The organism is Paenarthrobacter aurescens (genome assembly GCF_041549525.1).
Lineage (GTDB): Bacteria > Actinomycetota > Actinomycetes > Actinomycetales > Micrococcaceae > Arthrobacter > Arthrobacter aurescens.
Window position 1 is genome coordinate 508,570 of sequence record NZ_CP157456.1, and the last position, 57,284, is coordinate 565,853.

The following is a 57,284-nucleotide window of genomic DNA, read 5'->3' on the forward strand; positions in this document are numbered from 1 at the left end:
GGAGATCAGTGGCCCGGTTTCAGCAGACTCGTCGAACGGGCCGCCGAGGCGGATGGCCTGAGCCTTGCGAACCAGTTCGTCCACGAAGCGCTCGGCGATGGATTCCTCCACCACCAGCCGCGCACCGGCGGAGCAGACCTGGCCTGAGTGCACAAAGGCGCCGTTGAGCGCATTGTCGACGGCGGCGTCGAAGTCCGCGTCGGCAAACACCACGTTGGGGTTCTTGCCGCCAAGTTCCAGCGCCACCTTTTTCACGGTGCCGGCTGCGGCCGCGGCAATGCGTTTGCCGGTTTCCAGACCGCCTGTGAAGGAGACCAGGTCAATGTCCGGGTGCTCCGAAAGCGGTGCGCCCGCCTGTGCGCCGGGGCCGGTCAGCAGGTTGGCGACACCGTCCGGCAGGCCCAGATCCTTCAGCAATTGCATGGCGAGGATCGCGGTGGAGGGGGTGAGCTCGGCAGGCTTCAGGACGAAGGTGCAACCGGCGGCCAGCGCGGGTGCGATCTTCCACGCGGCCTGCAGCAGCGGATAGTTCCAGGGCGTGATCAGGCCGCAGACGCCCACGGGCTCGTAGACGATCCTGCTCACGACGGCGGGGTCCCCGGCATCGACTACACGGCCCGCCGCCTGCCCGGCGAGGCGCCCGAAATACTCGAAGCAGGCAGCGATGTCATCAATGTCGATGCGGCTCTCGACGATCCGCTTGCCGGTGTCCAACGATTCGGCGCGGGCGAACTTCTCCCGGCGTTCGCGCAGTTCCGCGGCCACCTTGAGCAGGAAGGCACCGCGCTCGGGAGCGGGGACGTTCGACCAGACGCCGGAGTCGAAGGCTGCGCGGGCTGCCGAGATGGCGCGTTCGGCATCCTCGCGGCCGGCTTCTGACACTGTGGCGACCAGTTCGCCGTCGGCCGGGTTGCGGATTTCCCGCACGGCGCCGGAGGCTGCCGGTTCCCACGCACCGTTGATGAAAAGTGTGGAGGCGGAATCAGAAAATGTGGCTTGGGTCATACGAAGCAGGCTAGTGCACTTTGAACATCCGTTCAAGGAAAATTATGAACAAATGTTCAAACGTCCCTTAGCGTGCGTTAATGCTGATGTTGTTACGCATCTCCGCGATGGTGGCTTTGAGCGTCTCCACATTGGGGCAGAGCGCCTCCACCTTGACGGTGACCGCCGGCTTGCTGAAGGTTCTTACCGCGGTGTACCCGTAGGAGTCTCCCGATGTGTAGGTGAGAGACAGCATGTCCACCCCGCGGTTACCGGCCATGCCGTAGCCCAGGGTGGTCTCCTTGACGTTGGCGGCGAGGTCCGGCTTGCCGGGGATGAGGATAGCGAGGACCTTCAAGGTTGATGCGTGGTCGTCCCCGGCCACCAACTCGGAGGGTTGGTTGCGCACCTGGATGGTTCGGACCTTGCATTGGGTGGTATCGGAGCTAAAGGTCATCATCCCGTCCGTTGCCATGCGGCTGTAGTCGGCCTGCCATCCGGCCTTGGGATCGGTCAAAGAGCTGGCAATGTCAGGGGTGTGTCCACCGTTTTCATCCCCCAGGATTCTGTTGCCGTTCTCCCACGTAAGAGATTCGGTGGCGGGGTCGAGCTTGCCCCCGTCGCCGGAGGCGCCGGCGGTTGACTCAGCCTGGGGTGAGGCTGCTGTGCCACTGCTGTCAGGGCTCGGTGACTCCGTGGAGCTTGCAGAGGCCGTGCCCGAATTCTCGGCAGGGGCTGCTGTCCCGGTTGCGCAGCCGCTCAGGGCTGAGATGACAAGAATGGACGCTGCGGCCGAAATCAACGGCTTGCGGAATGAGGTCTGCATAAGGGCTCCCAAGGATTATATCTATCGTTTGGATTAATCTATCATCCGGCCACACCCATCCCCGGTCCTGCCTGCTACGAACTCCTCACATGAAAAAGCTCGGACTCCGGACCAAAGGCCCCGAAACCATGGCAGCGCTGGCAGGCGTGGTGTCAGCCGCCGTCGTGCTCGCCGTTGCCGAGCTGATCGGCGCGTTCTTCACCGCCAGGGCAACCCCGGTGTTCGCACTGGGATCCACCTTCATTGACTTCACGCCGTCGTGGATGAAGGACTTTGCAATCGCCACGTTCGGCACCAACGACAAAGCGGCGCTTTTCGTAGGTATGGGCGTCACCATCGCCCTACTGGCCTGCGTCCTGGGCGTTGTGGCCTACAAGAAGTGGGCACTTGGCGTCCTTGGCGTGCTGTTCATGGGTGCGGTGATTGTGGCCGCAGTCCTGACCCGCGCCGGGGTGGGGCCTGCCGACGCCATCCCCTCAGTGCTGGGGACCATCGCCGGCCTGATCGTCCTGCGCCGACTCATGGTGCCGCTGTGGCGCATGAAAGCGTGGCCGGAAGCTCCCGCTGACGTAGCAGCCGACGCCGACCGTCAAGTTGGAGGCGCCGGCACCAGCCGCCGTCGTTTCTTCGCTGCTGCTGGTATCACAGCGGTAGCTGCCGGAATTGCGGCTACCGGAGGGCGGCTGCTCGGAGCTGCGCGCAACAACATAGCCCAAGCCCGCAACGCCCTCACACTGCCGGCTCCCGTCAAGGCCGCGCCCCCTGTACCAGCCGGAGTACAGTCCCCGGTGGCAGGAGTCACCTCCTGGCTGACACCGAACAACGAGTTCTACCGCATTGATACCGCCCTGAGTGTCCCGGAAATCAACGTCGAAGACTGGGTACTGCGGGTGCACGGAATGGTTGAAAAGGAAATAACCCTCACGTTCCAGGACCTGCTCGACGCCGATCTGATCGAATCGCACGTCACCCTCACCTGCGTCTCCAACCCCGTAGGAGGAAAGCTTGCCGGAAACGCCAAATGGCTGGGAATGCCCATCCGCGAAGTCCTGGCCATGGCCAAACCGAAGGAAGGCGCGGACATGGTGCTCTCCACCTCCATTGACGGCTTCAGCGCTTCCACGCCGCTGGAGGTCCTGCAGGATGACCGCGATGCCATGCTGGCCATCGGCATGAACGGTGAACCCCTCCCCATAGAGCACGGATACCCCGTGCGGATGGTGGTTCCGGGCCTGTACGGATTCGTCTCCGCCACCAAATGGGTAGTGGACCTGGAAGTCACCCGCTTCGCAGACAGCAAGGCTTACTGGACCGAACGCGGCTGGTCGGAGCGCGGCCCCATTAAGACCATGGCCCGCGTGGACGTGCCGGGGTCCTTCGCGAAATTGAAGGCAGGGAAAGTGGCCGTGGGTGGCACCGCATGGGCGCAGACCCGCGGAATTACCAAGGTGGAAGTACAGATCGACGACGGCGACTGGGTGGAAGCAACGCTTTCCACCGAAGCATCCACCATCACATGGCGCCAGTGGTCCTACGAATGGGATGCCACGCCCGGCATGCACTACGTCAAGGCCCGCGCCACCGACAGCACCGGGGAAGTCCAGACGGACAAGCGCGCCGACCCCGTACCGGACGGCGCCTCGGGCTGGCAGTCGGTGGCAGTGACGGTGGAGTAACTGTTCAGCCTGGCTCGATCTGGGTCCTCTCGCCGAGGGTCTGTTGGAAGCCGTAATAAGCTTTGCCCATGTCACAGGGAACAGCCAGCAAAACGCAGATGGCTATTCTCTTCATAAATCCACGGGATCCTTGGAGCAAAGTGCACCACTTCAGAAAGCCTTGTTCGTTGAGTGCGCCGGAATCGCGAGACATCCATGGACGATGAATCGAGCGGTTTCAGGATCGAATTACCTGAGCTGCGGAAATACAAAACGCTTGATATTGCATGGAGGCTCCTCTTCATACTCTTCTGGATCTCGTCGGGCATCCTGCTTATTGGAGATATAGAAGTCTCGCGTGAAACCAGCCTGGTGATTACGGGCACCGGAGTTGTCCTCGCAGGCGGGTTCGCCTTCTATGCATCCCGTAAGCAGAAAACACTTCGACCTCTCATCAACCGCAGATTCGCAGCAGAGTTCAGCACCCAGACAGGGTACGAGTACCCCGGGGACATAGACATCCTGGAGGTCAAACGAACCATCGCTGTCCGGAGAGATGACGGCTCTGTGCTTCTATGGGGCGTGAACCGCTCGACAGGGAGTGTCACCGTTACTCCCGTGGTCCAAGCCCGACCGTAAACGTCCTTTGGTGGTCGCCATGGCAGTGAGTGTTCCTTCAGTGCGACGGTCACGGGCACCGCGTTGTTTCCTTGGCAGTTGTGCGCACTCAGGTCTTCAAGCCTTGAGACTTCCCTTACGGACAGCTCCGGGCATCGACGACTGCAGCCCCACGGCGGAATGCCGACGACGGCGGGTGCTACCGCCGTCGTCGGCTTCCTTTTTCAGTGGGTAAGTGGGCGTTAGCCGAACACCCGGGTGCCTTCAGGCATCGCGGGCATGGAGGAGGCTCCGCCGCCGAGGTCCTTGTCATTGGCGGTCAGGCCGGTGGGGTCGTAGTTGGCGGCAACCAAGCGCTGCTTGATGTAGCCGAGCACTATCTGCCCCTTGCTATCGCAGTTCCTGGCGGTGATAGCCGTGAAGTTCTGCCAACCATTCCCCGCAGCTGGGCGGATGGTCTTGGAGCTCCACTGGGTGGGTGTGGCATCCGGGATGATGTACTGGCGCAGTTCGCCGGTGGTGAGTGTGGCCATCAACACGGCAACAGGCTTGCCGTTGATGGCGATTGAAGGCGCCGAGCCGATGGATGTGATGGAGGCACCTCCGCCGAACACCTTGACTGTACCGGTGATGGTCCGGGCGTTCGTGTCCAGGGTGTAGCGGTAGAGTTCGCCGCCGCTGGTGAGCCGGAAAATGAACTGCTGGCCTCGGACATCCGCTGTGCCGCTGTACGTGGTGGTGATGGACTTCTGGAACCAGCCGTTACCAATTGTGGTGATCGGTCCGTCAATGGAGTGCTTCCAGGTGCCGTCCGCCTGGAGGTCCTGGCGTTGATCGTAGAACTTTGCTTTTCCGTCCGCGGAGGTGCCGAAGTAAGAGAATTTGCCGAAGGTCTCGTCCCCCATCCCGCCGGTCTGCGTCAGGTAAGTCGCATCGAACGGGACGGGCGAGGACCAACTATTGTTCTCCCAGCGGAGCTTGCCGTCGCTGAGGAAGATGGCACCGAGATTCCCGTTCGGTTCGACGCTCAGCAGGCCGCCAAAGCAGTCGGCAGGCGTCGGCGTGGGGGTCGGGTAGGTCGTGGCGGCGCTCGCCGGTGCGGCCACGGAGAGTGCCAGCGCGCATGCGGCGACGCCGCCGAAGAGTTTCGTGGCGAGTTTCATATGCGGACTCCTCATCGCACGTTGCGCCAAACCTGAACGGCCCTGGTGCCTGCGGGGCAGTTGGCGTAGGAGGTGTTGAAGCCTTGCGAGGCAGGCATCTGCCACCTCCAAGGCCCGGTCACGATAGCCTCATGGCCGGTGGGGACATGACGGCACTTGCCCGCAACCTGATACTCAGTGCCCGGCGCATCGGAATTGCAACTGCCTCCCACACTGTATTCGTAGTGGATCCAGACGTTGCAGTTGGCATAGCCATCATTAGCCAACGCCGGTTGAGCCGTGAGCAAAGCCCCTCCCATGAAGGCAAGGGCCGCGCTGGCAGCAAGAATTCTTTTAGCAATCTTCATGGTGTTCCCCCCGGGTCGGTTAGGTAGTCCCTTGATACTCGGGCACACCCGGTCCTCGCGCTATGGGGCGAACTACCCACGTGTTGTGCTCAGCGAGGCGCAAACGCGATCTCTTCCGTGCGGGCAATGCCGCGCTGGATGGCCGCCTTGTCGATTCCCAGCAGCGTGGTGAGCCACATGCCGTTCTGCACCACAACCACGTCGGCCGCACGGTCCCGGCATTCCTCAGGGGACAGCCCGGGAACTGCATTGCCGATCAAGGCCGCAAGCCCCTGAAGATATCTTTCAAAGGCTGCGGCATTGATGCGTGCAAAGTCCTCATCCGCCTGGGCGAGGGCCCACAAGTGGAGGCGGAGGGATAGGTACGGTGTGGTCAGGAGTCCCGGATCCGCAACGCGCCGAAGCGACTCCCGGAGTTGTTCGTCCGGTGTTGACGTAGCCTGCGGTTCCACCAGCAGGAGGTCGTGCTCTTCAATTTGGTGGAGCACCGCGCGGATCAGGCTCGATTTGTCTTCGTAGTAATAGTTCACAAGCCCCAGGGCGACGCCGGCTTCACGCGCCACGGCGCGCATGTTAATGCCCGAGATGCCGTGGCGGGACAGCAGTTCCAAGGCTGCGTCGAGAATGCGTTTCTGCCTGTCAACCTGTTCGCCGGACTTTACGGTGCTTGTACCCATTCGGCCAGACTATTGCGAAACCCTGATCGGCGCATCCTGACCCTCTACAGGTTCTTCTCCGCGTAAATGCGCAGGGCATCCCTGACGAAGGTGGCCCCTGATTCGCCACCGTAGTTGGCAGCGAACCGCGGATCAGCAACGTACATTTCGCCGAGTCCTGTGACGTAACCCTTCACGTCTCCGCCAGGTGCCGCCGTCGGGGTTCCGGGAATGCCGGTCAGCCACTCGACGTGGCGCCGGGCCAGATCCTGCGCTTCAGCGCTGTCCGGCGAAGCCCCGGATTCTGCGGCAGCGATCCAGTCGGCCCCGAGCTGCTGGACCCGGTCCTTCCACTGCTGCTTTTCTTCGGCGCTCATTCCGCGCCACCAGGAATCACTGGCAGCGTAGGCATCCTTGCCCCAGCGTTCTTCCACCTCGTCCTTGTACTGAGTGTGGTCGAAGCCATCAAACATGTTCTGTGCCATGTACTTTCCATCCCCTTTCATCGTGTCGATTGTCTGCCGAACGGAGGCGATCTGCCGGGCCAGCCTGTCCTGCTCCTGGGCGAGCCATTCCAAATGGCTGCTCAGCGCTTTGACGGTATCGGTCTCGCGGTCAAGAACTTCGGCGATGGCCGGGAGGCCTAGCCCCAGTTCCCGGAGCAGGAGGATGCGCTGGAGCTGAACCAAAGCCGGACCGTCATAGTAGCGGTAGCCGTTATGGCCGGTCCGGCTTGGTTTCAGCAACCCGATGTCGTCGTAATGACGCAACGTGCGGCTGGTGGTGCCTGCAATCTTGGCGATCTCCTGAATTGACCAGTCCATGCGTCCCCCGTTCTGTGCTTGTTCTTCGACAGTAGAGGTTGACGTTACGTCAAGGTCAAGAGGATGGTGATCAACACTTAGTCGGCCAGGATCAGGTAGAGCGCCCGGCGGGTTTCGTCCAGCTTTTCGATGGCAGCTTGACGCTGTTCGTCGGTAGCGGCCCCGCGGAACTGGTGGATGACGCCCATGAGCTTCCCAACGCTCTGGTGGAAAGCGGCACCGGTGCCGTCAGCCTCGGTGTTCCAGGCGTTGGCGAGTTCTTCCTCGTGCTCGGCTACGTAGGCCTTGCCGTCATCGGTGAGGGTGAATTCGGTGCGGCGACCCTCGCCGACGGCGACGATCAGTTCCTCGTCCACCAGCTGCTGCAGGGTGGGGTAGACCGAACCCGGGCTGGGGCGCCATGCGCCGGACGTCTTCTCTGCGATGGTCTTGATCAGGCCGTATCCGTTGGATGGAGCCTCAGCCAGAAGGGAGAGAATCGCTGCGCGGACGTCGCCACGGTTGGCCCTGCGTGATCCGCCGGGACCGAATCCCCTGGGGCCAAAGCCGGGTCCGAAGCCAGGCCCAAAACCGCCGGGGCCAAAGCCGGGCCCGAATCCGCCTCCGCCGTGCCCGCCCGGTCCGCGCCGGCCTTTGCCCCGGTTGAAGCGGCCCCGGCCGTGTCCGTGTTCGGGATGTCCGTGATCGTGCTCGGGGAATGAGTTGTTGTTTTCGTTGATGCCTTTCATAGCAGCATCGTCCTTTCGGTTGTTGTTACGCCGAAGGAGTATCGGCGATAGTTAACGATATATCGCTAACTATCGCCTGGTCAAGAGTTTTCTTAAAGCACGACGGCGGGTGGCAGCTTCCAAGGGAAGCCGGCACCCGCCGTCGTGATTGGTTCTAAAGCCCTATTTCCACCAGGTATCGAAGATGGTGACCGGGACGGTGCGCTTGTGGCGCGTGCGGAGGTACTTCTGCTCCAGCAGCTCCGCCGCGTCCTCGGGGACGTCGCGGCCTTCGAGGTAGTCGTCGATGGTGTCGTAGGTGATACCGAGCTCGTCTTCGTCGGTACGGCCGGGCTTGTTGTCCAGGAGGTCGGCGGTGGGAACCTTCTCCCATACCCGTGAGGGTGCGCCAAGCTCGGCCAGGAGTGCGCGGTTCTGGCGCTTGTTCAGGCCGAACAGCGGCAGGATGTCCGCGCCGCCGTCGCCGAATTTCGTGAAGAAGCCGGTGACGGACTCGGCGCCGTGGTCCGTTCCGATCACCAGGTAATTGTGTTCGCCGGCCAGTGCGTACTGGGCGATCATGCGTGCGCGTGCTTTGGTGTTGCCCTTATGGAAATCGGAGATCGGGGCGCCGGTGGTCTTCTCGAACTCCTCCTCGAAGCCGTCCACGGCTTGGGAGATGTTGTAGGTCCACTCGGTCTTGGCCTTGATGAAGTCGAGGGCTGCCTGAGCGTCGTCTTCATCGTGCTGGATGCCGTAGGGGAGGCGGACGGCAACAAAGTTTGCGTCCACGCCCTCGGCTTCCAATTCCTCAACGGCCAACTGGGCGAGGCGGCCGGCCAGCGAGGAATCTATGCCGCCGGAGATACCTAGGACGAATCCCTTGGTGTGCGTCGCCTTCAGATAATCCTTCAGGAAACCGACGCGTTTGCGGACCTCCTCTGCGGGGTTGATCCGGGGCTGGACGCCCATTTCTTCAATGATCTTGGCCTGGAGTTCGCGCATGGTTCAACACTAGTCAGCATGGTTGCGGACGCTCAACCATATTGCCTACTTCCAGCCCACATGTCAGCCAACGTGTCAGTTACGTTGAAGTCACCGGACCTGTGGAGCCGCGGACGGTGAGGTGGGTGGGCATGACGGAGCGGTTCCGGTTACCGCCCCCGGCCAAGGGATTCAGTTGCGCCAGCAACATGGACACTGCAACACGTCCTGCCTGCTCAATGGGCGAGCTCATGGTGGTGAGGGGTGGGTTGCAGAAGTCCGCCCCGAAAATATCGTCACAGCCCACAATGCTCATGTCCTCCGGAACCCGAAGGCCACGTTCGCGGAGCCGTTGCAGCATGCCGATGGCAATGAGGTCATTGAAAACAATGCACGCAGTGACTCCGCTGTGCACGGCGGCATCCGCTGCGGCTGCGCCGGATTGGGTTTTGGGGGCAAACGGCCCGAGCCTGCGGACATCGACTCCGCGCTCTTCGGCCGCTTCTGACAGGGCCGTCCAACGCCGGGCGCTGGACTGCGAAACTGCAGGTCCGGAAACGTAGGCAACTGAGGTGTGGCCCAGGGAAATCAGATGGTCCAAAGCCTGCGGCATGGCTGAGGGGGTGTCGATCAGAACTGCGGGAACGCCGTCAACATCGCGGTTCACGGTGACCATGGGCATCCGGGAAGCGGCCGCGGCCAGGGCTTCATCATTGAGGCGGGACGCCGCCACAATCACGCCGTCGGCACTCTTGCGCAACTGTTCCAGCGTGCTGGCCTCCACCTCGTCCGATTCCTCTGTATCAACCAGCAACTGGGTGTACCCGGCTGCCTTCAGTTGAAGCTGCGTTCCCCTGATGAGGTCAAAGTAGAACGGGTTGGTGATATCCGGAACCAGGACGCCCACGGCACCTGTCTTGCCGGAGCTCAGCGCTTTCGCCTGGGAGTTGGGCGTGTAATTGAGTTCGACGGCGGCGGCCTGGATCCGCTCGCGGGTGCGGATATTGACGCGCTCCGGATTGGCGAGGGCCCTCGAAACGGTGGACGCGGCCACGCCGCACAGCGCAGCGATGTCATGGATGGTGGCAGGCCGGCCTGTCGCCATGGGTTGCGTCGCCATGGGCGTTCCTCTCTGAACAGCAAACATGGGCGTTCCTCCCGGAACGACTCATCATCCGGCTGTGACTGCTGCCACACCGTCGACTAAGAATGCCACAGGATGGCAGCGAATGGCAATCGGTTGTCAAATGCGTGCCAAGATGGCTAAACTCGAGGAACAAGCCCCGCCTGTGAACTGCGTCACCGCCCCCTCGTGTGCCGCAGCAGGACTACCAAGGAGATTTTGTGACTCAACCCAGTGCCGTGTGGAGCCTGTCCGGTTTCGGCGACGAAGTAGACCTCGATCCCGCCGTCCAGGCCGCCGTGCTGCTGGCCCTCGGTGCGAGCCACATTGAAGTCCGCAGCGCGTGGGGGACCAACGTTTCAGAACTGGAGCACGATGCTGTGCTGCGGCTCAAAGCCATCCTGGATGAGAAAGGCCTCAAAGTTTCAGCTGTTGCCAGCCCCATTGGCAAGGTGGACGTCAGCCTCCCCGTGGAGCATGAGGTGACCCGCCTACGCCAGATCATCTCCGTCGCGAAGGCCCTGGACACCAAGTACGTCCGCATCTTTTCCTTCTACCGCGGCGAGGAACAGGGCCCGGAAGACATCCGCGACTCCGTCATGGAGCGCATGTCCGCCCTTGCTGCTGAAGCTGCTGCCAATGACGTGATTCTGCTGCATGAAAACGAGAAGGGCATCTACGGCGATACTCCGGACCGCGTCCTGGACATCATGAAGACGGTCAACTCGCCGGCGCTCCGGGTGGCATGGGACAACGCCAACTTCGTCCAAGTAGGCGTCAAGCCCTACACAGAGGGCTACGCCATGCTGCGTCCGTACCTTGAGTACCTGCAGGTGAAAGATGCTATCGCCGCCACGGGTGAAGTGGTTCCGGCCGGCGAGGGTGACGGGGAGCTGGAAGCAACCATCAGCGCCCTCGCCGCCGACGGCTACACGGGATTCGCCTCGCTGGAACCGCACTTGGCCAGCGCCCACGAACTCGGCGGATACTCCGGCCCGGTCGCCTTCGGGCTCGCGGCCCGCGCCTTTGCCGGCCTCGCTGCCAGGAGCGGCGTCACCCTGGCCTAAAGCGCTGCAACGAGACAACCCGGCTCGAACCTTCACCCAGCATCAACCTTCAAAGGAGCAGGTATGCCTACAGCAGCAATTATTGGTTGCGGCGACATCTCTACCATCCACTTCGCGGCCCTCGCCACCATGGACCATGCCGAGTTGGTGGCCGTCTGCGATACCGATCCGGAAAGGTTGGCAGCGGCGGAAGCCGCCCACGGCGTCCCCGGCTACGCGGACTACCTGGACATGCTCCAGAAGGTGCGTCCCGACGTCGTGCATATTTGTACGCCACATCATCTCCACGCTTCGGTGGCCGCTGATTGTTTGGAGCGGGGCGTCCATGTGATCGTCGAGAAGCCGCTGGCCCATACGGCGGCCGAGGGGCGGAGGCTGGTGGAGGTTGCGGAGCGGAGGGATGCAAAGATCGGCGTCTGCTTCCAGAACCGCTACAACGCGACGTCCCAAGCCATGCATGAACTGCTCGACGGCGGCACGCTGGGTCAGGTGATCGGCGCCTCGGCCACCGTCATGTGGCACCGGGACGGCAGCTACTACCGCAGCCGTCCATGGCGCGGCACCTGGGCCGAAGGCGGGGGTGGTCTGATGATGAACCAAGCCATTCACACCGTAGACCTGCTGCAGTGGCTGGTGGGCGATGTTGCCAAGGTGGAAGGCCACGCATCCACCCGTTCCTTGGGCGGGGTGATCGAGGTGGAAGATACCGCGGAATTTGTTGCGGAACACGTCAATGGTGCGCGCAGCGTCTTTTACGCAACGCTGGCCAACGCAGTGAATGCGCCCGTGACCTTGGACATCGTCACGGAGAAAGCAACGCTCAGCCTGCGCGGTGACCTGACGGTGAGCTATGCCGACGGCAGGGTTGATGTCATTCCGGAAAGGGTTGCTGAGAGTGGTGGCAGATCCTACTGGGGTGTGTCCCACGAGCTTCTGATCGAGGATTTCTACCGCAAGCTCCAGGACCCTGGGCCGTTCTGGATCCACCCCGCCGAGGCTGAAAAATCCTTGCGGGTCATCAAGGAAATCTATGCGCAAAGCTACCCGGACATGGCGAACAGGGTGGGTTGAGAACCAGCCGCTGTGCCATCTTGGCAACAATCTAAGAAACTTTTGACAATCGGTTGCCAAAATCTCGCAAAGTACGTACTGTAAATCTCACACCCAAGAAAAGTGTGGCGCAGGCCACACGCTCAAGCTCTGACTCGCATCAGGCTATGACTCAGTAGGAGCCAACAATGAAGTTAGGTCCCAAGGCGGCAGCAGCCGCCATCGTACTTAGCGCCTCTCTGGCGCTTACCGCCTGTGGCGGCGGGAATGCCGGTGCCGGAACTGGTTCCTCTACCGGCACCAAAACCGTCACGGCCCTGACGCTGGGAACCCTCAGGGACCTCACCTCCTGGGACCCGGCCCAGGCTCACGTAGGCCACGCACTCCAGCCTTATCAGGCAGCCTACGACTCCCTGATCCTCCGCGAACCGGACGGCAAGCTCAGCCCCATGCTGGCAACCGCCTGGAAGTACAACGACACCAACACCAAGCTCACCGTTGACCTCCGGACCGATGTCACTTTCAGCGACGGAGCCAAGTTTGACGCCGCTGCGGCCAAAGCAAACATGGACCACTTCAAGAAGGCCAACGGCCCCCAGATGGCCCAGCTGGGTTCAGTTTCGGACATCGCAGTGGTGGACGCCGACACCATCGACATAAACCTCAGCGCACCGGAGCCGGCCCTGGAATACTTCCTCAGCCAGGCAGCCGGCCTCATGGGAAGCCCCGCAGCCCTGGGCACCGATGCCATCAAGACAGTCCCCGTGGGTTCCGGCCCGTACGTGATGGACAAAGCAGCCTCCGTCAAGGATTCCCAGACGGTCTTCAACGCACGTGACGGCTACTGGAACAAGGACCTCCAGAAGTTCAAGAAGCTCACCCTCAAGGTCCTCCTGGACCCCACCGCCCGCACCAACGCGCTGGTCTCCGGCCAGATTGACGCCACCCTCCTTGACCCCAAGAACGGCAAGCAGGCCGAGGGCGCAAAGATGAAGCTCGAAACCAACCAGGTTGACTGGTCCGGGCTGCTCCTCTTGGACCGTGACGGCACCAAGAACCCGGCCCTGGCCAACGTCAAGGTCCGCCAAGCCATCAACCACGCCTTCGACCGCAAGACCATCCTGGATCAGGTCATGTTGGGCCAGGGCACCCCCACCTCGCAGCCGTTCGGCAAGGAGAGTGGTGCCTGGAGCGAGGAGCTGGAGAACTACTACAGCTACGATCCCGAGAAAGCCAAGCAGCTCCTGAAAGACTCCGGCTTTGAGGGCAAGGTCAGCATCGACGTTCCTACACTTCCCGGTGCTGAAACCCTGATCTCTGTCATGAAGCAGCAGCTTGCCGATGTGGGCATCACCCTGAACCCGGGCGCAGCCATCACCAACACCTTCACCTCGGACGTTGCCGCGCAGAAGTACCCGGCACTCTTCTACAACCTCTTCCAAGGGCAGCCGACTGTAGCGATTGACCAGATCGTCTCCACCAAGGCCCTGTACAACCCTTTCAAGACCACCACCCCTGAGCTTGAGGCCAAGATCGCGGCCGTGCGCACCGGTGGTGCAGATGCCGGCAAGCTGGCCCAGGAAGTCAACAAATACGTGGTGGAACAAGCCTGGTTCGCCCCGCTGTTCCGCGTGAACCAGATGTACTACCACAACGACAAAGTGAACGTCACGCCGCAGGTGCAGCAGGCCGTTCCGTCCATCTACAACTACTCGCCCGCCAAGTAGGACCCCATGATCAAGTTCATTGCGAAAAGACTGGGCAGCGGTTTGGTGGTATTGTTCGTCGTCTCGGTCCTCACCTTCACCCTGCTGTACACCTCCAGCGGAAGTATTGCCCAGAACATCCTGGGAGACCAGGCAACACCTGAACAGGTTGCCTTGAAGGAACAGGAGTTGGGGCTGGATCAGCCGCTCTTTGTCCGATACTTCGCATGGTTGGGCGATGCCCTGACCGGCAACCTTGGAGCTTCCTGGTTCACCTCGGAGCCAGTGGCCAATTCCTTGGCCACCCGCATCCCGGTAACCATGACCATGGTTTTCACCGCAATGATCCTGATCGCCATCTGCGCAGCACTGATTGGTGTTGCCGCAGCCGTGAAGCGCGGCTGGGTGGACAGGGTGGTCCAGATTGGCGCGATCGTGGGGGACTCCATCCCCGGATACGTGATCGGCGTGTTCCTGGTAACCATCCTGGCCATCCAGCTGGGTTTCTTCCCCGCCACCAGCACCATCTCCCCGGAGGTGGGTCCGGAGGCCTGGGTCTACTCCATGACCCTGCCGGTGATCGCTTTGCTGATCAACGGTGTGACCGGCGGTGCCCAGCAGATCCGCTCCGCCGTGATCAAGCAGCTGGAGCGTGACTACGTCCGGACGCTGCGCAGCCGTGGCATCGGAGAGCGCGAGATCCTCTTCAAGCACGTGCTCCGCAGCGCCGCACCTGCGGGTCTCACAGTCCTGAGCCTGCAACTGATCGGCATGCTGGGCGGCGTGGTGATCATCGAGCAGATTTTCGCCCTCCCAGGAATGGGTCCGCTGGCTGTAGCCGCAACTACCCAAACCGATCTCCCCGTGGTCATGGGAGTGGTGATGTACACCGTGGTGGTGGTCATCGTCGTGAACCTCCTGGTGGACATCCTCAATGGTTGGCTCAACCCGAAAGTACGTGTCTCATGAGCGACTCCGTAGATTCAGCAGCAGTATCCGCAGACTCCATGGGCGTCGCGGCCAAGACAGGCCAGAGCGGCACGGTGGTCCGTTCCACCGTGATGCGCCGCCTCCTGAAGAACCCCATGGGCATCGCCTCGCTGGTGATCCTCCTGACCATCACGGTGCTGGCCATCCTGGCGCCGGTGATCGCGCCTTTCGAAGAGAACTTCGCCAACATCTCCAAGACCCTCGCCGCCCCGGACTCAGTGAACATCATGGGTACGGACAGCGCAGGGCGCGATACGTGGAGCCGCCTGCTCTTCGGCGCCCAGCTAACGTTGTTGTCCGCGCTGCTGTGTGCCGGTGTGGCGATTGCCATCGGACTACCGGCAGGCCTGATCGCCGGTTACTACGCAGGCAAATTCGAGGCCGTCTCCAACTGGGTGGTCAGCATCCTCATGAGCCTGCCCGGCCTGATCGTCCTGCTCACCATCCGTGCAGCGTTCGGCCCGTCGGTATGGATCTCCATGATCGCCTTCGGTGTCCTGATCAGCCCGTCCTACTTCCGCCTGACCCGAACCGCCGTGCAGTCGGTGAGGAACGAGCTCTATGTGGACGCGGCCCGGGTCTCCGGCCTGTCCGATCTGAGCATCATTGCCCGCCACATCTTCTCCGTGGTCCGCGCACCCATCATCATCCAAACCGCCGCGATCGCCGGCGTTGCCATCGCCATCCAGTCCGGACTCGAATTCCTGGGCCTGGGCGATCCCACCAAAGCCACGTGGGGCGTCATGCTCTCCGAAGGCTTCAAGAACGTCTACCTCACCCCGATTCTGCTGCTCTGGCCGGCACTGGCCATGGCGCTCACCATCGGCGGACTGGTCCTGCTGGGCAACGCCATCCGCGATGCCCTGGAAGACGGCGAAAAGATCAAGCACCGCAAAAAGCGGGCGCTTGCTTCTGCTGACAGCACGACGACGGACCCCGCCAAGGCGCGCCAGTCACGGAAGTCCGTGGCCGCCGTCGACGCCGGAACCGAACACCACTTGGTCAAGGTGACCAACCTCGGCGTCGGATATCCGCAGGCCGACGGATCCATCAAGAAGGTAGTTGACGACGTTTCCTTCCACGTGGACCGCGGCGAAATCCTGGGTATCGTGGGCGAATCGGGATCGGGCAAGTCCCAGACCGCGTTCTCCATCCTGGGCCTGCTGCCGGACAACGCACGCATTGTGGGCGGCTCCATCCAGTTCGACGGCAACTACACGGTGGCTCCGGGCGATGACCGCGTCAGCCAGGAACGGCTGTCCAAGCTGCGCGGAAAGCGGATCTCCTACATTCCGCAGGAACCCATGAGCAACCTGGATCCGGCCTTCACCATTGGCTACCAGCTGGTCACACCCATGGTCCGTGTCCTGGGAATCTCCAAGGCAGAAGCCCGTCAACGGGCCCTCAAGCTGCTCACCGACGTCGGAATCATCAACCCGGAACGCACCTTCGAGGCGTACCCGCACGAGGTCTCCGGTGGCATGGCCCAGCGCGTGCTGATCGCCGGTGCCATCAGCTGTGAACCGGACCTGGTGATCGCTGACGAGCCCACCACAGCCCTGGACGTCACTGTGCAGGCCGACGTGCTGGACCTGCTGCGCGAGCTTCAGCAGCGGCTCAACATCGGCGTGATCCTGGTGACCCACAACTTCGGTGTCGTTGCTGACCTGTGCGACCGCGTGGCCGTGATGCAGAACGGCAGGCTCGTGGAAGAAGGCACCGTCCGTGAGATCCTCCGGAACCCCAAAGAGCCCTACACGCAGACCCTGCTGGGGTCCATGCTCGAAGGAAAGACCCCCATGACCATGCTGGTATCGAAGCCTGGATCAGCACAGAAGGAGCCGGTGGCATGAGCGTCTCTGTTGACTCATCGCAGAAGTCCCCGCTCCTGTCCGTGGAGAACCTGGTGGTGGAATACCCCAGCAAACGGTTCAGGGCCAAGCCTTTCCGGGCGTTGACGGACATCAACATCACCATCGGCCAGGGCGAGACGCTGGGCCTGGTGGGAGAGTCCGGCTCCGGAAAAACCACCCTCGGCCGGGCCGTCCTGGGCCTGGCGCCGGTCACCGCTGGGAAGGTGATCTTCGAAGGCAACGACATCAGCAACGCTTCGCGCAAGGAACGCCGGACGCTCAGCCGTGACCTGCAAGTGGTCTTCCAGGACCCGTACACCTCGCTGAACCCGGCGCTGGAAATCGGGGACATCCTGGCGGAGCCTTTGGGCGTGCAAGGCATGGAAGCTGCCGCTGCGAAGAAGCGGGTCCGCGAACTGCTGGACCAAGTAGGTCTGCCATCTGACGCGATCCACCGGCTGCCCCGCGAGTTCAGCGGCGGCCAGCGCCAGCGCGTGGCGATCGCCCGGGCACTCGCTTTGTCCCCGAAGCTGATTGTCTGCGACGAACCCGTCAGCGCCTTGGATCTGTCCACCCAGGCCCGCGTGCTGGATCTGTTCCTGCAGATCCAGAAAGACACCGGTGTTTCGTACCTGTTCGTCTCCCACGACCTCGACGTCGTGCGGCACATCAGCCACCGCGTGGCGGTCATGTACCACGGAGAAATCGTGGAACAAGGCCCCGCCGAGGTGGTCACCCGCGACCCCGAACACCCCTACACCCAGCGGCTGCTGCTCGCCTCGCCCGTGCCGGATCCCGACCGGCAGGAAAAGCGCCGCGCGGACAGGCACCGCCTGCTGGCTCACCAGCGCAACCAAACTGAACAAGCCGGTGCCGTGGCCTGAACAGCCCGGCATCCCATCACCGATCCAGGGTCCGGAAGGGCCCGGAAACCCCGGAGGAAAAAGTGGCCACAATAGGCGTACAGGCGATGATGTTGAAGGACAGCTTCGCGGAAGTCGGGGCGTTTGAGACGCTCCGTAAGGTCAGCGCGATCGGCTACAACGCGGTCGAGATTTCCCAGATCCCCATGACCCCGGAGAACGTGGGCGAGCTGGACCGCTCCCGCACCGAGCTGGGTATGGACATCGCCGCGCTTTCGGTCAACATTGAAGGCCGCAAGGGCATGCCCGTGGAATCACTGGCGGACAACTTCGACAAGATCGTGGACGACGCCAAGCGGCTGGACAGCTCGCTGCTCCGCATCGGTATGCTTCCGTTCGGGGCCATGAAATCACTGGACTCGGTGGTTGAATTCGCCAAGCAAGCCAACGGTTATGCCGAACGGCTCCAGGAACACGGCATCAGCTTGTACTACCACAATCACCACATCGAGTTCGCGAAGTTCGACGGCAAATACATGCTGGACATCATCGCCGACAACTCCCCGGCCATGGGCATGGAGATCGACGTGCACTGGGTTCAGCGCGGTGGCCTCGATCCCGTGCGGACCCTTGAAAAGTACGCCGGCAATACTGCCATGGTGCACCTCAAGGATTACAGGATCGGTCAGATGCCGGAATCGTCCTTCGGGCTCCTGGAGAAGGGCGACTTCCCCGGGTTCATGGCGGAGTTCCGCAACGTGGTGCAGTTCGCCGAAGTGGGCGAGGGCAACCTGGACTTCCCCTCCATCATTCCGGCCGCCGTCGCCGCAGGTGCCAGGTACCTCTTGGTGGAGCAGGACGAGCTGTACGGGCGGACTGTGTGGGACGCGCTCCAAACCTCGTACGACAATTTGGTGGCCATGGGCCACGCGGACCTTTTCTAGATTTCAGCCACTTTCGGTTTTCACCACAGGAGATTGCATTCATGAGCAAGAAAGTACGCCTCGGCATCATTGGCCTGGGCCAGCAAGGCGGCGCCTACGCCAAGTTCATCACGGACGGACTGGTCCCGAACATGGAGATCGGCGCCATCTGCGATGTTGATCCCGCTAAGAAGGAACTCGCAGCCTCGCTGTACCCGGATGTCCCGTTCTACGACGACTACATTTCCTTGCTGGAAAGCGGCTCCGTAGACGCGATCGTCACCTGCGTGCCGCACTTCCTGCACCCGGAGATGGGCATCGAAACACTCAAGCGCAACATCCATGCGCTCGTGGAGAAGCCCGCCGGTGTCTACACCAAGCAGGTCAAGGAGCTGAACGAGTTCGCCGCCTCCAAGCCGGAACTTTCCTTCGGCATCATGTTCAACCAGCGCAACAACCCGCTCTACAAGAAGCTCAAGGAAATCGTAGATAACGGCGAGATCGGCAAGATCCGCCGCTCCAACTGGATCATCACCAACTGGTGGCGCCCGCAGGGCTACTACAACTCCAGCGAGTGGCGCGCTACCTGGGGTGGCGAGGGCGGTGGCGTCCTGGTCAACCAGGCCCCGCACCAGCTGGACCTGTGGCAGTGGATCTGTGGCGTCCCCCAGTCCGTGTACTCCAAGGTGGCGTACGGCTTCCGCCGTGACATCGCCGTCGAGGATGAAGTCACCGCAGTGGTGGACTATGGCGACGGCGCCACGGGCGTTTTCGTCACAGCCACCCACGACATCGTGGGAACCGACAGGTTCGAAATCCTGGGCGACCAAGGCAAGATCGTGGTGGAAGACAGCAAGGTTGCCACCGTTACCCGCCTGGTCAAACCTGAGCGGGACATCAGCGATTCGATGGGCATGGACGACGTCCGCAAACTCTTCATGGGCCAGCTGAACCGCGAAGAGCTGTACAGCACTGAAACCATCGAGTTCGAGTCGGTATGGGGTGGCCAGCACGCCGGCGTCCTGGAGAACTTTGCGGCCAACATCCTGGATGGCACGCCGCTCCTTGCTCCGGGCTCGGACGGTATCAACGGTGTTCGTCTGGCCAACGCCATCCACCTTTCCAGTTGGACCGGCAAGGAAGTGTCCTTGGACTTTGACGAGGATGAATTCCTGCAGGAGCTGAACAAGCGTATCGCTGAAGAAGGAAAGTTCCCCGAGCGTTCCTGATTTGTGCCCAACGCTTTCTCCCGCGTCCGGCGGGACGTGAGAGAGCGTTGCGGTTTTTGGGTGGGGGATGTGAGAGAGCGACCAGGGTTGTCCGGCCCGCCAGCACGCTCTCTCACTTCCCGTCACCTTTTGGGGATCGCTCTCTCACCTTCCTCATGTCATGTCTTGGCAACCGGCTTGTTTTGTTGCCATGCGGTCTACGATGGAGCGGTGACTGACCTGACGAGCAACGGCGCAGCAACCACCCCCACCAAACGAGGCCGGGGTGAGAAGTCCTCTGCCACGATTTACGACATCGCGAAGCTCGCGGGCGTGAATCCCTCTACGGTGTCCCGCGCCCTGAGTAAACCGGGCCGTGTGAGCGCCAAGACGCAGAAAATCATTGAGGACGCTGCGGCGGAGCTGAACTACCAGGTGAATCCATTTGCCCGCGCCCTCCCCACCGGCCGCACCCAGACCATCGGATTGATCGTCGCGGACATCACCAACCCCACCTTCTTTGACATCATCCGCGGGGCCGAAACCACTGGTTCAGCCCGCGATTACACGCTGGTTCTGGCGGAGTCCGCGGAGTCACCGGAGACGGAAGTAACGGCGGCCCGGCGCTTGCTGAGCACCGTGGATGGCCTCATCCTGGCCAGCCCCCGCATGGACGATGACCAGATCCGGGCCTTGGCTGCGGACAAGCCTGTGGCCGTCATTAACCGTGAAATTTCCGGCGTTCCGTGCGTCGTCCCTGACGTCAACAAGGGCATCAGCGAAGCTGTTCGCAGCTTGGCCGCCAACGGCCACGAAAAGCTTGCCTACGTTGCCGGACCAGCGCAGTCCTGGATGACGGGCCGCCGTTGGGAAGGTGTCAAAGCTGCCGCTGAATGGTCCAAGCTCAGCGCGGTGCGCCTCGAATCATCCAAACCAACGGTCGACGGCGGCCGGCAGGTTGCGCGCGACGTCCTGGAAAGCGGCGCGACGGCGGTGATCACCTACAACGATCTCCTGGCCATCGGCTTGATGCAGGAACTGCAGGCTGGCGGGATGAGTGTCCCGGACCAGATCAGCATTGTGGGGTTCGACGACATTTTCGGTGCCGATTTCACCACTCCCGCATTGACCACAGTGCGCTCACCCTTGGGGGAGTGCGGCACCCGGGCGGTGACCATTCTCCTGGATATGTTGCAGGGCCACGAGGCTCCGGGTGAGGCTGTCCGTGTGGAAACGGAACTCGTGGTGCGAGGGTCCAGCGGGCGCCTCCTCGCCTGACCTCAGCATCCCGTTGCACCGCAGGATGCAACAGGGTGGCAATATTTGGCAACCGGTTGACAAAGCGTGAGCCGGAACGCAAGATTGACCTATGTCACAGTCCATTGCCGCACACCCTGACAGGCTCCTGCCCGCAGATCCCGGGACGCGCAGCATCGCGCGGTCCTTGCTGGAGCGCGTCCAGGACCTGCCCATCATTTCTCCCCACGGCCACGTTGACGCCGCTGTCATCGAACAGAACACGCCGTTCCCCGACCCCGCGGCACTCCTGGTCAGTCCGGACCACTACGTCACCCGCCTGATCCACGCCAATGGTGTTCCGATGGATCAGTTGCTGACCGGCGCGGCGTCCGCTCCCGAGTCCCGGGAGATCTGGAGGCAGTTCGTCCAGGCCTGGCCGCTGTTCGAGGGAACAGCCTCGGGATACTGGCTCCGCACCCAGTTCAATGATGTCTTCAAGCTCGGCGCAGACCTCAGTGAGATGCCTTCCGACGCCAGCTATGACGCGATCGCGGCCAAGCTGGTGGAGCCGGACTTCCGTCCTCGGCAGCTCTTCAAGGACTTCAACATCGAGGTCCTGGCCACCACCGACGATCCCCTGGATAACTTGGCCAGCCACAAGGCCCTTAGCGAGGACCCCAGCTTCAATGGCCGCGTGCTCCCCACGTTCCGCCCGGATGCCTACCTGAACGTGGCGCATCCGCAGTGGAGCAGCAATGTTGACCGCTTGATAGAAACCGCAGGCGACGGCGCCGCAGGTTACGCGGGCTATATTGCGGCGCTTGAGAACCGCCGTCGTTATTTTGTGGAGCATGGCGCCGTCTCGGCGGACCATGGAGTCCGCACGCCGGCCACCCTCAAACTGGATGCGGGGGATGCGGAAGCGCTCTTTGAAAAAGCCCGGGCGGGCAAGGCCACGGCTGCTGACCGCGATGCGTTCGAGGCCCACATGATGTACCAGATGGCACGCATGTCAGTGGCCGACGGATTGGTCATGACCATCCACCCGGGCTCCTACCGGAACCACCATGGCCCCACCTTCGAGTCCTTTGGCGCAGACACCGGCCACGATATTCCGTTCGCGGTGAACTACACCGAGGCCATCCGTCCGTTGCTGCAGGACTTCGGCACGGCCAAGGATTTCCATCTGGTGCTCTTCACCCTCGATGAGACCGTCTTCTCCCGTGAACTCGCTCCATTGGCCGGCTTCTACCCGTCCGTGTACATCGGCGCACCGTGGTGGTTCCTCGATGCCCCGGATGCCATGTTGCGCTTCCGCTCCGCAGTTACGGAAACCGCCGGCTTCTCGCGGTCCTCCGGCTTCATCGATGACACCCGCGCCTTCTGCTCCATCCCCGCACGGCACGACGCCTCCCGGAGGATCGAAGCGTCCTTCCTCGCGCGCCTTGTGGCCGAGCACCGCGTTACTGAAGACCGGGCGCACGAGCTGATCCTCGACGTCGTCGATTCCTCGCCCCGCAGGGTGTTCAAGCTATGAGCGCCGAACTGCCGCGCCTTGGCCGCGACGTTATGCCCCAGCCCAAGGCTCCCGTGCGCATGGTGCACCTGGGCCTGGGCGCTTTCCACCGTTCGCACCAGGCCTGGTACACGCAGCACGCCGGCGATGCGGGGAAGTGGGGCATTGCCTCCTTCACTGGTCGGCGTCCGGATGCTGCCGAGGTTCTGGCGGCCCAAGACGGACTGTTCACCATTGTGGAGCGCTCCGATGCGGGGGATTCGTTCGAGGTTGTGCGCAGCATTGTGGAAGCCGTGGATGGCGCCGATGTGCAGCGCCTGGTGGAACTGGTAGCGGCGACCCAAACCGCTGTGGTCACGCTGACCATCACCGAAGCCGCCTACGGGTTTGGCGCGGACGACGTGACGCTGCTGCGTGCCGGCGAAAAGCCCACGACGCCGTTGGGGCGCCTGGTCCGCGGCCTCGCCGCCCGCAGGGACGCCGACGCCGGTCCCCTCGCCGTGGTCTCCTGCGACAACCTCTCGGACAACGGCAACGTAGCGCGCCATGCGGTAGCGAACCTTGCCCGGGAGGTGGACGCCGGTCTGGCGGACTGGATTGATGCCAACGTCAGTTTCGTGAGCACCTCAGTGGACAGGATCACCCCGCGCACCACCGCCGACGACGTTCAGCTGGTGGCCCGCAAGTGCGGCTACCGGGATGAAGCGCCGGTTGTGGCCGAGCCCTTCCGTAACTGGGTGCTCAGCGGAGACTTTCCTGCCGGTCGCCCCCGTTGGGAGGACGCCGGCGCGCTCTTCGTGGACCACATAGAGCCTTACGAGAACCGGAAGCTCTGGCTCCTCAACGGCGCACACTCCATCCTGGCTTACGCCGGACAGCTCCGCGGACACACAACTGTTGCCGAAGCCCTGGCTGATCCCGTGTGCTTGCATGCTGTGGAGGAGTTCTGGGATGAAGCATCCCGCCACCTTGCCGGCGACGATCTGCGCATTCCTGAGTACAGGGCCGCCTTGCTGGACCGCTTTGGTAACTCGCGGATCGCCCACCACTTGGCCCAAATCGCCATGGATGCCAGCACCAAACTCCGGATGCGGGCCATCCCCGTGCTCCGGGCTGAGCGTGCTGCGGGCCGGAGTGGCGAGGGCGCAGCCCGGATGATTGCGGCGTGGGCCGCGTACGTGGACTCAAACCCCGGATTGCAGGACCCGCAATCGGAGGCAGTAGCCGTGGCCAACAAAGAGGTGGGCTCTGAGCGCATCGCTGCCCTCGTAGCGTTGCTGGATGCTGAGCTCGCCCGGGACTCCGCGGTAGTTGAGCTCGTCCATAAGCTCAGCATTAGCTTTGCACCGGAAGTTTCAGCTAACGCTGGTACTGCGGCGTAGGAATCGATATGCGAGGTGGTCCGGGCCCTGGGGTTTCAGGTGCCCGGGCCGTCGTCGTTTAACGCCGCTGGCGTTTGGGACGTGGGTTCCCCATGCGTTGTGGGGCCCGCTCTGCGTGCCTTGGCGTGAATTTAGGGCGCAGAGCGGGCCTCGCAACGGGAGATATTTGGTGTAACTTTCAATGAAATATTTAGGCAACCGATTGCCAAACGCTTGCCAAGGTGACTAGAGTTACATCAGCTGCACAACCGGTCCCCTTCCAGTGATCGCCCTCGGGGATTCAATCCCCCCGCGAAGTCCACTGTCGAGTCGGCTCGGACCGCAATGACGCGAAGGGTAAAGGAGCCCGCATTGAAAAAGCTCAGCAAACTCAGCATCGCCGGCTATGGTGCCGGCGATGCCGCCAACAATCTTGCCTTCACCACCGCCACGATGTTCCTGCTGGTGTACTACACGGACGTCGCAGGAATTTCGGCGGCCGCGGCCGGCACGCTTCTCCTGGTGGTGAGGATCTTTGACGCGTTCGCCGATGTCTTCGCCGGCCGTATGGTTGACCGCTCCTACAGCAAACGCTTTGGAAAATTCAGGCCGTTCATTATGTTCGGCTCCATTCCGCTCCTGCTCCTCAGTGTGGCCACGTTCTCCGTGCCGCAATTGGGTGAGACGGGCACCTTGCTCTACGCCTATGTGAGCTACGCGGCCCTGGGGTTGGCGTATTCCCTGGTCAACATCCCGTATGGCTCGCTGGCCGGGGCCATGACGCAGGACCCGGGGGAGCGCGCCAAGCTGGGATCCGCCCGCACGGTGGGTGCACTGTTGGTGGGTTCGGCCCTGGGCATCTTCGTTGCTCCACTGATCAAGCCGGGTGCCGACCTCCAAGCCACCTTCACCACCATCACGCTGGCCTTCGTGGTGATCGGTGCGGCGTTGTACTTCTTCACTGTCCTCACGGCCAGGGAACGCGTTCACCGCACTGTTCCGAACGTTTCGTTCAAACAGAGCATGGACACCTTGAGGACCAACCGCCCGCTGCTCATGCTGTGCCTGAGCTCGTTCCTCTTCCTGACCGGCTACATGGCGTTGTCCTCCGTTCAGCTCTACTACCTCCGCGATGTGCTGGGTCGCTTGGATCTGTTTCCAGTGGTGGCCATAGTCCAGCTGGTGATGACCTTGGCCCTTGCACCTTTGATGCCGCGGTTGGTCCGCAAGCTGGGCAAAAAGAATGTGTATATGGCTGCCGGAGCGCTCTCCATGGTGGGCGGAGCTATTGTTTTCTTCTCTCCTCCCTCCATGGTCTGGGTTGGATTCACCGGGCTGGTGGTCAGCCTGCTGGGCGTCATGGCTGTAAACATCGTGGTGTGGGCTTTGGAGGCCGACACTGTGGAGTATGGCGAGTGGAAAACCGGCGTCCGCACCGAGGGAATCACCTACGCGCTGTTTTCCTTCACCCGCAAGACCGGCCAAGCCGTGGGCGGCGCCCTGGCCGCCTATTGCCTCGCCGTGGGCGGGTACAAGTCGGGCACGGTTCAGAGCGCGGAAGCCATGCAGGGAATTCAATTCGCCGCCGGGGCGCTGCCCGCCATCATGACCATTCTGGCCATAGCGGTGATGGCCAAGTACAAGCTCACGGACGCGGTGCATGCGCAGATTGTGGGAGAGATCCGCGCTCGCCGTTCCGAGGAGGCCTTGAAGGTTAGCCAAAAAGACTAGGCAACCGGTTGCCACTGGATGCAATCCAACCTAAAATCGTACTTAATCTCAACCAGCCACCTCCCGAAAGGAAAAGCTGTGAAAATCATTGCCGCTGAAGTCTTTGTGACCAGCCCGTCCCGTAACTTTGTTACCTTGCGTATCACCACGGAGGACGGTGTGACGGGCATTGGTGACGCCACGCTCAACGGCCGTGAACTGGCCGTCGCCGCGTACCTCAAGGAGCACGTGGCGCAGCTGCTCATCGGCAAGGATCCGCACCGGATCGAGGACACCTGGCAGTTCCTCTACCGCAGCTCATACTGGCGCCGTGGCCCCGTGACCATGGCGGCGATTGCCGCCGTCGACATGGCGCTGTGGGACATCAAGGGCAAGTTCGCCGGGATGCCGGTGTACCAGCTGCTGGGTGGCGCTTCCCGCAACGGTTTGCGGGCCTACGGCCACGCGTCCGGCGCGGACATTCCCTCGCTGTTCGACTCCGTTCGGGAGCACCTGGAACTGGGCTACAAGTCCATCCGCATCCAGACCGCCATCCCCGGCATCAAAGCCGTGTACGGTGTTGCCGCGCAGGCACAGGCCTCGGGTGAACGCTACGACTACGAGCCCGCCGGCCGTGGCGCGTTCCCGCAGGAAGAGGACTGGGATACCCGCGCCTACCTGCGCCACCTGCCCACCGTGTTTGAAGCCGTGCGGAACGAATTCGGCCCGGAAATCCCGCTGCTGCACGACGGCCACCACCGCATGACGCCCATCCAGGCCGCCAAACTCGGCAAGGCGCTGGAGCCGTACGACCTCTTCTGGCTGGAAGACTGCACCCCGGCCGAGAACCAGGAAGGCCTGCGCCTGGTCCGCCAGCACACCACCACGCCGCTGGCCATCGGCGAAATCTTCAACACCGTGTTCGACTTCCAGACCCTCATCAAAGAACAGCTGATCGATTACGTTCGGGCTGCATCCACCCACTTTGGCGGCATTTCACCGCTGAAGAAGGTCATGGACTTCGCGGCCCAGTACCAGATCAAGTCCGGCTTCCACGGTCCCACCGATATTTCGCCCGTAGGTTTCGCCGCCCAGCTCCACGTGGGCCTGGCCATCCACAACTACGGCATCCAGGAATACATGCAGCACTCGGACAAGACCAACGAGGTCTTCCAGCAGTCAATGACCTTCAAGGACGGCTACCTGCACCCCGGCGATAACCCCGGCATTGGCGTCGAATTCAACGAAGAAGCCGCTGCTGCCTTCCCGTACCAGCAGGCCTACCTGCCGTACAACCGCCTCGTGGACGGCACTGTTCATGACTGGTAAATCAGATTCTGGTGCTCGCCACCACATCGTGGTCATGGGTGTGGCCGGTTGCGGGAAAAGCACCGTAGGTGCTGCGCTCGCCGAGCGTCTGGGCGCTGAATTTCTCGACGGCGATTCGCTGCACCCCCAGGCGAACATCGAGAAGATGGCTTCGGGTACTCCGCTGAACGACGACGACCGCGCACCATGGTTGGCCGAAATCGGGAGGCGATTCCCGGCGTCGGACTCTTCACTTGTCATCGCGTGCAGCGCGCTCAAGCGCAGCTACCGGGACATTATCCGGAGCGCCGATCCGTCGGTGGTGTTTGTGCATCTGCACGGGACCCGCGAGCTGCTGAACGCGCGCATGACTGCCCGCCCCGGCCACTTCATGCCGGCCTCGCTGCTGGATTCGCAACTGGCAACACTGGAGCCCTTGCAGTCCGACGAAGGCGGGGTGGTTGTGAACATTGCCCAATCCGTGGAGGACATCGTGGATGACGTGACCTCGGCCTTGAGCGGCAAGGGATCGTTCCTTGTGGACCTCACAGCGGCCCCGTTCAACCTCGACGACGCCGCGGTGGAGTGGGTGGAGGCGACCATCGGCTCCATGACGCTGGAAGAGAAGATCGGCCAGCTGTTCATCAACCACAACAATGATTACTCCCCGGCGTACCTGGATGGCGTGCTGGAGAACTTCCACGTGGGCGGCATGCGCTACCGTCCCGGTCCGTCGTCGGCCGTGCAGGAACACATCCGTTACGCCCAGTCCAAGACCCGGATCCCGTTGCTGATTGCGTCCAACCCGGAAATGGGCGGCGCAGGCAGCTGCGACGACGGCACGTTCGTGTCCACCCACCTGCAGGCCGGTTCGCATCCCGATAAGAACATTGCCCGGCAGATGGGCCAAGTGGCCGGCGTTGAAACTGCTGCGCTGGGCTGTAACTGGGCCTTCGCGCCGATCGTGGACATCCACTACAACTGGCGGAACACGGTCATCTCCACGCGGGCTTTCGGCAACACCCCGGACATTGTGGTGGAACGGGCCAAGGAGTACTTCGACGGCATCAGCGAATCACCCACTGTCTGCGCCATGAAGCACTTCCCCGGCGACGGTATTGATGAGCGCGATCAGCACGTGGTCACCTCGTACAACACGCTTGGATACGACGAGTGGAACAAGACCTATGGGCACGTGTACCGCGAGATGATCGGGCACGGCGTGCAGTCGATCATGGTGGGTCACATCGGTGCGCCGGAGGTGTCCCGGCATTTCCGTCCCGGCCTGGCGGATTCCGAGGTGTTGCCCGCAACGCTGGCTCCGGAACTGTTACAGGACCTGCTGCGGGGCGAGCTCGGCTTCAACGGGCTGGTCCTCACGGACGCTTCCTTGATGGTGGGCCTGACGCAGGCCATGAAGCGGCGCGATCTGGTGCCCGCAACCATCGCAGCGGGTTGCGATATGTTCCTGTTCTTCCGGAACCCCGAGGAGGACTTCGGTTACATGCTGGATGGCTATAAGTCCGGCGTGATCACCGAAGGGCGTTTGCAGGATGCCTTGCGGCGGATTCTTGGCTTGAAGGCGAGCCTCGGGCTGCACCTCGCCTCCCGGGAATCGTTGGTGCCGTCAGCCGAAGCCTTGGCGGTGATCGGCAGTGAAGCACACCGTGAGATCGCTGCAGAAGTGGCTGAAAAGACCGTCACGCTGGTGAAAGACACTGCGGGTAACTTGCCCATCTCAGCTCAAACGCATCCGCGGATCCGCCTCTATGGCATTTCTGGTGGCGCTGACTTCACGCGGGCTGACCCGCTCGCGTACCTGGACACCGTCCGGGAAGAGCTGGAAGCTGCAGGTTTTGAGGTCAGTGTGTTCAAGACTGCCGAGCAGCGCGAAGGAGCAGGGGAGTCCGGCATGAACTTCATGCGGGTACTGTCCGAAGAGGCCACGGGCGATTACGCGGAGCGCTACGACGCCGCCTTCGTCTTCGCCAACGTCAAAGGCTTTGCGCAGGAGGCTTCCATTCGGATCAAGTGGTCTTCGCCGATGGCGGCCGAGATTCCCTGGTACGCCACGGAAGTTCCCACGGTGTTTGTCTCACTGAACCAACCGAACCATTTGATCGACGTACCCATGGTCAGGACCGTCATTCACGCACACGCGGCAACGCGCGAGGCCATCCGCGCCACCATCCAAAAGATCCAAGGGAAGTCCGAATTCCAGGGAACGTTCAACCAGAACGTCTTCTGCGATTCGTTCGACACCCGCCTCTGAACTGAAGCGTCAGCCCGGCACTGCCCACGAGGCGGTGCCGGGCTTTTCTTTTCGCGCATGGATTCATTTGTCTGCGGGGACGCCAATTGTGAACGCTAACAACGTTTCAAGTCAAGACCTTGGCCCCCAGTAGGAGGCTGCAACCATTTTGTGATCCGCGGCACTTGACCCGCGGTATTGTTAGCGTTCACAATGGCATTCGCATTACCTTTCGTGGCATGAGGCATCCAGCTGGCCGCAGACCACAAAACGCTTCACCGTGCCGGACGCGCAGATGCTCCGGCTGCATCAGAGTTCGCGGCAGAGCTGCCGCGGAAGGAGAGCATCGTGAGATTGAAGAAACTCCTGGGCGCCGTAGCGGTTGTCCTTACCCTGACCGTCGGAGCCACAGGCTGCGGTAGTCGCGGTGGAACTGCGGAGTCCAGCAGCAGTGCGAATCCCAGCGATTCATTGGTGGGCATTTCCATGCCAACCCAGACCTCCGAGCGTTGGATCGCTGACGGCGCCAACGTTGAGAAGTCCTTGAAGGACCTTGGCTACAAGACAGACCTCCAGTTCGCCAACGATGACATTCCTACGCAGGTTTCCCAGATTGAGAACATGCTGACCAAGGGTGCCAAGGCGCTCATCATCGCAGCGATCGATGGCACCACCCTGACCGATGTCCTGGCCAAGGCCAAGGAACAGAACGTCAAGGTCATCGCCTACGACCGCCTCATCAACGGAACGCCCAACGTTGACTACTACACCACCTTCGACAACTACACCGTGGGTGTCCAGCAGGCCACGTCCTTGCTGACTGGCCTGGGCCTGCTTGATGCCAGCGGCAACAAGGTTGAGGGCAAGGGCCCGTTCAATGTTGAGCTGTTTGCCGGCAGCCCGGATGACAACAACGCCAACTTCTTCTGGACCGGCGCCATGGACACCCTGAAGCCTTACATGGATGCAGGCACCTTGAAGGTTCCCAGCGGCCAGACCAAGTTTGAGCAGGCAGCAATCCTGCGCTGGCAGGCACCCGTAGCCCAGAAGCGCATGGAAGACATCCTCACCTCCGCTTACAGCTCCGGTACCAAGCTGGACGGCGTACTTTCCCCGTACGACGGCCTGTCAATCGGCATCATCTCCGCCCTGACCAGCACCGGCGGCTACTCCACCGGCAACCTGCCGGTAGTCACCGGCCAGGACGCTGAAAAGGGTTCCGTGAAGTCCATCATCGCCGGTGAGCAGTACTCCACCATCTTCAAGGACACCCGCCAGCTCGGGGCCCAGGCTGTGAAGATGGTTGACGCTGTGCTCAAGGGCACCGAGCCGGAAACCAACGACACCAAGACCTACAACAACAAGGTCAAGGTTGTCCCGGCCTTCCTCCTGAAGTCCGTCATCATCACCAAGGACAACTTCCAGAAGGAACTGATCGACTCCGGCTACTACACCGAAGCCGACGTCAAGTAACCACGTCTGTGGCCCCTCCTGCAGCAGGAGGGGCCACAGCCTCCCTTAGAGCCTGCCCGAGTCCTCGGCCCGGCCAAGTTCCAACCAGTCAGCGGGAATTGACGATGAACGTACCCATTCTTCAAATGCGAGGAATCACCAAGACCTTCCCCGGGGTAAAAGCCCTTCAGGACGTCACCCTGGACGTCAACCGCGGTGAGGTTCATGCCATTTGCGGCGAGAACGGAGCAGGGAAGTCCACTCTCATGAAGGTGTTGTCCGGCGTTTACGCCCACAACACCTTCGACGGCGACATCCTGTTCGAGAACGAGCCCTGCGAATTTTCGAGCATCACGGACAGCGAAAAGCGCGGCATCGTGATCATTCACCAGGAGTTGGCACTGAGCCCCTACCTGTCCATTGCCGAGAACATCTACCTCGGGAACGAGCTTGCCAAGAACGGATGGGTGGACTGGCGCAAAACCAATCTTGAAGCCGCCAAACTGCTGGCCCGGGTAGGCCTCAGCGAAAACCCGGTCACCCCCATCCAGCACATCAGCGTTGGTAAGCAGCAGCTGGTGGAAATCGCCAAGGCGCTGTCCAAAGAGGTCAAGCTCCTGATCCTGGATGAGCCCACGGCGGCGCTGAACGATGAAGACTCGGACCACTTGCTGGACCTCATCCTGCACCTCAAAGGCCAAGGCGTCACCAGCATCATCATCAGCCACAAACTCAACGAGATCCGCAAAGTAGCTGACGCCGTCACCATCATCCGCGATGGCAAGTCCATTGAGACCCTGCGCCTAGACCAGGGCCAGATCACCCAGGAACGCATCATCCGGGGCATGGTGGGCCGCGACCTCGAGAGCCTCTACCCGGACCGGACGCCCAACATCGGCGAGGAAGTCCTTCGCATTGAGGACTGGACCGTCCAGCACCCCCAAGACCATTCCCGCATGGTGGTGAACAACGCCAGCCTCAACGTCCGCAAGGGTGAAGTAGTAGGCCTGGCCGGGCTCATGGGCGCCGGCCGGACCGAGCTGGCCATGAGCGTCTTCGGCCGGACCTACGGGCGTGCAGTGTCCGGAAAGGTCTACAAGTACGGCCAGGAAATCAACACTTCCACCGTCTCCGATGCAATTGAACACGGGATCGCGTACGCCACAGAGGACCGGAAACACTACGGCCTGAACCTGATCGAGGACATCAAACGGAACATCTCCATGGCAGCGCTGAACAAGCTGGCCAAGAGGGGCTGGGTGGACGGCAACAAGGAAACCACCGTAGCCAACCACTACCGGAAGAGCATGAACATCAAGGCTCCTTCCGTTGCTGCCATCACCGGCAAGCTCTCGGGCGGAAACCAGCAAAAAGTGGTGCTGAGCAAATGGATGTTCTCAGACCCTGACGTCCTGATTCTGGACGAGCCGACCCGTGGAATCGACGTCGGAGCCAAGTTTGAGATTTACACCATCATCGCGGAGCTCGCAGCGGCTGGAAAGGCAGTCATTGTGATCTCCTCCGAGCTTCCGGAGCTCCTGGGCATTTGCGACAGGATCTACACGCTGTCCGCGGGCCACATCACCGGCGAAGTCCCCATCGCCGAAGCCACCCAGGAAACCCTCATGCACTTCATGACCAAAGAGAAGGAATAGCGAACATGTCCGCCCTCAGAGAATCCCTTGGCTTCCTCACAAGCCGCCTCCGCCAGGTTGGCATTTTCGTCGCCCTGATCCTGATCGTCATTCTCTTCCAGGTACTCACGGGCGGCATCCTGCTCCAGCCGCAGAACGTCACCAACCTGGTGGTCCAGAACAGCTACATCCTGATCCTGGCCATCGGCATGGTCATGGTTATCATCGCGGGCCACATTGACCTCTCGGTGGGTTCCATCGCAGGCTTCATCGGCGCTGTCGCAGGCGTGATGATCGTCCATTGGGGCTGGGCGTGGTGGCTCGCCATCCCGGCCTGCCTCCTGGTGGGTGCGCTGGTGGGCGCGTGGCAAGGCTACTGGATTGCCTATGTGGGCATCCCGGCCTTCATCGTCACCCTCGCAGGCATGCTGATCTTCCGCGGCCTGACCCTCATTACCCTCAAGAACCAGCAGATCACCCCGTTCCCCAACGAACTCCGTGCGCTCGGTGGCGGCTTCCTCCCGGACATTTCCGGTGGCACGTCCGTCCTGGAATGGCTCACAGTGATCCTGGGCGTCGGCGGCACGGCAGCCATTCTTTTCCAGGCATTGAAGGAACGCCGGGTTCGCCGCAAGTTCAACCTCGAGAATGAGCCCATGGCCTGGTTTGCCGTCAAGAACGGGTTCATCGCAGTACTGATGCTCATCATCACCTTCCTCTTGGCCAGCTACCGCGGTACCCCGATTGTCCTGATCGTCCTTGCGGTCCTGGTGATCGTCTACTCGGCCTTGATGAACAACAGCATCTTTGGCCGTCACACCTACGCGATCGGTGGAAACCTCCACGCCGCTGAACTCTCCGGCATCAAGACCAAGAAGGTCACCTTCCGCCTCTTCGTCAACATGGGTGTCCTGGCTGCCCTGGCCGGCCTGGTCTTTACGGCCCGCTTGAACTCGGCACAGCCCGCTGGCGGTACCGGCTTCGAACTCGACTCGATCGCTGCCGCCTTCATTGGTGGCGCCGCAGTTCAGGGTGGCATCGGAACCGTGGCAGGTGCCATGATCGGCGGCCTGATCATGGGTGTGCTCAACAACGGCATGTCCATCCTTGGCCTGGGCACTGACTACCAGCAGCTCATCAAGGGCCTGGTGCTGCTGCTCGCCGTCGGCTTCGACATCTTCAACAAGAACCGCACCGGTTCCGGTGGAGGTTCCTCCATGGGCCGTCGCTTCAAGTGGAAGACCACGCCGCCTGCCACCGAAACCTCCACACCGGCCACGTCCGAGCCCGTCGCGGTCGACGCGAAATAGCCCGCACATGTCCACAGGGGGAGCGGTGCGACCTCCCGTCATGGGTGATGTTGCCAAAATGGCGGGAGTCTCGCACCAAACCGTTTCCCGCGTTTTGAACAACCATCCCAACGTCAGTGTCCGCACCAAGCAGCGGGTGGAATCAGCCATCGCACAACTTGGGTACCGCCGGAACACCGCAGCCCGGAGCCTGGTGACCCGGCGGTCCCGGACCATCGGTGTGCTTGCCTGCGAGACAGGCCAGTTCGGTCCGGCGAATACCCTCCTGGGGGTGGAGCAAGCGGGACGGGAAGCGGGGTACTTCGTCAGTATTGCCAACCTCCGGGAAGTGACGGACGAGAGCGTCAACGACGCCATTGCCCATTTCCGGAACCAGTCCGTGGACGGGATCGTCATTCTGGTCCCGCACCCGGATGTCCTGGCAGCCCTGCACGATGTTTCCTTTTCCGTGCCGATTGTGGCTGTGGGGGCGGGCGCGGGCAACCAGCTGACGGGTGCGTCTTTGGACCAGCGGCTGGGAGCCCGCCTCGCCGTCGATCACCTGATTGGCTTGGGCCACCGCCGCATCGCCCACATTTCCGGGCCGCCGCACTGGATTGACGCCGCCGAGCGCATCAATGGATGGCAGGAGTCCCTGGCGAAGGCCGGTTTAGGCGCCGACGTCCTGCTCCAAGGTGGCTGGGACGCGGCGTCCGGTTACCGTGCCGGGCTGGATCTCATTGAGCAGCACAGCGTCACGGCCGTTTTCGTTGCGAACGACCAAATGGCGGTGGGTGTCCTCCGAGCCGTGCAGGAAGCCGGCTTCCGCATCCCCGGTGACATCAGCGTGGTGGGCTACGACGACCAACCCGAGGCTGAATTTTTCATGCCCCCGCTGACCACCATCAAACAGGACTTTGAGGAACTCGGCCGCCGCTGCATGGAAGCGGTCCTGCAGCAACTGGACGGGGACGGCGGAACAGGCGATCAGATTGTCACCCCCCGGCTGGTGATCCGCGCCACCACCGCGGCCCCACTAAACTAGGAGCCATGACTTCCTCCGTTGATACTGCTGCTGCCCGCGCCCGCCTTCTTGAACTCATCAAAGAACTGGCGGTGGTCCGCGGCAAGGTGATCCTCTCCAGCGGCAAGGAAGCGGACTACTACATTGACCTCCGCCGCATCACTTTGCATCACGAGGCCTCCAAGCTGGTGGGTCAGGTCATGTTGGCAATGATCGACGACGCCGGTGTGTCAGTTGAGTGCGCCGGCGGGCTCACCATGGGTGCGGACCCTGTGGGTACCGCTGTGATGCACGCTGCTGCCGATGCTGGCCGTGCCGTGGACGCCTTCGTTGTCCGCAAGGCCCAGAAGTCCTACGGCATGGGCCGTCAGGTAGAGGGCCCCTCGGTTGAAGGCCGCAACGTAGTGGTCCTCGAGGACACGTCCACCACCGGCGGCTCCGCACTGACCGCCGTCGAAGGTGTCCGTAAGGCGGGCGGCAACGTAGTGGCCGTGGCCGTCATTGTGGACCGCAACACCGGCGCCAAAGAGAAGATCGAAGCCGAAACGGGTGTGCCGTACCTCTTCGCATTCGGCAAGGATGAACTGGGCCTCGACTAAGCCTATGCTTGCTGCGTGGACGTTCAGGTAGGCAAGCTCCCGGCACCGCCGGAGGTGAACGAAAACCTCCCCGCGCCGGTGAGTACGGAACCGGAGCAATCAGAGGATCCGGGCTCATGGGCCCGGATCCTGCCCCACGCTGCCCGGCTGAAGAAGACGTCCCGCCGTAACTTCCTCATCACCGCCGGAGCTTCCGGGGCGCTCGCCGCGGACATGCTCTTCACCCGGCGCGTCCAGGCCGAGCGGCGGTCCACCAAGATCCTCCGTGTCCCTGATCCGTACTCGGACCTGTACTTTCCCAAGGCCAGTTGGATCCTCTTTCCCGGCTACAAAACCAGTTGGGAAGAGGCCCAATGGATCCTCAACTCGCTCCGTCCGGCGCTGCATCAGCGGGGCCGCCTTGCCGCCGTCGGGTATTCCAATCTGGGACTGGACGTGGACGAGGTGGTCCGCGAAATCATCCTCCACGTCCGTGAGTTGGGACTGGAGAAGCTGTACTTTTACGGCCATAGCTTCGGCGGAATGCTCGCCACCCAAGTCGCTGCCCGCCTGCTGGAGCTGCACGGCGTCGAGACGCAGTTAATCGTCCTGGATTCGAGCCCCTTCAACCGCGCTGACGTGCTTGACCAAAGCTGGTTCGACGGCGTGGTGTTCCTTTACGAGAACGGCTTTCGCATCCCATCAGTCCTGCGCGGCGGCTACGAGCTGGGGGAGCGTGTGGCGCACAAGGACGAGCGCACCTGGCGGCAGATCCTCGATCAAAGCCTGGAGCAACTCTCACCGATCGCACCCTCCAGCGTGCTGATCCAGACGGAGTCGGCGTACATCTACCACTTTGACGGCCTCCGGCTGGCCGGAAAAATCGGGGGAGCCAAGATGGCGTTCATCGGCAACGCCAAGGACGGCACCGTGGACTACGAGTCGGCGCGCGCGGGGTGGAGCAAGGTCTTCGGTGCCAACATGGTCATGCCCACGCTCAGCACAGAAGGCGCCCGGCCCGCCCACGCCAGCCCGCAGTGGAACGGCAGCATCTACCGGCCGTTGCTGGAACGGGTCCAGGACGAGCTGCAACCGCTCCCGCCCGAGCCCCGGGAGCCGTCATACCAAGAGCCGAATGGCAAGGTCATCCGCCCGGTCTAGGTGAACTTTTGTACAAGTGAGCTCTGTACTCGAGTACAGGGTGGATATACCCGATCCTCCGTAGCGTCGTTCTTGACAGGAAATAAGAACGAATTTCGAGGAGCGAAGTATGAACGGCCTACAGCTCACGGGCATCAGCCGCAGCTTCGGTGACCGCAGGGTCCTCCACGATGTGGACCTCACGGTCCATCGCGGGGAGATCGTGGGATTCATCGGCGGCAACGGTGCAGGCAAAACCACCACCATGCGCGTGATCCTTGGTCTGCTGACCCCGGATCGAGGAGAAGTTACCTGGGAAGGGTTGCCCATCAGGGCTCAGGACCGGCGACGCATTGGTTACATGCCCGAGGAACGCGGCCTCTACCCCCAGATGCCGGTGCGGGACCAGATCATTCACTTCGCTTTGCTGGAAGGGCACCACACCGAGGCCGCACGTGAGGTCGCAGACAAACTCATCGTGTCCCTCGGCCTCCAAGCCCGCGAGCAGGCATTAGTCCAGGACCTCTCCTTGGGAAATCAGCAGCGCGTCCAGTTGGCCGTCGCCTTGGTTGGAAATCCCGCACTGCTGGTGCTGGACGAGCCCTTCTCGGGGTTGGACCCCATCGCTGTCGAAACGATGTCCCGGCTCATCCGGGAGCAAGCCGACCGGGGCGTGGGGGTTCTGTTCTCCTCACACCAACTTGAGCTCGTTGAGCGCCTCTGCGACAAGGTGTGCGTTCTGGATCGCGGCCGAGTGACAGCGAGCGGCAGCGTGGTGGAACTGCAGGATGACGGAAAGAGCCGCTGGCGACTCGGCTTCTCCCGCACGGCAGATTCGTTCGCCGCCGAAGTCTCGATGGCCCGGGGCGTCAACGTGGAGTTTTCCGCCTCCGACCGAACTACAGTGCTCGTCTCGGTGGACGGCTCAGGCCGGGACGTGCCCGGCGAAATCCTTGCAGCAGCGCAACGGCACGGCGGGTTGAAGAGCATCGCGTCCGCACAAAGGTCCTTGGCAGACCTGCTCGCCGGAAAGTTCATTTCGTCGTCAGATCCAGGTACCAGCCCGGGGGCGGAGCGCTCCCTCGACAAAGTTGGAGTATCGCAATGAGCACAACAACATTTGATCGCACAACCCGCATCGCGGGTCCTTCTTCCGGCAGTGGATTACGCGAGACGCGCCTGATCATCCGGCGTGAGGTCCTTACCAGGCTGGGGAACCGGACCATACTCACGGCAACAGGACTTCTGGCCCTTTTCGCCGGCGCCGCTGCCGGGATCGGCGGATGGTTCTTGGTGGACTCACTGGGCGGGGCTGGTGCAATGAGCTTCGATCCTCGGGCCATCTTCGCCACTGCCATGATCAGCGCATTGCTGGCCTCCTTGGTCTACTCGGCCTCGAGCCTGACCTCGGGGGTGGTGGAGGAGAAATCGTCAAGGATCGTGGAGATCCTGCTGACCAAGATCGGGATCGTCCCGTTGCTGGCTGGAAAGATGATCGGCATAGGACTGGTCACCCTTATCCAACTGCTGGCAATCGGCGGAACCGCCGTGGTGGGATTCAGCGTGGTGGGAGGCTGGTCCCTCATCAACGTCGCTGTGGGACCGAGCCTGCTGTGGTTCCTCCTCTGGTTCCTTCTGGGCTACGTGATTTTCGCGGCCTTGAACACGACCCTCGCTTCCACGGTTTCCCGGCAAGAGGACCTGGGTACAGCGGTCATGCCTCTGTCAGTCCTGCAAATGGTGCTGCTGGTGGTCTCTCTCTACGTCCTGCCAATGAACCTGGGAAACCCGTGGATGGAGGGGCTGTCCTTCGTGCCTCTGTTCTCCTCCTACCTCATGCCGATGCGCTTCGCACTCGAAGACGTGTCCACCTGGGAGATGGTGCTGGCCGCCGGCATATCGGTGGCAGCGATTCCCGCTCTGTTCTGGCTGGCCACCGTGATTTACCGGAACAACGCACTGCGCACCGGCTCACGGGTCTCCCTGCAACAGTCCCTGACCTCCGACGAGACGGCCTAGCTCCAACTCGTCACTTAGTCCACGGGCCCGGCTCATCGGGTCTCTCCAGATAGGAAAACCATGCCTGACAACAAGCGCAACCAATCATTGGCCACCAAGAAACTCGTCCGCAACATAGCCCTTCTGCTGATCGGTGTCCTGGCCGCCTACGCGGTAACCACCCTGCTGCTCTGATGGAGTCCCTCATGATGACCGCCACTGCCCCGGCGCACCTGCTGGTTGCTCGCTCGGCTCCACGCCGGAGATACTCCCATGATCACCACTTGCCGATAGGTCCCGGGACCTTGCTGCCCGACGCTATTGAAAAGTCCGGGCACCGGGCGATCCTTCAAGCCATTCGAGGGCTGCAGGACTCCGCGCCGACAGTGACGTGGCAGGTCATTACGTCCCGGCCCAACGGTTCCGCTGTCCTGGAGACGGCGCTTTCCACAGTGGCCGGCTACAGGGTTACGGAGCACGCCGAAGCGGTGGAGCAGGCCAAGGAGTTTGCCCGGACAAACCTGAACCGCGCGTGGCAGTCCCCGCTTGAATTGGCCCGTTCCCTGGCCCATTACGAGGTAATGGGATGGGGTGGCGAGCTGGTCCGTGATCCGGAAGCTGCCCTCGACCGGGTGGATTGCGCTGGTATCGAGAAGGCCGCCGAAGGCTTGGTTCGGCCCATCAAAGAGGTGCTGGGACGCAGCTAGGGCGTCATGATCCTCAAGATTCCAGCCGTGAACGCGCACTGGGGCTGAGGTCCACAAGTCCTCCTTCGACCGCGGCAACCAGGATCTGTACCCGGTCCCGCACACCGAGCTTCTCCATCACGTTCACGAACCGGGCTTTGATGGTGGACTCTGTCACGAACAGCTCTGCAGCCATCTCGCGGTTGCTCATTCCCCGTCCAAGCAGCTGGATCACCTCCAGCTCCTTTTTGGTCAGCGCGTCCACTAGCTTGGGGTCCGGAATGACTTCAGCTGGAACGGACTCAGCGAGTCCTGTCACAACATGCCGCGTCACTTTGGCGGACAGTACGGATTCGCCGGCCATCACAGTGTGGATGGCGGCAGTGATTTCCTTGGGCAGCGTGTCCTTGACAAGGTATCCCGACGCTCCAGCCCGCAGCAGGTCCACCACGTAGCGATCGGTGGAGAAGGTGCTCAACCCCAATATGGCGATTTCCGGGAAATCTGCATGGATTTGGGCAGTTGCAGCAACACCGTCCATCACTGGCATCTGCATATCCATCAGGATCACATCCGGCCGAAGTGAGGCTGCCTGAACCACGGCCACACGCCCATCCGATGCCTCTCCGACAACTTCGATGGACGGGTCGGACGAGAGATAATCCCGCAGAATCTCCCGGGCCAACAGCTCATCATCCACCAACAACACTCGCGTCATCCTGATCCCCCACTGTCAGTATCCGAGCCAATCTTCCCACAAGTGCACTTAGGCATCCGCAGACGCCAGCCCTTCCAAAGGGATGGACACCGCGGTGGTCCAGCGCCCCTCGCTGAGGCCGACGTCCATGAATCCTCCGAACACTTCACAGCGGGCACTCATTGCCTCAAGCCCGGTCCTGGAGGACATGATGGGCTCGGCGGTGGAGACCGTGTTCTCCGATGCGAGCTGTACGCGATCGGCCCCTACAGCCAGACGCAGATCCACCACCCCGGACGGGTCAGCATGTTTAAGGACGTTGGTCCCCATTTCCCGAACCGTCCGGCGAAGCGCCTGGCGCAGGCTGGCCGGGATCCGGGCTACTTCCCCTTCGACGACGAGGCTTACTTTGAAGCCCGCGCGGTCCAGTGCTTCCACAACTCCGTCGAGATCGTGGACCAAGCCAACGGCGGTGGTGGTTTCACCGGACATGGCAGGAGCATCCAGCAAACCACCTTCCGGCTGGTCCCTTTCCTCGTCTTTGAGGAGGGTTACCAGGCTGCGCAGGTCCTGCAACGTCTGCTGTGCCGCGTTGCCGATGCCCTCCAGGATTTGGGAGGTCTTCGCCTGGTCGTTCACGAACTCCGCCCGTCGCGCCTGCATGGCAATGATGGTCACGTCGTGGGCCACGATGTCGTGAAGCTCGTGGGCGAGGCGGGTTCGTTCCTCACTGCGGACTTGCGCCTGTTGCTCCTGCAAATCGCGGATGTGGTGTGTGCTTTGCTCGTAGCGGTGCCGGTAGACGTTGACGCTGCGCCACGCCGCGGCCGCAAGGAAGACCACCAGCGCCAGCAGCACCGCCGGTTGGTCGGCCATCTCCGGCGTTGATATGTATAAACCCAGCAAGACGCTCGGCACGAACAGCGAGAAATTGATGGCCAGCTTCCACGGAAGAAGGAAGGAACAGAAGGCAACCACCACCATCGTGGGGAAGATCATGGCCACCACAAGGGACGCGTCTCCACCCAGCACCATGATGACGGCCAGGGACAGACACCACGCAACAGCGGCCTGCGTTGCTCCGAGAAGGAGTGCGAGGAGCGGCAGATACGGGACTACCAGCTCCAACCATCCCTGAAACGACGAAAGATCGTGTTGCTGCCAGCGAATCCCCAATGCCAGGAATAGCAAGGTTGCCATGACGATGGCCGAGCGAAGAACCCACCCTCCGGGCAGGGGTTTGACGTCAGCGAGCCAGTTCGTCCTACTCATCCACCCAAGTATTACAGAGCCAGCGATTCAACCTCGACGGCGGTAAGTCCCGCCTCACGCAGGAAGCTCCGCGCGTCGCCGAACTCCTGCGCAAAGCCGGCCAAGAAGTGCTGCATGGCGGCTTCCGGGCTCTGCAGGATCATGAGCTCGGGGCTAAAGTACTCTGCCGGTGTTGCGGGAACGCTGAGCCGCCACGTTTCCGCCATGACTTCCAGGACGTCCGGCAAGTTGGCTGTGGTGGCCGCATAATCCGCCACCACCTGGTCCTCGGTTCCACCGGACGCCAGAAGAGCTATCGCTGAGACCACACCGGTCCTGTCCTTTCCCAACGAACAGTGAACCAGCGTGCGTTTGCCACGTGCGACAGGTCGCAGTGCATCGCCCACCCATTCGGGCCGCAGCCGGACCCAGCCCAGATACAGGTCGCCGAGGTCTTCGGCCGTTTCCACGGACTGGAGCGAGCCCGCTATGGCGTTCGGGTCCAGCGGGTTATGGATGAGTTCGACGGCGGGCGGGGCGACGGCGGCAGGCTCGCCTCCGGCGTCGTGGTGGTTTTGCACCAGCCACGGAACCAACGAGCGCTCAAGCTCGCTGCGCAGGTCCACAATGGCCTGGATGCCGTGCTCCGCCAGGAAACCTGATGTTGCAGCGGCATCCAAACCGAACGGCTGGCTCCCCCTGAGTATCCGGCCGCCGGCCAGGGGACGCAGATTGAGCACAGCCATGGTTTTGTCCTCTTAGATTTGGCTCTTCAGGTCGGCCACCGAGTTCAGGATCTGGTTGGGCCGGAACGGGAAGGACACGATTTCTTCGCGCTGCGTGATGCCGCTGAGTACCAGGACCGTGTGCAGGCCCGCTTCCATGCCGGCCACAATGTCCGTGTCCATGCGGTCGCCGATCATGGCGGTGGTCTCGGAGTGGGCGTCGATCTGGTTCATGGCGGAGCGGAACATCATGGGGTTCGGTTTGCCCACAATGTAGGGCTCGCGGCCCGTGGCCTTGGTGATCATGGCCGCGATGGCACCGGTGGCCGGCATGGGGCCGTCCTTGGAGGGGCCGGTGGCGTCCGGGTTGGTGGCGATGAAACGAGCGCCGGCCAGGATGTGGCGGACGGCCATAGTGATCGCTTCGAAGGAGTAAGTGCGGGTCTCGCCGAGCACCACGAAATCGGGATCGGTGTCAGTGAGGATGAATCCGGCCTCGTGCAGGGCAGTTGTAAGACCGGCTTCGCCGATGGTGTAGGCGCGGTTGCCCGAGTCCGAGGACTGAACCTGGTCCTTCAGGAACTGTGCGGTGGCCAGCGCGGAGGTCCAGATGTTCTCTTCCGGGACTTCCAAGCCGGAGGCGCGCAGGCGGGCAGCGAGGTCGCGGGGCGTGAATATGGAGTTGTTGGTCAGAACCAGGAAGCGCTTGGACGTGTCCACCCAGCGCTGAATGAGCTCTGCCGCACCGGGGATTGCCTGGTTTTCGTGAACCAGGACGCCGTCCATGTCCGTGAGCCAGCATTCGATTTCGTGGCCATTGCGATACACCGACGTGGACGTGGTTTCTTCTGCCATATTTGCCTCCGGCTGGGATTGTTCGTGCACTGCAACCTAGTCTTCCATCAATCTGTTGGCTGGACATGTCGGGAACCCGCTTATGTGGGAAGTTCTGCCCATGTGGATAACTCATATGACTTGCATCGTGTGCGTTGAGCTGGACTACGCTGGTTGCGGCGCTGGCGTGCCAGCACCGTGGGTCGGGGGATCGACGCGGTGGATTCTTGACGCCGCCGCGCTCCAGCAGGTCCCCACTTACCGCATGTGAAAGGGCCTGTCATGAGCAGCAACAACGGAGCGCCGCAGCCTCCCTATGACCCGAACGGCGTGCCGCAGCCGCGCTACGAGACCGGCAAGGATCAGTACAACCAGTACCAGCCCGGCCAGAACCCGGGCGGCCACAACAAGAAGTCCCTGTTCCTCATCCTCGGTGGCGTCGCCGTCGTCGTGATCATTGCGCTGGTGGTGACGTTCACGTGGCTGGTCCCGTCCATGACCAAGCCGGTGGCAGTCGAATCCCCGTCCGTGACGTCCTCCCAGGAGGCATCGGAGGCAGCGGCCGAGCCGTCGGCTGAGCCCTCAAATGAACCCTCGGGTGAGGCCTCGGCGTCCTCGGAAATCCCTGCTGACGCCATCCCCCTGCCGGCAGTTTGGAACGACCTGGCTGGACCCAGCAACGTTCCGGCGGACGGAGATCCCCTGTTCAGCAAGTGGGTCACGGGCGAATCGTCCTTCCAGTACCTGGCCGAGTGGACGCATGACGAGTCATTCGGCATCACCAAGGACCCCACCACGGGCGCGGAGATCCAGAAGAAGGCCCAGGGAACTGTGGAAACGGATGGCGACGGAATTGCGCTCGCCTATGCGTTCTTTGCCGAGTCCGAGGAAGGCAAGTTCGGCAAGGACCCTGCTGAGGTCAAAAAAGCGATTCAGGACATCGAGGCCCGTTTCAAGGGGATGACCGCCGGCGAACTTCCCCAGAACCTGGTGGGCCACAAATGCACTTCCAACTTCAAGACCAGCATGCCGGAAATCAGGGAGTTCCGTCGTGGCGCAGCTGTGGTGGTCAGCTTTACCTGCACCAACGCCCGCGGCGAAGAGATCCAGGCCGTGAACCTGTTCTCGGTGACTCCGTGGGGAACTCCGCAAATGCTCGGCGTCAGCGGACACAAGACGTACTGGGACGCGCACCCCGGACTCTTTGAACAACTGGGCAACTCGTACCGCATCAACAAGTGGAAGATGGTCTAAGTTTCCGCGGACACAATGGGTAACCGGGCAGGGCTAAAGTTGAGGGGTGACTGACCTTCCCTCCAATACGGCCCTGCCCACGCCTGCCGAAACCCCCGTAGAGACCACGGCAGAAGGCGAAGCGGAAGCGAAACCTGAGGTCGGCGTCGGGCCCTGGGACGGTGAGTGGCCCGAAGGCGAGCACTGGGACCCGGACCTGTTGAGGGATGGTGACCGCCGCAATGTTGTGGACCAGTACAGGTACTGGAAACACGAGGCGATCGTGGCGGACCTGGACTCAAAGCGGCACGATTTCCACATCGCCATTGAGAATTGGCAGCATGACCTCAACATCGGAACCGTGGTGCGCACGGCCAACGCGTTCCTCGCCAAGGAGGTCCACATCATTGGCCGACGTCGGTGGAATCGTCGCGGGGCTATGGTCACCGACCGCTACCAGCACGTCCGCCACCACCCCACCGTAGAAGACTTTGTCCAGTGGGCTGAGGGGGAGGGGCTTGCGGTGATCGGCATCGACATCTTCCCCGATTCGGTGCCCTTGGAAACGTACGACCTCCCCAGGAACTGCGTGTTGGTGTTCGGCCAGGAAGGCCCCGGCCTCACGCCCGAGGTGCACGATGCCGCCGTCGCCACGCTTTCCATTGAGCAGTTCGGCTCCACACGGTCCATGAACGCCGCCTCAGCCGCTGCCATTGCCATGCACGCCTGGGTCCGCCGCCACGTGTTCCAGCAAGCTGTCAGCTAGGCAAGCTTTTGCTTCTACCGATCTTTGAGCGTGGCTTTCCCGTCAACAATCTGGATCTCACCTGAGGCTCTGGGTATTACAAGCTCAACCTTCGGCTCCCATTGCGGGGCGTCGTCACGGCCGCTGTTCACTTCGTAGCTCACCGAAGCCGCGCCCGATTGCGCAGACTGAATGATCCAACTGTCCTCGCCGCGAAGGAGAGTGAAGGTGGGCTCCTTCTCCAGGGTCCATTTCACGTTGCGGGTAGGTCGGTATTCGGAGATCCCAAACCCGGAACAGCCACGACGCGTCGCTTCGGCGATAGTAGCCGGAGCGGACGCACTGCATTCAGTCCGTTTGTTCTCAAGAAGTGTCCGGGTCTCGTCCAGGAGCAGCTGGGTGGGTAACACTTTCAAACTTTCGCTGTTCTTGGAAATCGCCCGGTCAATGCTGATCAAGGCCTTCTGCTCTTCTGCCGTTGTGTACTTGTCTCCGGCAATGCCCAGGGTGTACTCGCCGGGGAAGGCCGGCATCAGCAGGGAATCACTGGCAGCGGTTCCGGAGTCAGGAACAGCAACAACCACGCCGTTCACAGTGAACGGCCCCACGGGACGGCCGGAACTGAGCCGGATCTTCTGGAAGTTTTTGGGTCCGACCTTCCACTCGCCCTCCCGTGACTTGGTCATCCTCAAAAGAATGTCCTGCTTGCGGCCGTTCTGGGTGACTTCGGCAGTGACAAAATCGGATCTTGCGTCCAGGATCCGGTAACCGTCAATGCGCTGTCCTGCACTTTTGTAAACGTTGTTCTGGAGGAGTGCTTTTTCATTCTCGGGGACGCCGGGATCGGAGACGCTCAGGGCTTTCTCTCCGTCTCCGTCGATCAGGGCCTGAAAGTATGTTCCAGCTGTGGCGCTCATGCCCCGGTCCGGTGAGAACAGCGGTAAAACCAAGAGAACCAAGGCAAGGATTGCCGCGGTGAGGACCACCGCTGCGCCCGCTGCGATGGCAATAATAATGTTCCGCTTCCGCCCGGGTTTCCCTTCGGGGAAAGAACCGCCCTGCTGCTGCAGGGGTGGCGCCAGACGGGGCTGATTGTTTGCACTCGGCGGGATCTCCATTCCCGCAGTATATCCACCGTTTCGATGAATCCCGGCGGGTAGGTGGGATGTGAACCCCGCGAAAGTGTTAAGGCTCTCAGTGACCCGAAACACGGCGTGCCGGTGGATATCGCTAGGATGGGTGCTAGCCGTAAGCGGTCTACTCCAGGGTTACCAACCCACAGACGAATTCAGCATAGGAGTCACCATGCCCATTGCAACCCCAGAGATTTACTCCGAGATGATCGACCGCGCAAAGGCTGGCGGATTCGCTTTCCCCGCGGTCAACGTGACGTCGTCGCAGACTCTGAACGCTGCGATCCGCGGTTTCGCCGAGGCCGAATCCGATGGCATCATCCAGGTTTCCACCGGTGGCGCAGCCTACTGGTCCGGCGCTTCGGTCAAGGACATGGTGACCGGTTCCCTCGGCTTCGCCGCGTTCGCCCGTGAAGTTGCCAAGAGCTACGGCGTCAACATCGCCCTCCACACGGATCACTGCCCGCAGGACAAGCTGGCGGACTTCGTCCTGCCGTTGCTGGCCGCTTCCGAGGAAGCAGTGAAGGCCGGCAAGGACCCGATTTTCAACTCGCACATGTGGGACGGCTCGCACGAGACCCTTTCGGAGAACCTGCGCATCGGCCGTGAACTGCTGGAACGCGCCGCTGCTGCCAAGACCATCCTGGAAGTTGAAATCGGTACCGTTGGTGGCGAAGAAGACGGCGTTGAGAACGAAATCAACGAGAAGCTCTACACCACCACCGAGGACGCCCTCGCCACGATCGAGGCCCTGGGTGCCGGCGAAAACGGCCGTTACCTGACCGCACTGACGTTCGGCAACGTGCACGGCGTGTACAAGCCGGGCAACGTCAAGCTCCGCCCGGAACTGCTCAAGCAGATCCAGTCCGAGGTAGGCGCCAAGATCGGTAAGGACAACCCGTTCGATCTGGTGTTCCACGGCGGTTCGGGCTCCACGGAACAGGAAATCGCTGACGCCGTTTCCTACGGTGTGATCAAGATGAACATCGACACCGATACCCAGTACGCGTTCACCCGCCCGGTGGCCGGCCACATGTTCTCCAACTACGACGGCGTCCTGAAGGTCGACGGCGAAATGGGCAACAAGAAGACCTACGATCCCCGCGTCTGGGGCGCTTCGGCCGAAGCCGGTATGGCCGCGCGCATCGTCGAAGCCGCACAGCAGCTCGGATCGGTTGGCAAGACCTTCTGATGTCCGACGAATTCCGCAGAAACCTGATGGGGCCGGAGCCCACCCTCCTGCCCGCCGAAACCGAGATCTACCAGCACCTGGCGCTCGGCAATGAAGCGCTGGACCTCGTAGCCAAGAACCCCACATCTTCGCTGCTGTGGGCCATCCTTGCCGAGGAAGCCTGGGCCGAAGGCCGGACTATCGAGTCCTACGCCTACGCCCGCGTGGGCTACCACCGCGGCCTGGACTCCCTGCGCCGCAACGGTTGGCGCGGAGTGGGACCCATCCCGTGGGAGCACGAGCCCAACCAGGGCTTCCTGCGTGCTCTCTATGCTCTGGGCCGGGCAGCCTCGGCAATCGGCGAAGCTGAAGAGCCTGAACGGATCGAGAAGTTCCTGAACGACTCCGACCCCAAGGCCAAGGCGGCGATCGAAGCCCGCTAGGGCTGATCCAAGCAAGCAAACAACGACGGCGACCCCCACCAAAAGGCGAGGGTCGCCGTCGTGGTTTAAAACGTTAGTCCGTGACCGCCGCGTGCCTCGGCCGCCCCAGCGGAACCACCAGCGGAGTGTGGGTTACGGGGTCGTCAATGATCCGGCAGGCCATCCCGAACACTTCCTCCACTAGGGATTCGGTAATGACGTCAGTGGGAGCGCCCTCGGCCACCACCACTCCGTCCTTCATAGCGATGATGTGGTCTGCGTAGCGGCTGGCGTGGTTGAGGTCGTGCAGCACGGCAACCAGGGTGTGGCCTTTGTCCAGGTTGAGTTCCCGGAAGAGTTCCAGCAGCTCAATCTGGTGCGCAATGTCCAGGAAGGTGGTGGGCTCGTCCAGGAGCATCAGCGGGGTCTGCTGGGCAAGGACCATAGACACCCAGACGCGCTGCCGCTGGCCGCCGGACAGCTCGTCCACCAAGCGGGCTGACAAAGCCGCGACGCCGGTGGCTTCCATGGCGTCAACCACTGCGATCTCGTCAGCCTCAGACCATTGCCGCAGCAGTTTCTGGTGCGGGTATCTTCCGCGGGCCACAAGATCGGCCACCGTGATGCCGTCGGGGGCGATGGAGGACTGCGGAAGGAGCCCCAGCCGGCGGGCGAGCTCCTTGGCGGGCAGCGAGGTGACGGATTTCCCGTCCAGCAGTACGTGCCCGCTGCGGGGCTTTATGAGCCGGGCAAGGGCGCGCAGGAGCGTGGATTTACCGCACGCGTTGGGCCCCACGATCACCGTGAACTTTCCCTCAGGTATGCGCACATTGAGGTTCTCGGAGATGATGCGTTGCTCGTAGCCGATGGTCAGCGCTTCGGCATGGAGTTGCGGGGCAGTGGTGAGAGAACTCATGATTTCCTTGCTTCCCTGGCCAGCAGCCAGACGAGGTAGATACCGCCGATGCACACCGTCACAACACCAACGGGTAACTGGATCGGAGCAAACAGGCGCTGGGCCGCGAGATCGCTCGCCACCAGGAGGAAGGCGCCCATGGCCGCGGACGGCAGCAAAGTGATGCCGGCGCTGCGGGTCAGGCGACGCGCAAGCTGCGGAGCCGCCAGCGCCACGAAAGCGATGGGCCCCGCCACGGCCGTGACTGCCGCCGTGAGCGCTACGCCCAGGATGAGCAGCAGCAAACGTGTGGGTTCCGCCGGGACGCCCAAGGCGCGTGCGGCGTCGTCGCCCATTTCCAGCAACTGCATCCGGCGCGCCACCGCCAGCGTGGCCACGCCCACCACAACAACCACGACGGCGGCGGGCGCCGCTTGCTCCCAAGTGATGCCGTTGAGTGACCCGGCTCCCCAAACAGCTGCCGCCAAGGCGGCCTCAAGCTCCGCTTGCAGGATCAGCCAATGATTCAGTGCTGCAAGCATTGCGCTGATGCCGATGCCCACAATGATCAGCCGGAAACCTTGGGAACCACGCCTGTAGGCCAGCAAGTAGACGGCCAAGGCTGTGAGGATGCCGCCAACCAGGGCTCCTGCGGCGATGCCAAAGTAGCCGCCGCCCAGCGTCAGCATCACGATCAACGCACCTGTGTAAGCGCCGGTGTTGAAGCCGATGATGTCCGGGCTGCCCAGCGGGTTGCGGGTCATGGATTGGAAGATCCCGCCGCTCATTCCCAGGGCCGCACCGAACACCAATGCCGAGAGGACGCGGGGGAGCCGCCATTCCATGACGATTGTTTGGGCCAGGCCAGGGGCGTCACCGGTGAAGGCCTGGAGGACTTGTTGCACGGTGACGTCGTAATCGCCGGTGGCCAGGCTGATGACGGCCACAGTGAGCGCGGCGAGGATCAAGGGGATGCAGACGAGGATGCTGCGGACGTCGAACCGGAGGCTCAATGATCCATTGCGGAGCAGGAAGGTTGGGCGGCCGGAACTGACGCGGCTCATGGGGTCCAGCCGCGTCACAGTCCGCTCACCTTTCGTCGCCGCGCCAAGGCAATGAGTACCGGCGCTCCGATGAAGGCCGTTACTACGCCCACCGGGAGTTCGCCGGGAGCGGCGATCCTGCCCACCACATCGGATACCAGGAGCAGGATGGGCGCCAGCAAAACCGTGGAGGCCAAAATCCAGCGCTGGTCCGGGCCAACAATCCACCGGGCCACGTGCGGAATCATGAGCCCCACAAATCCGATTGCGCCTGCTCCGGCGGTGGCTGCTCCACTGAGGAGGGTGATGGCCACGACGCCCAGAATGCGGGTGCGGTTGACGTTGGCACCGAGGGACGTTGCAAGGTCGTCACCCAGTGCAACGGCGTTAAGCCCGCTCACGCAGAACAGGGCAATGATCAATCCAGCGGCCATAAAAGGGGCCACGGTGAGCACGGACTCCATGCTCCGGGTGTCCAACGAGCCGATGCTCCACGAGCGCAGATGGTCAAAAGCCTTGGGGTTCAGGAGGGTGAGCCCGGACCCGATACCGGTGAGGACTGCGCCCAAGGCAACGCCGGCCAAGGTCAGCCTGATGGGATTCACCTCGTTCCTGCCGGAGGTGCCAATCAGGTATACAGCTGCGGTGGTGAGGATGGCGCCAATGAACGCAAACCAGATGTAGCCGCTGAGGGAGCCGATTCCGAAGACGCCGATGGCAATAACCATGGCAAACGAGGCACCCGCGTTGACGCCCAGGATGCCCGGATCAGCCAAGGGGTTCCGCGTGATGGCCTGGATGAGCGCGCCGGCCACACCCAGGGAAATCCCGACGGCGATGCCCATCAGAGTGCGGGGCAGGCGGGTCTGCAGGATGATCGCGTGATCCGCCGTGTCCAGGGGGTTGGTGAACGCTTCAAGGACCGTGGTGGCCGGAATGAACTTTGCTCCCACGCCCAGGCTCAGGATCATTGCCCCCAAAAGCACCGCCGCTGCGAGGGCCAGGAAGGCGATCCGCCAGCGGGATTTATTGACGACGCCGGATCGGACAGCTTCGCGTGAAGTGGTGCGGGCGGGGGCGGCTACTTGGGACATGGCGCCGTCAGAGGGGACACAGCAGGGGACCGTTTCGGTGAGGGGCAGGAGTAAAACGGCGCATTCGGTGACGGTGGTCACAACGTCACAAAAGTGTGCCGTAATTAGGTTAGCCTTACCCAGTGAAAAATGACGATTTTGAAGTGCAGCCGCGTAAGCCCCTGCGCCGGAATGCAGTGCGCAAGCTTGCCATGAAGGTTGCCGGCGTTGCGGTGGTAGCCGGCCTCATTGCAGGCTGCGGCACCAGTGGCGGATCGGGTTCCGCCGCCGGCAACGCCGATGTTGCCACGGGTGGTTCCAAGTTCACTACCGCGGACCAGGAAACCGCCAAGTTGGGCACGGACGCTGCCCCGGGAGTTTTCCCGCGCACCCTCAAGCACGCCAATGGTGAAACCACCCTGGAGAAAAAGCCCACCCGCGTGGTTGTCCTGGACACCGGCGAGCTGGATGATGTGGTGACCCTCGGCATCACCCCCGTGGGCATGGCTACCACTGAAGGCGCCAACCCGGTCCCCACCTACCTGGCGGACAAGGTCAAGGATGTGGCCTCGGTGGGTACCATCCAGAACCTGAACCTTGAAGCAATCGCTGCCTTGAAGCCGGACCTCATTCTGGGAAGCCAGCTGCGGGCGGACAAACTGTACAAGCAGCTCTCCACCATCGCCCCCACGGTCTTCAGCATCCGTCCCGGTTTCCCCTGGAAGGAAAACTTCCTGCTGGTGGGCAAGTCGCTGGGTGAGGAAGACAAAGCAGTCAAGGCGCTCAACGACTACCAGAGTGAAGCTGATGCGCTGAAGGCAGATGTGAAGGGTGATCCCAAGATCTCCCTGGTCCGCTTCCTGCCCGGCAAGATCCGCCTGTACGCGAACAAGTCGCTGATTGGCGTGATCCTGAAGGACACCGGCCTGGCCCGCCCGGAGAACCAGAACATTGATGAACTCGCTGCCGAGATCTCGGCCGAGAACATTGAACAAAGCGATGCCGACTGGATCTTCTACAGCAGCTACGGCGACCCTGCGGCAACCGGCGAAACCTCCGTGGTTGAGGGGGCAGTCTGGCCCAAGCTTGGCGCCGTCAAAGCCGGCCAGGCGAAGTCAGTCAATGACGACGTCTGGTTCCTCGGCCTCGGCCCCACAGGTGCGCAGCTGATCCTGAAGGACCTCCGCAGCATGCTGGTCGGCTAAGGCCGGCACCCTAACAAAATAGTCACCCCAACGACGACGGCGGCCCTCACCAAAAGGTGGGGGCCGCCGTCGTAATCCGTGCGTTGTGAGGCCCGGTCTGCGGGGTATCCCGGGGGTTTGGGGCGCAAAGCGGGCCCCGCAACCAAAGGTGCGTGCGTTGTGAGGCCCGGTCTGCGGGGTATCCCGGGGGATTGGGGCGTAAAGCGGGCCCCACAACGAAGGTGTAACTAAGCCTTGCGGGGAATTCCCGTGCGGGCCATGGCTTCTGCGTAGGCGCCGTGGATGGCGTCCAGGTATTCCTGCTGGCGGGTGGGGGTTCCTGCGAAGGAACGGCCGCCGAGCGAGCGAACCTTGAAGGTCTTGAAACCGCGGCGGGCGATGCTGGCCGGTGCGGCCTTCATGAGCTGATCGGCCAGGCGGTGTGCCTCGTTGCCGTGCGCCACCAAGGCGGACGTGCGCGGCAGGAGCTGGAGGAGGCGCAGGAGCGGCTTCAGGCCCTCTGTGATGTTGGCAGGGGTCAGCTTGCCCGGTTCCTCGGAAGGTTCAATCCACGGGTACGCGTTCCACGGCATCATGAGTTCCGGGCGCAGGCCAAGCTGCCACTGCATGCCCAGCATGCGGGTGGTGGCTTCCTCATCGCCCGGGTTGATGAAACCCTCGCCGGTGTTGGTGCGCTGATTGGAGAAAAGGCTGACGATGCGGCAGTCATCCATGCTGTGGGCGGGGTCGATGTAGAGGACCTCGCTGCCCGGCTTCTGCTCCTTGATGGAGTCGCACAGCTCGTTGACCTCGGCAATGTGCGGTTCGTAGCGGCGGTTCCAGAGGATTTCTTCGGGTGATTCAGTCGCCAGTTCTTGCATCAGTGGTTAGGTCTCCTAGGTGTTACAGCGCACCGTTCCAAGGTGCCGCGGGCATGCCGCAGCCAAACCTCAAAGGGTGCTGTTGGGGGCTAACTAACCTTACCGGACTATGGGGGTGAACGGGGCCCGCTTCGGCGCGCCCTTTATTTGCGACGCGGCGTGTTGCCCGTCCAGGTGATGGCCGTTGCACCCGTTAACCCAAAAGTGCACCTCAGCCCGGGGCGGCTTTTCCCACGCACATAATGTCTTTGAAACCACCGGTTTCGGGGGAAACCGTATGGCCCCCACCAGATTCAGGTCTCAGCGTTACCTACCGTGGGGGTAAGAAAAAATGGTCGCAAAAACTACATCTAACAAGGCAACAAAAGTCCGGGCACTTCTTGCCGGTGGACTCGTCCTGGGCATCGGCGCGGCGTTCACCCTGGCCGCCTGGACTGACAACGAATGGGTGTTCGGCAACTCCGGCGGCGACAACGGCCCCGGTACCCTGACCTACCACATGGAGCAGAACACCTTCAGCAACACCAACGGCAGCGGCGACTCTGCCTGGAGCGATAAGCCCAACATGCCTACAGTGCCCGATTCCACGGTGGACGGTGCCCTCACCTTCGGTGCCATCTCCGCCGCGCTCAAGCCGGGCGATACCGCCTATGCTCCCATGCAGCTCCGGGCGGCAGCTGGTTCCGAAGCTTTGACCGCCACGCTCGCTGAAGCTGTGAGGCTCGGCGACGGTGTTCCAGGCAGCGACGTGGACACCAACTCTGCCGCTCTGTACTCCGCCTTGACCTACCGGGCCGTGCAAGGCGTTACTGCGCCGAACTGTGCAGCCGGAACACTGACCGGCGGCACGGACATTGTGGGCTCTGCAGCCGCGAGTGTCCCGTTGAGCACCACATCAGGCGTGGGCATCTCCCTGGCAAAGGGCGCAGATGCAACCACCGCAGGTACCCCTGTGGACATCTGCTTCGCCATCACGCTTCCTTCGTCCGTGACTGACGTGAGCCTCCAGGGGAAGCAGACCATCCCGCTGTGGAGGTTCACCAGCATCGCCGGCTCCTGACCAAGCTCTGTGACAGAGCCTTTGACCCGGACCAGAAGCTCGTCCCCACTGCCACCCGCGGCCCCTGCCGTGGGAGGGGCGGGTTTCTGGCCCGTCATGTTCCGGGTCCTCAAAGTCTCACGCGAAGTCGCATTGACTGTGGTGGCACTCTTGGGCTTGCTGTGCATTGTGGCGCTGGTCCTGGGGTTCATCTACAAGGCCTCCTTTGTGGTGTTCAGGACAGGCTCCATGGAACCGCTCTATCCCGTAGGGGCTTTGTCGCTCACCGTTCAAGTGCCGGCAGGGTCCCTGGTGCCGGGCGACGTCGTATCTGTCAAGCGCTCTGAATCCGGAGTGTTGGTAACGCACCGGGTTGTTTCCGTGGAGCCGGACGGTTCCGGGGCGTCGCTGCGACTCAAGGGCGATGCAAACAGTTCCGAGGATCCCCTGCCCTACAACGTGGACACGGCCCAAAAAGTGCTGGCAACAGTCCCGGCTGTGGGGTCTTGGGTGATGGCCATGAGGGGGCCGGGTTTCATAGGCGGCGCCACTCTGGCCGTGGCGGTGTTGGTTGTGTGGGCTTACTGGCCCAAACGGGTTGCCAGGCACAAAAACGTGGGGGACCCGGTGGGGGAGACAACAGGGAGGTGATGGGGCGGTGAAACGGTGGATGCAGGCAGTGAGGCCGGCCACGGTGGTGTGTACCGCCGTCGTATGTGCGGTGACGCTTGCCCTCCCCGCCAAAGCTGCCGACCAACTCATTCCTGTTCCGGAGAACGGCACCCCAGGGGTGCTGTGGCTCTCCTCCTCGGTGTACCCGTTGGAATTCCCCGCACTCGCAGCCGGAGACTCCTTTGCCTGGCAGATCGGTTTGTCCCTTGAAAAGCCTCGGGCTACATCCACGCTCCAGCTCACTGCCGGCGGCGGCCTGGCCGGTGAAGGAGGTTACGTCATAGCCGTGGACGAATGCGCCACACCTTGGCAAGGCAGCAGCGGGCTCAACCAGGAACTTCAGTGTCCCATGGGCCCCACCCCCAGGATCGCGCCCACCACCCTGGAAGCCTGGGACCAAAGCGTGCAGATCCCGCTGCGGGACCTTCAACCGGGAACATCGCCGTATCTGCGCTTCACACTGAGCAGTCCCGCGAACAGTGCACCGCCGGAGGGCGCCCGGCTCACCTTGGGAATCGGAATAACTGCCATGGGAGACGACGACGGCGGAAGCGCACCGTCGCTGCCACCGGTCACTGACGGGATCACCTCGGTGGACGGACCCGGGCCACTGGGAGACACAGGTGCCTCATCCTTGCCGGCACTCTTCGCTGGTGGCGGGCTGCTGCTGGTGGGGGCTGCTCTCCTGACCATGCTGAGACGTCCTCGTGAAACCCCCGAAACTCCTGGGACGACCACTCCTGGGACAACCACACGGGGGCAGAGCACATGAAGGCGGGTAACTTCCTCCGCCGGGTCCTGCACCGGCCTCGCCGCTTTACCCTGGTAGCAGCCGCTGCATCCATCACACTCGCTGCCACAACCAGCATCACCACAGCAGCCTGGACGGACAACGAATGGGTGCGAAGCGCCGTCGGTGTCAGCTCCCCGGGTGACTGCAGCACCAACACCATGTTCACCAACCAGTCGTGGGCCAGGCAGCTGCAGGGCACCGTACTCAACACCAGCCTGGACACTGTGGCAGGAGTTCAGGGGCTGACCGTGCTGAACAACGGCACTACGGCCACACGCACACCCCTGTCCGCAACCCTCGTCCCCGGAACCACGGACGCATACGTCACCAAGATCCCGGTGTCCGTCCTGGGCAGCAGCCCCATCTCAGTGGGCTTAGGGCTCGGGTTGCCCGTGGGCGGCGTGGGTACCTACACCCAATGGGCCCGCTCCGACAACAGTGGCCAAGCCCACGGAGCCTCGGGCCTGGTGTCAGACCAGACAGGCGCCGTGGACGTAGCCGGGACAGCGCAAGGGGCAGCCACGGCACCGAAATCGGCCAGTATTTCCCTGGGAAACATTCTTCCGGCCTCCCTGGCCGGTGTCACGCTGGAAGTGGGGGCAGTAGCCTCGTCGTCGCAGCTGGACGGCTGCGACATGGTCAACGGCTGGCCCACGCTGGATCCCACCCCGGAGTCCCAGCGCCAGTACGGCATCGCAGGCTTGGACCTGAACGCGGCAGTTCCGGCTGTGGGCACCCTGTCCACGCAGGGTGCGTCTCTGGTGGGGGCGGTGCCGACGCAACTGAACGCGCTATTGGGGACTGGTGGGTTGACCACGGGGATTACCGACGGTATTTCTGCCCTCCTCAACCCTGTTCTGGGCAGCCTGCAGCTGGGGTCCATCAACACTACTGCCACGTTGTCCGCCCCGGACCTCACCGGAGTCACGGCCCTTATGACCGAGTCCATGACGGACGGCATTGTGACCGTCAACCTGGGGACAGGCACAGTCAGAGTCAATATCGCCTCGCTGGCCGGTGGCACCCTGGGACTCAACGGCATGGAAGCGAATCATGCTGTTGTGCTGGACGCGGCAATGACAACAGCTGTGACCAACAGGGTGACTGCCCTTCTGGATTCGTGGAAGAACCGGGTCCTCACAGCGCTCACCACGGCCTTGCGGTCTGTAACACTGAACGCGAACACCAACATCACGCTGAAGCTGGCGGGTCTGAACGTGGCCACCATCGGGGTCAAGATCGGCCCGTCCTCGCTGGGCCAGTTTCTCGATGGGAACGCTGTGGCTCCTGTAGTCACATCCGAGGTTCTGGGCCTGGACCTCGGAGGTGTGGTGGCCGCCCTGCTGACACCTATCACCTCGCTTCTCCTGACCGGAACCAACACCGTGGTCAAGAACGTCCTGAACGCCACCATTTTCAACACCGGCCTCATCGCCAACCTGGGCTCAAGCCTGCAGTTACTGATCACACCGGTGATCAACGCCGTCGGGCCTATCCTCACAGCAGTCCGGACCTTGGTGGCCATCAACGTCAACGTACAACCGGACCAGGCATGGCCCGGGGCCAAACCGGCCGATGTTACGGCGGCAGCAGGGGAGTACAAGGTCTCGGCCCTCAGGGTGGGGCTGGTGGACAGCGCCGGCCTGTTGAGCCTGCAACTGGGCAGTTCCTCTGCCGGTCCTGTGGCGCTCGCTGTTCCTTGACTTATCCACAACGGCGCCCCAACGCCGGGCAAACACCAGAGAAACCGTTGTGATCGGCTAAACTTGGCTGGTAAGAGCCCCGAAACTCTTGCGTACGCCGTGCCTCCGGGCAGGCTGCACCAGCTACCTCGGGGCATTCTCATGTACGGCGTCTAGTCCTGGTCATCCGGCTGGGGTTGGGCCCGAAAGAATGGGGGAGGATCCCATGCCCGCTATCGTGATCGTCGGAGCCCAGTGGGGCGACGAAGGCAAAGGCAAAGCAACCGATCTGCTCGGTGGCCGCGTTGACTACGTGGTCAAGCCCAACGGCGGTAATAACGCCGGGCACACCGTGGTTGTTGGCGGTGAGAAGTATGAGCTGAAGCTCCTTCCCGCGGGCATCCTGAGCCCCAACGCAATCCCCATTATTGGCAACGGCTGCGTGGTGAACCTCGAGGCCCTGTTCCAGGAAATCGATGGCCTTGAAGCCCGCGGAGCTGACACATCCCGCCTTCGTGTTTCGGCCAACGCCCACCTGGTGGCCCCGTACCACCAGGTTCTGGACAAGGTGACCGAGCGCTTCCTCGGCAGCCGTGCAATCGGCACCACCGGCCGCGGAATCGGTCCGGCGTACATGGACAAGGTGGCCCGCCTGGGCATCCGCGTCCAGGACGTCTTTGACGAGTCCATCCTCCGCCAGAAGGTGGAAGGTTCGTTGCGTCAGAAGAACGAACTCCTGGTCAAGGTCTACAACCGCCGCGACATCGTGGTGGACGAGATCGTGGAGTACTTCCTCTCCTACGCCGAGCGTCTACGCCCGCTGGTTATTGACAGCACACTTGTCCTCAACAACGCCTTGGATGAGGGAAAGGTGGTGCTGATGGAAGGCGGACAGGCAACGTTCCTGGACGTGGATCACGGCACCTACCCGTTCGTCACCTCCTCCAACCCCACAGCTGGCGGCGCATCCGTGGGCTCAGGCATTGGCCCCACCCGCATCTCACGGTCCATCGGCATCATCAAGGCGTACACCACCCGTGTTGGCGCCGGCCCGTTCCCTACGGAATTGTTTGACGAC

At 62.3% G+C, this 57,284-nt stretch carries 53 protein-coding genes (2 of these 53 only partly in view); 35 read left to right on the forward strand and 18 right to left on the reverse strand.

Features of this window, described 5'->3' with window-relative positions:
• Together ABI796_RS02545 and ABI796_RS02550 are read right to left on the reverse strand one after the other, a co-directional pair.
• Window positions 1-1,005, reverse strand: the 5' portion of a protein-coding gene (locus tag ABI796_RS02545; RefSeq protein ID WP_141284532.1) for an aldehyde dehydrogenase family protein. It extends 507 nt beyond the left edge of the window; only the first 1,005 of its 1,512 coding nucleotides appear in the window; its start codon is at window positions 1,003-1,005; its stop codon lies beyond the left edge, outside the window.
• Window positions 1,006-1,072: 67 nt separating this feature from the next.
• A complete protein-coding gene (locus ABI796_RS02550) occupies window positions 1,073-1,810 on the reverse strand; it encodes a hypothetical protein (protein ID WP_141284534.1) in 738 nt (245 codons plus the stop codon).
• 89 nt (window positions 1,811-1,899) lie between these two features.
• Here ABI796_RS02550 and ABI796_RS02555 point away from each other — a divergent pair, with 89 nt between their 5' ends.
• Window positions 1,900-3,486 (forward strand): molybdopterin-dependent oxidoreductase, encoded by a 1,587-nt coding sequence (locus tag ABI796_RS02555; protein WP_246095844.1) that lies wholly within the window; start codon window positions 1,900-1,902, stop codon window positions 3,484-3,486.
• A 195-nt stretch (window positions 3,487-3,681) separates the two neighbouring features.
• Window positions 3,682-4,104 carry a hypothetical protein gene (locus ABI796_RS02560; RefSeq protein ID WP_141284536.1) on the forward strand — a complete coding sequence of 141 codons (423 nt, stop codon included), beginning with the start codon at window positions 3,682-3,684 and terminating at the stop codon, window positions 4,102-4,104.
• Between the two features lie 221 nt (window positions 4,105-4,325).
• On the opposite strand, the gene ABI796_RS02565 is transcribed toward ABI796_RS02560, so the two are convergent.
• The 7 genes from ABI796_RS02565 to ABI796_RS02595 all read right to left on the reverse strand — a co-directional run bounded on the left by ABI796_RS02565 (window position 4,326) and on the right by ABI796_RS02595 (window position 9,884).
• Window positions 4,326-5,246 carry a hypothetical protein gene (locus ABI796_RS02565; RefSeq protein WP_141284538.1) on the reverse strand — a complete coding sequence of 307 codons (921 nt, stop codon included), beginning with the start codon at window positions 5,244-5,246 and terminating at the stop codon, window positions 4,326-4,328.
• Between the two features lie 11 nt (window positions 5,247-5,257).
• The gene (locus ABI796_RS02570) at window positions 5,258-5,593 is read right to left on the reverse strand and encodes a hypothetical protein (protein WP_024819337.1); all 336 of its coding nucleotides are present in this window, start codon (window positions 5,591-5,593) and stop codon (window positions 5,258-5,260) included.
• 89 nt (window positions 5,594-5,682) lie between these two features.
• Window positions 5,683-6,270: a TetR/AcrR family transcriptional regulator gene (locus tag ABI796_RS02575; RefSeq protein ID WP_141284540.1), complete on the reverse strand. Its 588-nt coding sequence runs from the start codon at window positions 6,268-6,270 to the stop codon at window positions 5,683-5,685.
• Between the two features lie 44 nt (window positions 6,271-6,314).
• Window positions 6,315-7,073 (reverse strand): MerR family transcriptional regulator, encoded by a 759-nt coding sequence (locus ABI796_RS02580; protein ID WP_141284542.1) that lies wholly within the window; start codon window positions 7,071-7,073, stop codon window positions 6,315-6,317.
• A 77-nt stretch (window positions 7,074-7,150) separates the two neighbouring features.
• Window positions 7,151-7,801, reverse strand: a complete 651-nt coding sequence (locus tag ABI796_RS02585; RefSeq protein ID WP_141284544.1) for a PadR family transcriptional regulator — start codon at window positions 7,799-7,801, stop codon at window positions 7,151-7,153.
• 162 nt (window positions 7,802-7,963) lie between these two features.
• Window positions 7,964-8,785, reverse strand: coding sequence for an ammonia-dependent NAD(+) synthetase (nadE, locus tag ABI796_RS02590; protein WP_014920611.1), 822 nt, complete (start codon window positions 8,783-8,785; stop codon window positions 7,964-7,966).
• Window positions 8,786-8,864: 79 nt separating this feature from the next.
• Window positions 8,865-9,884: a LacI family DNA-binding transcriptional regulator gene (locus tag ABI796_RS02595; protein ID WP_141284545.1), complete on the reverse strand. Its 1,020-nt coding sequence runs from the start codon at window positions 9,882-9,884 to the stop codon at window positions 8,865-8,867.
• 224 nt (window positions 9,885-10,108) lie between these two features.
• On the opposite strand from ABI796_RS02595, the gene ABI796_RS02600 reads away from it, so the two are divergent.
• The 23 genes from ABI796_RS02600 to ABI796_RS02710 all read left to right on the forward strand — a co-directional run bounded on the left by ABI796_RS02600 (window position 10,109) and on the right by ABI796_RS02710 (window position 38,754).
• The gene (locus tag ABI796_RS02600) at window positions 10,109-10,954 is read left to right on the forward strand and encodes a sugar phosphate isomerase/epimerase (RefSeq protein ID WP_141284547.1); all 846 of its coding nucleotides are present in this window, start codon (window positions 10,109-10,111) and stop codon (window positions 10,952-10,954) included.
• Between the two features lie 63 nt (window positions 10,955-11,017).
• Window positions 11,018-12,025, forward strand: a complete 1,008-nt coding sequence (locus ABI796_RS02605) for a Gfo/Idh/MocA family protein (protein ID WP_141284549.1) — start codon at window positions 11,018-11,020, stop codon at window positions 12,023-12,025.
• A gap of 167 nt (window positions 12,026-12,192) precedes the next feature.
• Window positions 12,193-13,731 (forward strand): ABC transporter substrate-binding protein, encoded by a 1,539-nt coding sequence (locus ABI796_RS02610; RefSeq protein ID WP_141284551.1) that lies wholly within the window; start codon window positions 12,193-12,195, stop codon window positions 13,729-13,731.
• A 6-nt stretch (window positions 13,732-13,737) separates the two neighbouring features.
• Window positions 13,738-14,679: an ABC transporter permease gene (locus ABI796_RS02615; protein WP_026542293.1), complete on the forward strand. Its 942-nt coding sequence runs from the start codon at window positions 13,738-13,740 to the stop codon at window positions 14,677-14,679.
• Entirely contained in the window at window positions 14,676-16,553 is a 1,878-nt protein-coding gene (locus ABI796_RS02620; RefSeq protein ID WP_141284553.1) for a dipeptide/oligopeptide/nickel ABC transporter permease/ATP-binding protein, read from the forward strand. Before ABI796_RS02615 ends, ABI796_RS02620 begins: the two co-directional genes overlap by 4 nt.
• Window positions 16,550-17,437 (forward strand): ATP-binding cassette domain-containing protein, encoded by an 888-nt coding sequence (locus ABI796_RS02625; RefSeq protein WP_141284555.1) that lies wholly within the window; start codon window positions 16,550-16,552, stop codon window positions 17,435-17,437. The genes ABI796_RS02620 and ABI796_RS02625 overlap by 4 nt, the downstream gene beginning before the upstream one ends.
• An 86-nt stretch (window positions 17,438-17,523) precedes the next feature.
• Window positions 17,524-18,360 (forward strand): sugar phosphate isomerase/epimerase, encoded by an 837-nt coding sequence (locus tag ABI796_RS02630; RefSeq protein WP_141284557.1) that lies wholly within the window; start codon window positions 17,524-17,526, stop codon window positions 18,358-18,360.
• A 41-nt stretch (window positions 18,361-18,401) separates the two neighbouring features.
• A complete protein-coding gene (locus ABI796_RS02635; protein WP_141284559.1) occupies window positions 18,402-19,568 on the forward strand; it encodes a Gfo/Idh/MocA family protein in 1,167 nt (388 codons plus the stop codon).
• Window positions 19,569-19,778: 210 nt separating this feature from the next.
• Window positions 19,779-20,825: a LacI family DNA-binding transcriptional regulator gene (locus ABI796_RS02640; RefSeq protein ID WP_141284561.1), complete on the forward strand. Its 1,047-nt coding sequence runs from the start codon at window positions 19,779-19,781 to the stop codon at window positions 20,823-20,825.
• Window positions 20,826-20,916: 91 nt separating this feature from the next.
• Complete coding sequence (gene uxaC / locus ABI796_RS02645; protein WP_141284563.1) at window positions 20,917-22,323, forward strand: glucuronate isomerase; 1,407 nt, start codon at window positions 20,917-20,919, stop codon at window positions 22,321-22,323.
• Complete coding sequence (locus ABI796_RS02650; RefSeq protein WP_141284565.1) at window positions 22,320-23,684, forward strand: mannitol dehydrogenase family protein; 1,365 nt, start codon at window positions 22,320-22,322, stop codon at window positions 23,682-23,684. The genes uxaC and ABI796_RS02650 overlap by 4 nt, the downstream gene beginning before the upstream one ends.
• Window positions 23,685-24,035: 351 nt before the next feature.
• Window positions 24,036-25,394 carry a glucuronide transporter gene (gene uidB, locus ABI796_RS02655; protein WP_141284567.1) on the forward strand — a complete coding sequence of 453 codons (1,359 nt, stop codon included), beginning with the start codon at window positions 24,036-24,038 and terminating at the stop codon, window positions 25,392-25,394.
• A gap of 78 nt (window positions 25,395-25,472) precedes the next feature.
• On the forward strand, window positions 25,473-26,702 hold the full coding sequence (gene manD / locus ABI796_RS02660) for a D-mannonate dehydratase ManD (protein WP_141284569.1): 1,230 nt from the start codon (window positions 25,473-25,475) through the stop codon (window positions 26,700-26,702).
• Window positions 26,692-28,953 (forward strand): gluconokinase, GntK/IdnK-type, encoded by a 2,262-nt coding sequence (locus ABI796_RS02665; protein WP_141284571.1) that lies wholly within the window; start codon window positions 26,692-26,694, stop codon window positions 28,951-28,953. The genes manD and ABI796_RS02665 overlap by 11 nt, the downstream gene beginning before the upstream one ends.
• A gap of 327 nt (window positions 28,954-29,280) precedes the next feature.
• Window positions 29,281-30,405: a multiple monosaccharide ABC transporter substrate-binding protein gene (gene chvE / locus ABI796_RS02670; RefSeq protein ID WP_174754569.1), complete on the forward strand. Its 1,125-nt coding sequence runs from the start codon at window positions 29,281-29,283 to the stop codon at window positions 30,403-30,405.
• 104 nt (window positions 30,406-30,509) lie between these two features.
• Complete coding sequence (gene mmsA, locus ABI796_RS02675; RefSeq protein ID WP_141284575.1) at window positions 30,510-32,039, forward strand: multiple monosaccharide ABC transporter ATP-binding protein; 1,530 nt, start codon at window positions 30,510-30,512, stop codon at window positions 32,037-32,039.
• 5 nt (window positions 32,040-32,044) lie between these two features.
• A complete protein-coding gene (mmsB, locus tag ABI796_RS02680) occupies window positions 32,045-33,328 on the forward strand; it encodes a multiple monosaccharide ABC transporter permease (RefSeq protein ID WP_141284577.1) in 1,284 nt (427 codons plus the stop codon).
• A 40-nt stretch (window positions 33,329-33,368) separates the two neighbouring features.
• Window positions 33,369-34,352, forward strand: coding sequence for a LacI family DNA-binding transcriptional regulator (locus ABI796_RS02685; protein WP_141284675.1), 984 nt, complete (start codon window positions 33,369-33,371; stop codon window positions 34,350-34,352).
• Window positions 34,353-34,357: 5 nt separating this feature from the next.
• A complete protein-coding gene (pyrE, locus tag ABI796_RS02690; RefSeq protein WP_141284579.1) occupies window positions 34,358-34,930 on the forward strand; it encodes an orotate phosphoribosyltransferase in 573 nt (190 codons plus the stop codon).
• Between the two features lie 15 nt (window positions 34,931-34,945).
• Window positions 34,946-36,070, forward strand: a complete 1,125-nt coding sequence (locus ABI796_RS02695; RefSeq protein ID WP_141284581.1) for a thioesterase domain-containing protein — start codon at window positions 34,946-34,948, stop codon at window positions 36,068-36,070.
• A gap of 109 nt (window positions 36,071-36,179) precedes the next feature.
• Entirely contained in the window at window positions 36,180-37,157 is a 978-nt protein-coding gene (locus ABI796_RS02700) for an ABC transporter ATP-binding protein (RefSeq protein ID WP_141284583.1), read from the forward strand.
• On the forward strand, window positions 37,154-38,068 hold the full coding sequence (locus tag ABI796_RS02705; protein WP_141284585.1) for an ABC transporter permease: 915 nt from the start codon (window positions 37,154-37,156) through the stop codon (window positions 38,066-38,068). Before ABI796_RS02700 ends, ABI796_RS02705 begins: the two co-directional genes overlap by 4 nt.
• Window positions 38,069-38,253: 185 nt before the next feature.
• The gene (locus tag ABI796_RS02710) at window positions 38,254-38,754 is read left to right on the forward strand and encodes a hypothetical protein (RefSeq protein WP_141284587.1); all 501 of its coding nucleotides are present in this window, start codon (window positions 38,254-38,256) and stop codon (window positions 38,752-38,754) included.
• Window positions 38,755-38,767: 13 nt separating this feature from the next.
• On the opposite strand, the gene ABI796_RS02715 is transcribed toward ABI796_RS02710, so the two are convergent.
• The 4 genes from ABI796_RS02715 to ABI796_RS02730 are packed head-to-tail and all read right to left on the reverse strand — an operon-like array spanning window position 38,768 to window position 42,261.
• Window positions 38,768-39,451, reverse strand: coding sequence for a response regulator transcription factor (locus ABI796_RS02715; protein ID WP_141284589.1), 684 nt, complete (start codon window positions 39,449-39,451; stop codon window positions 38,768-38,770).
• 48 nt (window positions 39,452-39,499) lie between these two features.
• Window positions 39,500-40,702, reverse strand: coding sequence for a sensor histidine kinase (locus tag ABI796_RS02720; RefSeq protein WP_141284591.1), 1,203 nt, complete (start codon window positions 40,700-40,702; stop codon window positions 39,500-39,502).
• 11 nt (window positions 40,703-40,713) lie between these two features.
• A complete protein-coding gene (locus ABI796_RS02725) occupies window positions 40,714-41,427 on the reverse strand; it encodes a tyrosine-protein phosphatase (protein ID WP_141284593.1) in 714 nt (237 codons plus the stop codon).
• A gap of 12 nt (window positions 41,428-41,439) precedes the next feature.
• The gene (locus ABI796_RS02730) at window positions 41,440-42,261 is read right to left on the reverse strand and encodes an HAD-IIA family hydrolase (RefSeq protein ID WP_035761154.1); all 822 of its coding nucleotides are present in this window, start codon (window positions 42,259-42,261) and stop codon (window positions 41,440-41,442) included.
• A gap of 261 nt (window positions 42,262-42,522) precedes the next feature.
• Here ABI796_RS02730 and ABI796_RS02735 point away from each other — a divergent pair, with 261 nt between their 5' ends.
• Window positions 42,523-43,494, forward strand: a complete 972-nt coding sequence (locus tag ABI796_RS02735; RefSeq protein WP_141284595.1) for a hypothetical protein — start codon at window positions 42,523-42,525, stop codon at window positions 43,492-43,494.
• Window positions 43,495-43,540: 46 nt separating this feature from the next.
• Entirely contained in the window at window positions 43,541-44,239 is a 699-nt protein-coding gene (locus ABI796_RS02740; protein ID WP_141284597.1) for a TrmH family RNA methyltransferase, read from the forward strand.
• Between the two features lie 14 nt (window positions 44,240-44,253).
• Here ABI796_RS02740 and ABI796_RS02745 read toward each other — a convergent pair whose 3' ends face one another.
• Entirely contained in the window at window positions 44,254-45,336 is a 1,083-nt protein-coding gene (locus ABI796_RS02745; RefSeq protein WP_141284599.1) for a hypothetical protein, read from the reverse strand.
• A 187-nt stretch (window positions 45,337-45,523) separates the two neighbouring features.
• On the opposite strand from ABI796_RS02745, the gene fbaA reads away from it, so the two are divergent.
• On the forward strand, window positions 45,524-46,543 hold the full coding sequence (fbaA, locus tag ABI796_RS02750) for a class II fructose-bisphosphate aldolase (protein WP_141284601.1): 1,020 nt from the start codon (window positions 45,524-45,526) through the stop codon (window positions 46,541-46,543).
• On the forward strand, window positions 46,543-46,965 hold the full coding sequence (locus ABI796_RS02755) for a DUF3151 domain-containing protein (RefSeq protein ID WP_141284603.1): 423 nt from the start codon (window positions 46,543-46,545) through the stop codon (window positions 46,963-46,965). Before fbaA ends, ABI796_RS02755 begins: the two co-directional genes overlap by 1 nt.
• Before the next feature lie 73 nt (window positions 46,966-47,038).
• On the opposite strand, the gene ABI796_RS02760 is transcribed toward ABI796_RS02755, so the two are convergent.
• The 3 genes from ABI796_RS02760 to ABI796_RS02770 are packed head-to-tail and all read right to left on the reverse strand — an operon-like array spanning window position 47,039 to window position 49,976.
• Window positions 47,039-47,860 (reverse strand): ABC transporter ATP-binding protein, encoded by an 822-nt coding sequence (locus ABI796_RS02760; protein ID WP_141284605.1) that lies wholly within the window; start codon window positions 47,858-47,860, stop codon window positions 47,039-47,041.
• Entirely contained in the window at window positions 47,857-48,903 is a 1,047-nt protein-coding gene (gene fepG, locus ABI796_RS02765) for an iron-enterobactin ABC transporter permease (RefSeq protein ID WP_373092914.1), read from the reverse strand. Before fepG ends, ABI796_RS02760 begins: the two co-directional genes overlap by 4 nt.
• A gap of 14 nt (window positions 48,904-48,917) precedes the next feature.
• On the reverse strand, window positions 48,918-49,976 hold the full coding sequence (locus tag ABI796_RS02770; protein ID WP_141284677.1) for an iron chelate uptake ABC transporter family permease subunit: 1,059 nt from the start codon (window positions 49,974-49,976) through the stop codon (window positions 48,918-48,920).
• 191 nt (window positions 49,977-50,167) lie between these two features.
• Between ABI796_RS02770 and ABI796_RS02775 the strand changes: the two genes are divergently transcribed.
• Window positions 50,168-51,160 carry an ABC transporter substrate-binding protein gene (locus ABI796_RS02775; RefSeq protein ID WP_141284679.1) on the forward strand — a complete coding sequence of 331 codons (993 nt, stop codon included), beginning with the start codon at window positions 50,168-50,170 and terminating at the stop codon, window positions 51,158-51,160.
• A gap of 227 nt (window positions 51,161-51,387) precedes the next feature.
• Here ABI796_RS02775 and ABI796_RS02780 read toward each other — a convergent pair whose 3' ends face one another.
• Window positions 51,388-52,020 carry a uracil-DNA glycosylase gene (locus tag ABI796_RS02780; protein ID WP_141284609.1) on the reverse strand — a complete coding sequence of 211 codons (633 nt, stop codon included), beginning with the start codon at window positions 52,018-52,020 and terminating at the stop codon, window positions 51,388-51,390.
• 331 nt (window positions 52,021-52,351) lie between these two features.
• On the opposite strand from ABI796_RS02780, the gene ABI796_RS02785 reads away from it, so the two are divergent.
• From ABI796_RS02785 to ABI796_RS02805, 5 genes are all read left to right on the forward strand, one after another.
• Window positions 52,352-53,080 carry a SipW-dependent-type signal peptide-containing protein gene (locus ABI796_RS02785; protein ID WP_141284611.1) on the forward strand — a complete coding sequence of 243 codons (729 nt, stop codon included), beginning with the start codon at window positions 52,352-52,354 and terminating at the stop codon, window positions 53,078-53,080.
• Window positions 53,081-53,176: 96 nt separating this feature from the next.
• Window positions 53,177-53,710: a signal peptidase I gene (locus tag ABI796_RS02790; RefSeq protein WP_141284613.1), complete on the forward strand. Its 534-nt coding sequence runs from the start codon at window positions 53,177-53,179 to the stop codon at window positions 53,708-53,710.
• Between the two features lie 19 nt (window positions 53,711-53,729).
• Window positions 53,730-54,503, forward strand: coding sequence for a hypothetical protein (locus tag ABI796_RS02795; RefSeq protein WP_246095845.1), 774 nt, complete (start codon window positions 53,730-53,732; stop codon window positions 54,501-54,503).
• Window positions 54,500-56,227, forward strand: coding sequence for a choice-of-anchor G family protein (locus ABI796_RS02800; RefSeq protein WP_141284617.1), 1,728 nt, complete (start codon window positions 54,500-54,502; stop codon window positions 56,225-56,227). Before ABI796_RS02795 ends, ABI796_RS02800 begins: the two co-directional genes overlap by 4 nt.
• A 205-nt stretch (window positions 56,228-56,432) precedes the next feature.
• On the forward strand, window positions 56,433-57,284 hold the 5' portion of the coding sequence (locus ABI796_RS02805; RefSeq protein WP_141284619.1) for an adenylosuccinate synthase. It continues 438 nt past the right edge of the window; 852 of the gene's 1,290 nt are visible here — the first part of the coding sequence; its start codon is at window positions 56,433-56,435; its stop codon lies beyond the right edge, outside the window.

Bases quoted from the DNA above. Each gene is read 5' to 3' on its own strand.
- ABI796_RS02550 (WP_141284534.1), bottom strand. From the start codon at position 1,810: ATGCAGACCTCATTCCGCAAGCCGTTGATTTCGGCCGCAGCGTCCATT.
- ABI796_RS02555 (WP_246095844.1), top strand. From the start codon at position 1,900: ATGAAAAAGCTCGGACTCCGGACCAAAGGCCCCGAAACCATGGCAGCG.
- ABI796_RS02560 (WP_141284536.1), top strand. From the start codon at position 3,682: ATGGACGATGAATCGAGCGGTTTCAGGATCGAATTACCTGAGCTGCGG.
- ABI796_RS02565 (WP_141284538.1), bottom strand. From the start codon at position 5,246: ATGAAACTCGCCACGAAACTCTTCGGCGGCGTCGCCGCATGCGCGCTG.
- ABI796_RS02570 (WP_024819337.1), bottom strand. From the start codon at position 5,593: ATGAAGATTGCTAAAAGAATTCTTGCTGCCAGCGCGGCCCTTGCCTTC.
- ABI796_RS02575 (WP_141284540.1), bottom strand. From the start codon at position 6,270: ATGGGTACAAGCACCGTAAAGTCCGGCGAACAGGTTGACAGGCAGAAA.
- ABI796_RS02580 (WP_141284542.1), bottom strand. From the start codon at position 7,073: ATGGACTGGTCAATTCAGGAGATCGCCAAGATTGCAGGCACCACCAGC.
- ABI796_RS02585 (WP_141284544.1), bottom strand. From the start codon at position 7,801: ATGAAAGGCATCAACGAAAACAACAACTCATTCCCCGAGCACGATCAC.
- nadE (WP_014920611.1), bottom strand. From the start codon at position 8,785: ATGCGCGAACTCCAGGCCAAGATCATTGAAGAAATGGGCGTCCAGCCC.
- ABI796_RS02595 (WP_141284545.1), bottom strand. From the start codon at position 9,884: ATGGCGACGCAACCCATGGCGACAGGCCGGCCTGCCACCATCCATGAC.
- ABI796_RS02605 (WP_141284549.1), top strand. From the start codon at position 11,018: ATGCCTACAGCAGCAATTATTGGTTGCGGCGACATCTCTACCATCCAC.
- ABI796_RS02610 (WP_141284551.1), top strand. From the start codon at position 12,193: ATGAAGTTAGGTCCCAAGGCGGCAGCAGCCGCCATCGTACTTAGCGCC.
- ABI796_RS02615 (WP_026542293.1), top strand. From the start codon at position 13,738: ATGATCAAGTTCATTGCGAAAAGACTGGGCAGCGGTTTGGTGGTATTG.
- ABI796_RS02620 (WP_141284553.1), top strand. From the start codon at position 14,676: ATGAGCGACTCCGTAGATTCAGCAGCAGTATCCGCAGACTCCATGGGC.
- ABI796_RS02625 (WP_141284555.1), top strand. From the start codon at position 16,550: ATGAGCGTCTCTGTTGACTCATCGCAGAAGTCCCCGCTCCTGTCCGTG.
- ABI796_RS02630 (WP_141284557.1), top strand. From the start codon at position 17,524: ATGATGTTGAAGGACAGCTTCGCGGAAGTCGGGGCGTTTGAGACGCTC.
- ABI796_RS02635 (WP_141284559.1), top strand. From the start codon at position 18,402: ATGAGCAAGAAAGTACGCCTCGGCATCATTGGCCTGGGCCAGCAAGGC.
- uxaC (WP_141284563.1), top strand. From the start codon at position 20,917: ATGTCACAGTCCATTGCCGCACACCCTGACAGGCTCCTGCCCGCAGAT.
- ABI796_RS02650 (WP_141284565.1), top strand. From the start codon at position 22,320: ATGAGCGCCGAACTGCCGCGCCTTGGCCGCGACGTTATGCCCCAGCCC.
- ABI796_RS02665 (WP_141284571.1), top strand. From the start codon at position 26,692: ATGACTGGTAAATCAGATTCTGGTGCTCGCCACCACATCGTGGTCATG.
- mmsA (WP_141284575.1), top strand. From the start codon at position 30,510: ATGAACGTACCCATTCTTCAAATGCGAGGAATCACCAAGACCTTCCCC.
- mmsB (WP_141284577.1), top strand. From the start codon at position 32,045: ATGTCCGCCCTCAGAGAATCCCTTGGCTTCCTCACAAGCCGCCTCCGC.
- ABI796_RS02685 (WP_141284675.1), top strand. From the start codon at position 33,369: ATGGGTGATGTTGCCAAAATGGCGGGAGTCTCGCACCAAACCGTTTCC.
- pyrE (WP_141284579.1), top strand. From the start codon at position 34,358: ATGACTTCCTCCGTTGATACTGCTGCTGCCCGCGCCCGCCTTCTTGAA.
- ABI796_RS02700 (WP_141284583.1), top strand. From the start codon at position 36,180: ATGAACGGCCTACAGCTCACGGGCATCAGCCGCAGCTTCGGTGACCGC.
- ABI796_RS02705 (WP_141284585.1), top strand. From the start codon at position 37,154: ATGAGCACAACAACATTTGATCGCACAACCCGCATCGCGGGTCCTTCT.
- ABI796_RS02710 (WP_141284587.1), top strand. From the start codon at position 38,254: ATGATGACCGCCACTGCCCCGGCGCACCTGCTGGTTGCTCGCTCGGCT.
- ABI796_RS02715 (WP_141284589.1), bottom strand. From the start codon at position 39,451: ATGACGCGAGTGTTGTTGGTGGATGATGAGCTGTTGGCCCGGGAGATT.
- ABI796_RS02720 (WP_141284591.1), bottom strand. From the start codon at position 40,702: ATGAGTAGGACGAACTGGCTCGCTGACGTCAAACCCCTGCCCGGAGGG.
- ABI796_RS02725 (WP_141284593.1), bottom strand. From the start codon at position 41,427: ATGGCTGTGCTCAATCTGCGTCCCCTGGCCGGCGGCCGGATACTCAGG.
- ABI796_RS02730 (WP_035761154.1), bottom strand. From the start codon at position 42,261: ATGGCAGAAGAAACCACGTCCACGTCGGTGTATCGCAATGGCCACGAA.
- ABI796_RS02735 (WP_141284595.1), top strand. From the start codon at position 42,523: ATGAGCAGCAACAACGGAGCGCCGCAGCCTCCCTATGACCCGAACGGC.
- ABI796_RS02745 (WP_141284599.1), bottom strand. From the start codon at position 45,336: ATGGAGATCCCGCCGAGTGCAAACAATCAGCCCCGTCTGGCGCCACCC.
- fbaA (WP_141284601.1), top strand. From the start codon at position 45,524: ATGCCCATTGCAACCCCAGAGATTTACTCCGAGATGATCGACCGCGCA.
- ABI796_RS02755 (WP_141284603.1), top strand. From the start codon at position 46,543: ATGTCCGACGAATTCCGCAGAAACCTGATGGGGCCGGAGCCCACCCTC.
- ABI796_RS02760 (WP_141284605.1), bottom strand. From the start codon at position 47,860: ATGAGTTCTCTCACCACTGCCCCGCAACTCCATGCCGAAGCGCTGACC.
- fepG (WP_373092914.1), bottom strand. From the start codon at position 48,903: ATGAGCCGCGTCAGTTCCGGCCGCCCAACCTTCCTGCTCCGCAATGGA.
- ABI796_RS02770 (WP_141284677.1), bottom strand. From the start codon at position 49,976: ATGTCCCAAGTAGCCGCCCCCGCCCGCACCACTTCACGCGAAGCTGTC.
- ABI796_RS02775 (WP_141284679.1), top strand. From the start codon at position 50,168: ATGAAGGTTGCCGGCGTTGCGGTGGTAGCCGGCCTCATTGCAGGCTGC.
- ABI796_RS02780 (WP_141284609.1), bottom strand. From the start codon at position 52,020: ATGCAAGAACTGGCGACTGAATCACCCGAAGAAATCCTCTGGAACCGC.
- ABI796_RS02785 (WP_141284611.1), top strand. From the start codon at position 52,352: ATGGTCGCAAAAACTACATCTAACAAGGCAACAAAAGTCCGGGCACTT.
- ABI796_RS02790 (WP_141284613.1), top strand. From the start codon at position 53,177: ATGTTCCGGGTCCTCAAAGTCTCACGCGAAGTCGCATTGACTGTGGTG.
- ABI796_RS02795 (WP_246095845.1), top strand. From the start codon at position 53,730: ATGCAGGCAGTGAGGCCGGCCACGGTGGTGTGTACCGCCGTCGTATGT.
- ABI796_RS02800 (WP_141284617.1), top strand. From the start codon at position 54,500: ATGAAGGCGGGTAACTTCCTCCGCCGGGTCCTGCACCGGCCTCGCCGC.